Origin of the sequence: Streptomyces sp. NPDC046727, from assembly GCF_040645635.1 — a bacterium.
Classification (GTDB): domain Bacteria; phylum Actinomycetota; class Actinomycetes; order Streptomycetales; family Streptomycetaceae; genus Streptomyces.
Window position 1 is genome coordinate 114,176 of the sequence record NZ_JBEYYR010000004.1, and the last position, 55,939, is coordinate 170,114.

Sequence of the window (55,939 nt, forward strand, 5' to 3'; positions counted from 1 at the left end):
CGGGCCGGCTCTCGGGACGACCGAGCCCTCGCGCAACGTCTGCTGCCCGGTGACCAACGAGTCCGCGCCGCCGGTGTAACGGCAGACACCTCCTGTATCAGATCTGGGAGTTGGGCGTGACGTAGGGCGTGGTCTGCCGTTGTAGGAGGCGATGCCCCCCACACCACAGCGAGACTTCAGTGCTCCCACGATCGTGATCGGAGCCGGCCCGCACGGCTTGGCGGCCGCCGCACTGCTGAACCGCTCCGGCGAGCCGACCGTGATCCTGGAACGGTCGGACCACGTGGGAGCGAGCTGGGCGCAGCGCTATGACCACCTGCGTTTGCACACCACTCCCGGCACGTCGAAACTCCCCGGCCTGCCGGTTCCGCGTCAGGCGAGTCCTTGGGTGAGCCGGGACGACTATGTGCGCTACCTGGAGCACTACGTCGCCCATCACCGACTCGACGTCCGGGTGAACACCGAGGTGCAGCGCATCGAACGGGCCGAGCCGGGTTCGAAAGCACGATGGCTGGTGCACACTGCCGACGGTCCGGTACCCGCTGGTGCGGTCGTGGTTGCCACCGGCCGCTGCCACACTCCCGACACTCCGCGCTGGCCAGGGCGTTCGACGTTCACCGGCACCCTGCTGCACTCGGCCCACTACCGCTCTCCGGCCCCCTACCGGGGGCGGGACGTGCTGGTGGTCGGCGCCGGCAACAGCGGTACCGAGATCGCGAGCGTCCTGGCCGGGGCCGGAGCCGAACGGGTACGGATCTCAGTTCGCACCCCACCCAACATCCTGCCCCGCTCCAGCGCACGATGGCATGCGGTCGGCCGGCTGACGGAGGTCCTCCCACTGGCGTGGCGTGACCGCACCTCCCTGCTCACGCAACGTCTCGCCGTGCCCGACCTGACCTCACGGGGACTGCCCCGGCCCCGCACCGGTCTGTACACCCGCAATGTCCGAGAAGGGGTCAACCCGGTGCTCGACCACGGCTTCGTGGACGCCGTCCTGTCCGGCCGGGTCGAGCCGGTCGCGGCCGTCCAGGCGTTCGACGGCCCGGACGTGGTACTGGCCGACGGCACCCGGCTGCGACCCGACACGGTCATCGCCGCCACGGGGTTCCGGTCCGCCCTGCACGACCTGGTCGGGACCCTGGGCGTACTCGACGACGCCGGGCAGCCCCTCGCCGTAGGCGGGCAGAGCCACCCTACGGCCCCGCGCCTGTACTTCACCGGATACACCAACCCCCTCACGGGCGTCCTTCGCCAAGCGGGCATCGAGGCACGCGCGATTGCCCATGCGTTGCGACGGGAGAAGGCGCGGGCAGCCCTTCGCCTCCCCCGGCCTGGTGGCCGCACGGCCGACGCACTCGACAACGGGCACCCACCTGTCTGACGAAGGCTGTCGTGCTCGGCTGCCGGTCGACGCCAGGGCGCCGCGGCAGAACTCGCCGATCGTTTCCCGGACGCGTCCGTACCGGGGGCACGGCACGACGCATCGGGCCACTTGTGGTCGGTTCGAGCGGGGTGGTGCTGCTCAGCTCACGGGTCACCGAGCGACCCGGCCGTGCGCGGCCTTGCGGCCACTGACCGAGATCAGAGTGATGCCGGTGTCGGTGAAGGAGGGGGTGCGGTGGAGCGCCCGCATGTTCTCGATGTCGTGGCGGGTGAGAAGCCCCTGTTCCAGTAACGCGGGGGCGGCTTGGTCGGACGTCGCCATCCAGAAGGCGTCGGTCGCACTGCGATCGCCGCACTAGACGGCGTGCTGCATGAGGGCACGGTCACCGGTGTGGTGCGTCGACAGCCTGGCCCACCTGCTTGCGGTCCTGAACGCGATACCGCCCGCATGTGACCGACCTGCTGTGGGACCTCAAGCACACGCCCTTCAGTCGGGACTGCAGCCACAGCCGCTGCGACTGCTGCTCCTGGCCACCGACGTGCATCCCGCCGCCTTCGACCTCTCCGGGAGGCCTCGCCCGGTCGGTGGCAGCCACCGGGCGTCGGCCTTCAGTCGCCCGGTCGGGCACGACACGGACGCGGCTGCGGCGGAGGGGTGCGACTCATGGCTGGGCTCAAGTCAGCGGGGTGTTGGCCAGGACCCGGCGCAGGGTCCGGACCGTCTGGGAGCACCACATGCTGCCGTTCGTCGGCGTCGCCCACGTCGGCTACCTGACCGGCGCCCGGATCGTCGGCCTGTCGAAACTGGCCCGGATCGTCGAGCACTTCGCCTGCCACCCCCAGGTCCAGGAGCGTCTGACCGAGCAGGTCGCCGACTGGCTGCAGACCCACCTCGAACCCAAGGGCGTCGGCGTGGTCATCGAGGCGGAGCACACCTGCATGACCCTGCGAGGCGTACAGGCCACCGGCTCCAGCACCCTGACCTCCACGCTGCCCGGCCTGTTGCGAACCGACGGCCGCTCCCGCAGTGAATTCCTCGCCCTGACGGGCGCGAACTCCTGACCAACCTGACATCACACACGCCGGCGGGCGCTCACGACTCATCGTCCTCGCCGTCAGAGGCAAGTCCGGCAAGAAGTGACCCGCTTCTCCTGCTCCACGCCCGGGCTCGGGTTGCTGCATCTTGAGTGGTCGGCCACCGTACGAGCGCATGCAGGTCGGCCGGGAGGGGGCAGTCGGGTGCCGCTCGTGCGCGAGAGAACTATCCGGCCTGGTCGTGCAGGCGGTCCGGGTCCAGGACGGTGATGCGGCCGCGGGCGAGGCGGATCAGGTGGCGGTCGGCGAGGAGCAGTCCGAACAGCAGGTGGCCGCCGAGGCTGGAGCGGGTGACCGGAGCGGTGACCACGTCGAGGTCCCCGGCCACGGTCACCCGGCAACTGCCGGGCCCGGTCGGATGCGCGGCGACCCGGAGCGTGTCGTACATGGCGTCCCCCCAGTGAGCGAATCGGGCGGGGTGTGCCGCCAGGAGAACCCGCGATCAGCAGTGATGTCCACCCGGCCTGGAAGTGCCCGGCGGCACCATCGGCCGGACGCGCCACCCCGACCGCCGGGCGGCGCCCCGTCTCACCTACTCGCTCGCGGCCTCGGTGCCGGGGGCGGTCCCGTTGCGGCGGTTCCGCGGGGAGGTGGGCGAACCCGGTGTCACGCGAGCCGAGCGGAGCGTCATCCAGGAGCTGATCAAGTACGGCTCCGGATGCGCAACTGCCCCTTCCACGCTCGCCGTGAAGACTCCCGACCTGGTGTGCTTGCGCAGGAAGGTCTCCTGGGGCGCGGGTGCGCCGGACAGCGCGCGCTGTTCACCCACGTGGCAGCGGCCGTGATGGCCCGGTTGCGGCAGGCCGAGCGCCAGGTGCTCGACACGCTGATCGCCGGCGCTGTGGCCCGCAGCCGCAGCGGCGCCCTCACCTGGTGCGTGCGCCTGGTGCGGCGCCACACCTACGACTGGCTCACGGAACTGCGGGACTCCCTCGAACAGTCCAGCGCGTCCGCATTGAGGGCCCGGACGCCGGACCGGTGGACGCGGCGCCGGACGAGGACTGAGCCCACCCCTCGGAAACGAGCGAAGGAGGTGGCCGAATCATCCACTCACGCCGCGGGACATGGATGATCCGTCCTCTGGCGCGGATCCGACACCCCGCCGTACCGTCGGCAGACCCCCGAGCACGGCATCCGCTCCGTCGCCCAACCCGGTGATCCCCGCGGCCGTTCATCCCACCGCGCCACCACGCGCTTCACCGCCGATCCCCCGTTGGAGCCCCCTTGTCCTCGCAGCCCGACCACGCCCCCACCGCGCCGCCCCCGTCCCCGTCCCCGTCCCTCACCGAGGTTGAGCCCTACGGCGTCGAGCGCATCCCCGACGCGGACCGCACCGCGACCCCGCTCGACCTGTTCCGGGTCGCCTTCGGCGGCGCCAACACCTTCTCCACCTGCGTCCTCGGCGCGTTCCCGATCCTGTTCGGGCTCTCCTTCTGGCAGGGACTCGCGGCCACCCTCCTCGGCGTCGTCGCGGGCGCCCTGATCCTCTGTCCGATGGCGGTGTTCGGCCCGGTCAACGGCACCAACAACGCGGTCTCGTCCTCCGCGCACCTGGGCGTGCACGGCCGCGTGGTCGGCTCGTTCCTGTCGCTCCTGACCGCGATCGCGTTCTTCTCCATCTCGGTCTGGAGCTCCGGTGACGCCCTGGTCGGCGGCGCGCACCGGCTGTTCGGCCTGGAGCGCAGCACACCGTCATACGTCGTCGCCTACGCCCTGTTCGCCGGGCTCGTTCTCGCCGTGTGCGTCTACGGCTTCCGGTTCATGCTGTTCGTCAACAAGATCGCGGTGACCTCGGCGACCGTGCTGTTCCTGCTCGGCGCGATCGCCTTCGCCGGTGACTTCGACCCGTCGTACGCCGGTGTCTTCACGGCCTCGGCGGACGCGACGACGCGGTCGATGTTCTGGCCGTCGTTCATCGGGGCGGCCCTGATCGTGCTGTCCAACCCGGTGTCGTTCGGCGCGTTCCTCGGCGACTGGTCGCGCTACATCCCGGCCGGCACCCCGCGCCGCAAGGTGGTCGGCGCGGCGTTCCTGTCGCAGATCGCCACGCTGCTGCCGTTCGTCTTCGGCCTGGCCACGGCGAGCATCATCGCCGCCAAGGCCCCGAAGTACGTCGACCCGGCCGCACCGGACTTCGTCGGCGGCCTCCTCGCGATCTCCCCGAGCTGGTTCTTCCTGCCGGTGTGCCTGCTGGCGCTGATCGGCGGCATGTCGACGGGCACGACCTCCCTGTACGGCACGGGCCTGGACTTCTCCTCCGTCTTCCCCAGGTTGTCCCGGGTCCAGGCCACAGTCCTGGTCGGGGTGCTGTCCATCGCGTTCATCTTCATCGGCCGGTTCGGCCTGGACCTCGTGCAGTCGATCTCCACGTTCGCCACGATGATCATCACCTGCACCACGCCCTGGATGGTCGTGATGATGCTGGGCTTCTACACCCGGCGCGGCTGGTACGACCCCGACGCCCTCCAGGTCTTCAACCGTCGCCAGCGCGGCGGCCGTTACTGGTTCGCACACGGCTGGAACTGGCGCGGCATGACCGCCTGGTGGGTGTCCGCGCTGGTCGGTGTCCTGTTCACCGACATCCCCGGCCAGTTCGTCGGCCCCCTCGGCGACCTCGCGAACGGCGTCGACATCAGCCTCCCGCTGTCGCTGGCCGTGGCCACCGTGCTGTTCCTGGCGCTGCTGCGGCTGTTCCCGGAGCCGCGGGCCGCATACGGGCCGCAGGGCGCTCGGCTGGCCCGTACTGCCGAGGTTCCCGTGCCGCCGATCACCGGTCCCGGAGCCGACGAGGTGGCCCCCGTAGCGGCGGCCGAGGCCGGATGATGGCCAGCTGGCTCGATCTGTCGGTGCCCGTGGTCACCGGGATGCCCGTGTATCCCGGCGACCCCGAGGTCATGGTCTCGCCCGCCCTGAGCACGGCGGCGGACGGTGTCAATGTCCTTCGATTGCACCTGGGTTCGCAGTCCGGCACGCACGTCGACGCCCCGTATCACGTCGACGACGCCTGGCCCCGGCTTGACGAGCTGCCCCTGGAACGGTTCGCAGGACCAGCCGTCGTCGCCGATGTCCGCGGCCTGCCCGCCCGGGCCCCCATCACGCCCGGGCTGCTGGCGCCCGCGCTCAGCCGCCTCCGGCTGCGGCCGTGCACCATCCTGCTGCTGGCCACCGGCTGGTCGGCGCACTGGGGCACCATCAACTATCTCGCCCACCCCTGGCTGACCCCGGAAACGGCCGAACTCCTCGTCGAGGCCGGGGTCAGAACGGTGGCCGTGGACGCACTGAGCGTCGATCCCACGCCCCAACCCGGCGAGCCCGTCACAGGCTCCGGCCTTCCGGCCCACAGGGTGGTGTGCGGGACGGGCGGTGTCGTCGCCGAGAATCTCACGGGGCTGGAGCGGCTGGTCAACGCCTGGGATGTCGAGGTGTTCCTGTTCCCGCTGCACCTGCCAGGGGCGGACGGGGCACCGGTGCGGGCGGTGGCGCGCGTGAACTGACCTGTGTCGCATCGCCACCGTAGGGATCGGCGCCGCCCTGCTGGTGATCGTCTGCTGCGCCGGGACCGTTGCGGTCGCAAATCTTGGGTCCCCGAGGCCTTGCGCCAGCCTCACATGGCCGACAACTCGGTGCTGCGGCTACTGAAAAGAGAGACGCTCACAGAGCACCGTCGCCTGCAGCCGCTGTGGGAGCGTAAAGCGGCCGGGCATCGGTTGCAGTTGCTGGACAAGCCGATCGGGACCGGGGCGGCTCTGGGAGATCTGGTCACCGACGGCACGAGCGCCGAGGATGTCGCTCTGCGTTCACTCCTGAGCGACGGCCGTGTTGCTGCTGTGCTCCAGCAACTGCACGCGGACGAGACATGTGTGGCGCAGGAATGGGCCGAGTCAGGGGAGACGTGGCGGCAAGCCGTATTGGCTGCTGGCCTGCCCGCCGCATACGGCGAGCGCGTCCGCCGCAAACTCAAGCGACTCGGAAGGAAAGACTCGCACTTTGCCGCACAGACCCCTCGCACAGGTGGCCACAAGGGCACGGCTGCGGGTCTCGCACCGGACCAGGCGGCTTGAGCACCAAGGGTGGTCGACGGCTCGCAGCGTGCTCGAGTGGTGCTGGGGCGGCAGCCTCGGCCATTCGGCAGGCCGCGGCCAGCGGCACCGGACCGCGGTGCTCGATCGCCTGGGAACAGATTCGTCAGCGGTCGGGGCAACGCCCACGTTGCATGCAACGCAACCGGCAACGGTATCCGGGTGTGGCATCTTGACCTGGCCAAACACTCTTCCAGGTGGAGGAGCTGAGGTCTGCAACACCGTGCACCAGGTGTTGCATCCAGGATGACGGTGCGCAACAGGTGCGTGACGCTCCATGATTTGTGTCCCGGGACGGCAATCCGCCGTTCTAGCTGATGACACGCCCTTTTGCCCTCAGTAAGGAGCCCGACGGGGGAGCCTCATGGACAAACCCTTGTTAACAGCCCGATCCGCTCTCGTCTTCCTGCTCGCCGTGCTGAGCGGCGGTGTGGCGGCGGCTCTGTCCCTGGCGGCCGGTGAGGATGTATCCCGCAGCGCCCTCGCCGGACTCGGCGCCGCCGCGCTGGCGGTGCCGTTCTTCAACCGGCTCATCGAGCACGACCCGGTCCGTACCTGCCGGCACATGCCGGAGCGGGGAGAAGGAGAGGGACATGGGTGAGCTCAGGCCGCTCGGCAATGATCTGCCCGAGGCTGCGCGTGCCCTTGCCCAGGCCCTCAGGGAACTGTTCGAGGGACTGGACATCTCCGTTCGCCGCTACGCCGCCCGCCGGCAGTGGGATCCCGGCACACTGTCCCGGTACCTGAACGGCAACCGGATCCCACCGTGGAAGGCCGTGCAGGAGCTGCTGGCCGATCTCGGGGAGCACCGGGGCGCGGTTGTCACGCCCGATGCCGTCGAGATGGTCCGCGAGCTCTACCGGGCCGCAGTCGACTGCGGCTCCTCCCAGCATCACGCGATGGAGGTGATCGAGGAGCAACTGGCTGACGCGGACCGCCGTTCGCGGCGCTCCAGTGTGCAGGGAGATGTCCTGGGCGACGCGCTGCTGGAGCGGACCAACCGGATCCATGACCTGGAGGTCCGTCTGTCGCAGCTGGAGGCGGACTGGAAGGCCGAGCGCGGGCGCGCGGACGAACTCGCCGCCGCGCATCCCAACGCCTCCCAGCTCCTCGAGGAGCGTGATCTGCTCCAGCAGCAGGTCACCAGGCTGGGCGCGGAGCTGCAGAGCATGCGCGACGAGCGGGCCGCCGCCGAAGAACGCTGCAGGCTGCTCGAACGGCAGCTCGAAACGCTGGAGAGCCCCAGAGCACTGCCGACGGCGCCGGACACCGTCATGCCGAAGATCCTGATCGTCGACGACCAGCCGGACAACCTTCTGGCCATCACCGCGGTGCTCGGCACCCTGGACCAGGAGCTGGTCACCGTCTCGTCCGGGCGCGAGGCCCTGAAGGCCCTTCTGGTCAACGACGACTTCGCCGTCATCATCATGGACGTGCAGATGCCCGAGATGGACGGCTACGAGACGGCTGCCCAGATCAAGCGCCGCCACCGCAACCGGGACGTCCCCATCATCTTCCTGACCGCGATGGGCGCCGACCCTGTCCACGCCAACCAGGGCTACCTCGTCGGCGGAGTGGACTACATCACCAAACCGTTCGACCCTTGGGCCCTGCGAGCCAAAGTCGCGGTATTCACCCAAATTCATATGGAACGAAAGATGACACGCATAACACACAGCTGACAGAACCACCTGCCCTGCGGGGATCTTCGCGACCAACCGTCTGAGCTACCGGCCCGGCCGAGTGCTTGAACTGCCGGCGGCGGCCGGGGAGCGGAGGGGGGTTCGGATCGGTGAGCGCTGGGCCAGGCAGGGATACCCGTTCGCCCGCTGGAGTGCCGACACGGCCGCGAGAGGCACGACGTGGCGTCTCGATCCGTCGTGCCGCCGGTGCAGGGGTCGGGTACGGCTTTTGGCATCGGTCATCGTGGGAGGGGGCCACGGGTGGGGAAGTCGAGCCGGGGCAAGCGGGAGCGGAGCCGAGACCAGGCCGGGCAGTGGACGGCATCCGGCGCGGCCTGTGGAGCCGAGGGCATCGCCCAGAGTGTCGATGGCTTGGCGTTGGAGAGGGAGTCGTACGTGGGCGTAGACGCCGGCGGTGACGCCGATGTGGGCGTGCCCCAATAGCTCCTTGATCACGACGAGGTCAACGCCCTGGTCCAGGAGCAGGGTCGCAGTCGAGTGGCGCAGATCGTGGAAGCGGATGCGTCGGAGTCGGGCCCTGCTGAGGAAGCTACGGAAGCGACGGGTGAGGTTGGCGGGGTCGAGAGGTCTGCCAGTCGGGGTGGTGAAGACGAGGCCGCTGCTTCTGCAGGCTGACCCAGCGGTCTCGCGCTCCTTGTTCTGCTGTTCCTGGTGCTTCTTGAGGGAGTGCATGCATTCGGTGGGCAGGGCGATGCGGCGTTCGGATGCTCGGGTCTTGGTGGGCAGGTGGGTGAGCCCGCCAGTGCGGGTGCGCTGGAGGGAGCGGCGGATGGTGGCGGTCCCGCCGTTGAGGTCGAGGTCTTCCCAGTGGAGGCCGAGGAGTTCGCCCTTGCGGAGTCCGGTGCGCAGGGCGAGTTCGTACAGTGCGTGGAGCCGGTCGGCGCGGGCTGTGTCGAGGAACTGACGGGCCTCTGCACCTGCTGCATCGCGTTGCCGTCACCGCTGTACGGAGCTGATCGCCGTCTGTGCTCGCCGCCGGATATCAGGGCGCGAGGTCAGGGCCGTAGTCGATGGCCGCGGCGGCGTGGCGGTGATGCCCCTGCTCAGGTAGCGCCGTCCACATGCATCGGTGCCGTGGCGGCCGGTGTCTGATGCTGTGGGCTTCCCGTCGACGTCGCGCTCGCCAAGCTCGTCCCGACCCTGCCGGCCGGGGCGAGCTGGCGGTACGAGATGAAGTTCGATGGTTCTCCAGACACTTGAAGTTGTCTTATCCGAGTGACAGCTCGGCGTCTCTCAGTACGCCTCCGATCGGCACCGGAAGACTGCACAGCCCTGCAGCCTCGCTCCACAGGCGTGCACGCGAACCGTGACGTCCATATAACATGTCACCGTTAACTTAACGGCGACAACCTGAGGGGCCGCGATGACCATCACCGCGCAAGACGTCTACACCTTGGCGCCGTTCGCCAGGACGCTCGGGATACGCTTCGGATCCCTCAAGGCCGACGCTGTCACCGCGCAACTCGCCTACACGCCCGAGCAGTCCACCGTCGGCGCCGCGATGCACGGCGGGGCACTGATGGGGCTGGCCGATGTAGCCGGCGCCGTGTGCGCCACGCTGAACGGGACCGCCGACACCGTCCCCGCGACCATGGAATCCACCACCCACTTCCTGCGGCCCGTACACGGCACCGGCGCCTTCGCGACCTCCCGCCCGCTGCACGTCGGCAAGTCAACGGTCGCCGTCGAAGTCGACATCAGGGATGACAGAGACCGGCTCTGCGTCCGCGTCACTCAACTCGTCGCCCTCCGGAGGCGCCATGACTAAGGGACCCGACCAGACCACGGCCGACGGTCGCGCCAGCACACCCGAAGGCCGTCGGCGCAGTCGCGCCAAGCGAGGCCACGGCGGCCGACTGAGGGACGAACTCATCGAAGCAGCCGGCACGCTGCTCGACGACGCCGGCGAGGACGGCGTGACCATCCGTGCGGTGGCACAGGCTGTCGGGGTCAGCACCCCCTCGGTATATCTGCACTTCGACAACCGACTGGAACTCCTGCACACCGTGTGCCTCGGGGTCTGGGACGAGCTCGGCCGACGGATGCTGAGCATCAGCGCCCAGACCACCGACCCGTTCGCCGAACTCCACCAGCGCAGTGTCGCCTACATCAGGTTCGGGCTCGACCATCCCCTGCGCTACCGCCTGGTCGCGACCGGACCCGCGACAGCCGCCACCGAGCAGGTCGCCGACGCCTGCTTCCGATTCCTGCGGGAAACGGTGCAGCGATGCGCCGACGCCGGCGTGCTCCACGGCGATGTGACGGCGCTGACCCGGGCCATCTGCGCGTGCCTGCACGGTGCCGTCTCGCTGCTGATCCTCCAGCCGACCTCGAAATGGCCCGACGACATCCCCCAGTACGCAGACGATGCCGCCACCCTCGCCTGCCAGGGCGCCGCCGCCCTCTCACGCGCGCACCATGACCGCTACGAAACGTGAACTGTTCTGCCCTGGACAACGCTCCGCTTCGCCTCGCTGGCGTTCTCATCGGCTGACGGTTGGCGCAGCGGTCGGCGGCCGGCCTGCGCGGGGCGGAAAAAAGGGCTGGTCCTCCATTTCCCCTTGCGGTAGTGCCGGCACAGTTCGCCGCGCTGTCCGAAGAAGATCCGCCGGGCCGGGCGGTGGCGGGCCTCGGCAGTGTTGAGCTGCTTGCCGATCATGCGCCGATTTTGAAGTGGCTTCGCGGCCCTCGCCACCGCTCGCGGCATGAGTCTCCGCGCCTACCTCGCGGAACCGGCTGTCGAGGAGGAGAACCAGGCCAAGCTGTCCACGGCCACGGACGCCTTCCGCGCCGCCTGGAAGAACTCCTCGGCAAGGACCTCGCGGTACAGGACTACTCCGCCCTGGTCGCCGCTGTCGCCCGGCACCGGGTGAACACCCCGGCCTTGTGCGAGGGTTCGCCCGACGCCTACTGGCGAGCGGCGGCACTCATGGAACAGGTTGTGCTGCTGCGACCGCCGCCGGCGCGCAACGAGTTCTACGCCTACGGCGTCGCGGTGGGCTACAGCGAGGCGTCCGGAGAGACCGTGGATGATCCGTACGAACGGTGGTCCGTCTTCACCACGTACGGGGTGTCCTCCAGGGAGTGGGACGCGAAATCGCCCTTTTCGGCGTCGTAAGCGTGGACGATGGCGTGCTGATCATCGTCACGCAGACGGCCGTCGCGCTCGTTCGCCTCTACGGCGCTCTTCAAAGTGGTCATGCGCCGAGTACGCGAGCCAGCCGTTCACCGGCTCCGGAAAATCGCGAGACGGACTTTCCCCGCCCCACCGGAGTCGACTCGGCGGCCGCCACACCACCCACCCGCCCAGGGCATCGTCTGGCCGGAAATGCAAACAGGGCGGAACCTCCTGTCGCAGCGCCTCGGCAGCCTGCTCCGACAGGCGCATCGGTCCCTCGACCGACCCTGCATCGGCAGCGATCATGCTCGGCTGCAGACCGATCTTGATCGTTGATCTCGACCTGACGGAGACGCGGCGGAACTGTCACCGTGAAACGCTGGCAAGCGTCACCCGAAGCGTGGCTCGACTGTCACCACTTCCTCGCCGCCGGACAGCCCGTGATCTGGGCAGTTCCGGCGGGGGCGACACAGGCACAGGCAGGGCTTCGGCCGGAGCCGACGTCATGCCGCCGCGCGCTCGCCGGCCGGTCGGCGGCGCAGTTCGGGGCGCTGGAGGGCTGGCGGCTGGTAGGCCATGTCGAGCGTGCCGGTGTCGGTGCCGGGCGGCACGATCGCGTCGATTCGGTCCAGCACGTCGTCGGTGAGGGTGACATCGACGCCCGCGAGCAGGTCGTCCAGGTGTTCCATGGTTCGCGGTCCGAGGAGGGCGGACGTCACGCCCGGGTGGGCGAGCACGAAGCCCATCGCGAGATACGTGAGCGACAGGCCGGCCTCCTCGGCCAGCGGGATGAGCTGCTCGACCACGTCGAGCCGACGGTCGTCCGTGAGGTGCTGGAAGCCGTACCTCGACCGGTGCGTCGCGGCCTCCTGGCCCTTGCGGTACCGCCCCGTCAGCAGGCCGCCGCCGAGGGGCGACCAGACCAGGGTGCCCATGCCGAACTCCTGCGCCACCGGGAGCACCTCGCGCTCGATGCCCCGGTTCAGGATCGAGTAGACCGGCTGCTCGGTGCGCGGCCTGGCCAGCCCGCGTCGCTCGGCGACCCAGTGAGCCCGGACGATGCCGGAGGCCGGCAGGGCCGATGTGCCGAAGGCGCGGATCTTTCCGGCCCGCTGCAGATCGGTGAGGGCCGCGAGGGTCTCCTCGATGTCCGTGTCGGGGTCCGGGCGGTGGATCTGGTAGATGTCCACGTAGTCGGTGTCGAGGCGGCGCAGCGAGTCCTCCAGCGCGCGCACCAGCCAGCGCCGGGACGCGCCCTGGTGGTTCGGCTCGTCGCTCATCGGGTTCCGGGCCTTGGTCGCGAGCACGACGTCGGCCCGTCGTCCCTTCAGCGCCCGGCCGACGATCTCCTCCGACTCGCCGTGCCCGTACATATCGGCGGTGTCGACGAGATTGATGCCGAGGTCGAGCGCCCGATGGATGATGCGGACGCAGTCGTCGTGGTCGGGGTTGCCGAGGGCGCCGAACATCATCGCGCCGAGGGCGTAGGGGCTGACCTTGATCCCGGTCCGGCCGAGGCTGCGGTAGCGCATGGTGTCTCCTTCAGGTCGTCCTGCTGTGTCGCTGACACCAGCCTGTCTGTCGTTCGCCGGACTATGAATCCTTGTCCATCCCGATTTCTTGCGCGAGAGTACGGGCATGGATCCCGACCGACTCTCCGAGGCACTCGACCTGGTCGAGGTGCGCAGCGTGCTGACCGGCGGCGTCGCGGCCCGCGGTGGGTGGTGGGCCCGCGGCCCGCTGGCCGATCCGGTCAAGTTCTTCGCGATGGTGGGCGGGCGTGCCCGGCTCACCACCGACGGCGTCGTCGAACCGATCGACCTCGTGGCGGGTGACGTGGCGATCCTCACCGGGCGCTCGTGGGTGGCCTTCGAGGCCGGCGCGGCGCCGCGCCACGAGATCCAGCCGGAGTCGGACTTCTCCACCGCCCGCTTCGCGGGCTCGGACCCTGCCGTCGACGACGTCGTGATCGGCGGATGCGTCAGCGTGAACGAGGCCGGGCGGACGCTCCTGCTGGAGTCGCTTCCACCGGTGGCCCACATCCGGTCCTCCGCCACCGGAGACGGGGACCGGCTGCTCGCCGCCCTGCTGCGGCTCTTCGACGAGGCGACCGGCGACCGGATCGGCTCGGCCTTCGCGATCCGGCAGTACGGCCAGCTGCTCCTGCTGGAGGTGCTGCGCTGTTACGTCGACCAGACCCTCCTGCCCTCCGGCTGGTTGCGCCTGCTCGTCGACGAGCGTCTGCGCCCCGCCGTCGACCTGCTCCACGGCCGCCCCGAACACGCCTGGGGGCTGGAGGAGTTGGCGCGCGCCGCCGCGATGTCCCGGACCACATTCGCTGAGCGGTTCCGCGAGGCCGCCGGTGTACCGCCGCTCACCTATCTGGGCCGGTGGCGCATGCTGTTGGCCCAGCGCGCGCTGCGGAACGGCGACGCCCGCGTCGCGGCGCTCGCCGCCGAGCTGGGCTACGGCTCGGAGAGCGCGTTCAGCACGGCGTTCAAGCGCGTTGTCGGGGAGTCGCCGCAGCGCTACCGGACGCGCGTGCGCCAGGAGGCCGTTCCGATCGCGGGCCGGTGACGGAGATCAGCCCTGAGCGGAGCCGGCACGCCTCGGGTACCTGTCCGGGCTCAGGAGAACTCACGGATGTCGCACAGTGGGCCGGAGGCCGGCCCCGCCTGCTCAGTCCTGACGACGAGGAGTTCGTCGCCCAGACGGCCACCACCCGCCCGACCAAGCTGGGCCGGCCACCGGGACGTCCTGGCGGCAGAGCGCCGTGAACGCGCCCGGGTCGTGCAGCAAGAAGGGCATCCGCCGGGGCGGGCAAGCGCGAATCGCGGCCCGGTCACTCACTGACGTTCAAGGTCGCACAGTCCGCGACGCCCAGCTCGGACAGCACTGACCGAAGCCGCTCCAGGACCGCAGCAGGGTCTGAGCCCTCCGCGATTTCGAGGTCCAGAGGGCAGCGACCCATGCCGCTGACCGCGCTGGTGACCTCCCCGTCGAGCTCGAACGCCGCCTCCAGAGCATCCTCGACCTCGTCACGAGCGACCGGCAGCCCCGTCGGACGAGTCAGCGTGCTTCTCCGTTGTAGAGCTGGAGTCGCAGGAGCTGGCCGGCGAGGCCCTGCTCTGGGGCATCGACACACAACCGGACGGCTCACATCGGGATCGCCCTGCCCCCCGCATTCCGCGGCCGCGGTCTCGGCGTCGATGCCCTGCACACGCTGTGCGAGTACGGATTCGCCGTACGCGGACCACAGCGCCTGCAGATCGATACCCTCACCGACACCCCGATGCTCTCGGCGGCAACCAGAGCCGGGTTCACACGCGAGGGAACACTGCGGCTCTCCGCCTGGGTGTACGGCGCATACGCAGACGAAGCCCTGAGGGTCTACCCGGTGCTGGTCGGCGGTGGCATCTCGTTCTTTCTTTCCCCGGCGCGAGCGCCGGGTGGATCTCGAACTCGTCGAGACCCGCACGTTCGGATCGAGAGTCGTCCACCTGTGCCACCGCGTGGTGCGCCGGCTGACTCGCGCCGAAGGCATGGAGCCGGGCCGCAGTGATGTCCGGGGCGGAGGTCGGCCCGGCGATCCTCGAACTAATCCGCGCGACAGGGCATTTACTGATCGTTTCAGAATGACACCGCGCGCTTGCTCCGTCACGCGGATTGTGTGTCCCGGCAGTAGGCGGCGAGGAAGACTCGTACTGCTTCGTCGGCGTAGTGGTCTAGTTCGGCGCGGGTGAAGTGTTCGCCGGAACCGCAGAACATGACCTTGTTGACCGGGATTGAGGTGACGAGCCACGTGAGGTGGTTGGCCGCGAGCACTGGGTCGTCCAGAGTCAGCAGCTTGCGGTCGGCGAGCTGTCCGAAGCTCTCGGCGAGCAGGGCGTGGACGCGCTCAGGGCCGCGTTCGTAGTACGTGCGCCCGAGCTCGGGGAACCGCTCGGCCTCGGCGATGACCAGCCTTCGCAGTTGGAGCAGGCGGGGCTGAGTGAGGATGGTTACGAACTGCCGGGCGAGTGCCGTGAGGTCTTTCTCCAGGTCCTGCGTGCCGGCCAGTGAACCGGTGACGTCGCTGAAGAGTTCGTCGATGCGGTCGAGGCCGCCATGGATGATCTCGGTGAACAGCCGTTGCTTGTCGGCGAAGTTCTTGTAGACGGTCTGCTTGGACACCGAGGCCAGGGCGGCGACCTCGTCCATGCTCGTGCCCAGGTACCCCTTGTTCAAGAACACCGTGGTGGCCGCTTCCAGGATCGCCTGCCGCTTGAGGGCCGAGCGGCCTCCTGCGTTCGTCTCCATGTTCCTCCCAGCTTCCATACAAGAACAGTACTGGACCGACCAGTACCCAATTGGGTACTGTACCGTCTAGTTCCCACGGGGGCGGGTGTGTGACCTGCCGGTATGAGCGGAGACAGATCCCATGGAAAAGGTGTTCTCGCACGACGGCACTGCCATCGCCTACGAACGGACCGGGCAGGGGCCGACCCTGGTGCTCGTCGGAGGCGCCTTTCAGCGGCGTGGTGACTTCGGGGCACTTCCCGACCTGCTCGCCGGGCATTTCAGCGTCATCACCTACGACCGCCGCGGCCGGGGCGACAGCGGTGACACCGACCCGTACGACATTCAGCGCGAGGTCGAGGACCTGGACGCACTGATCGAGCTCGCCGGCGGAACCGCGTTCGTCCACGGCATGTCCTCCGGAGCCGTCCTGGCGCTGGAGGCAGCGATCCGGGGCAGCGCGGTCTCCCGGCTCTCGGTATACGAGCCGCCATTCGTCGTTGACGACAGCCGCTCGCCGCTTCCCGAGGACTACCTCGAAAACCTGGACGCGCTCGTGAAGGGCGATGCGCGCGGCGACGCGGTCGCCTACTTCTTGACCCAGGCCGTCGGTGTCCCGGACGACGTGGTGGCCGGGATGCGTCATGCGCCGTTCTGGGCAGATATGGAGGCCGTCGCCCACACCCTTCCCTACGACGGCGCGGTCATGGGCGACACCATGTCCGGGCGCCCGCTGCCGGCCGGGCGGTGGAACATCCTGGCCGACCGGCTCCTCGTACTGGACGGCGGCGCGAGCGACAGCTGGATCCGCAACGGCGCCCGCGCTCTGCCCGGCCTGCACCGCACGCTCGACGGCCAGGATCACGGCGTCGACCCGCACGTCCTCGCCCCCTCCCTGATCGACTTCTTCACCACCGAGGAGATGGCATGAGCAAGGTCTTCGCCAGCCTGGGCATGTCCCTGGACGGCTTCATCGCCGGCCCGAACGCAGGCCCGGACAACCCTCTCGGGGACGGCGGGCTCCGCATCCACGAATGGGTCGAGAACATCGAGTCCTGGCGAGAACGGCAGAGCATGGCGGGCGGCCAGAGCAACGCGGACGACGAGATCGTGCGCGAGAACTTCAACCGCGCCGGGGGGTACGTCATGGGGTGCCGCATGTTCGACGAGGGCGAGCGCGGATGGCCCGACCCGCCGCCGTTTCGTGCCCCGGTCTTTGTCCTGACCAGCAGGCCCCGGGCACCCTGGGTCCGCCAGGGCGGCACCACCTTCACCTTCGTCACCGAAGGCGTCGAATCCGCCCTGGCCCGGGCCCGCGAGGCCGCCGCCGGCAAGGACGTGCAGATTTCGGGCGGCGCCCACACCGTGCGTCAGTACCTCGACGCCGGCCTGGTCGAGGAACTCCAGATCCATCTGGCGCCCATCGTGTTGGGCAAGGGAGTCCGTCTCTTCGACGATGTCTCGCCCGACCTTGCACTCGAACCCGTCCGCACGATCCACTCGCCCGCAGTCACCCACCTGACGTACCGGGTTGTGCGGCCCTGACCGCGCGAAGGCGCCTCAAACAAAGAATGCTGCAGCAAGTTCGAGCAGGCCCTGATGCAGATCGGCTCGCACCTCGTATCGGATGCGCAGGCGCTTGAACTGGTGCAACCAAGCAAAAGTACGCTCGACCACCCACCGGGTCTTGCCCAGACCAGAGCCATGCGGGGCACCACGTCGGGCGATCTTCGGAGTGATTCCCCGGCTGCGCAGAAGCCGACGGTACTTGTCGAAGTCGTAACCGCGGTCAGCGAACAGACGATGGGGACGGTGACGGGGGCGACCGCGCAGACCACGGATGTGGGGAATGGCGTCGAGCAACGGCACCAGCTGGGTGACGTCGTGTCGGTTCCCTCCGGTCAGCGACACTGCGAGAGGAGTGCCGCGCCGATCGACGATCACATGGTGCTTGCTGCCAGAACGGCCTCGGTCGACCGGCGATGGCCCGGTGTCGAGCCCCCTTTGAGTGCCCGGACATGCGAGCCGTCAATAGCGCAGTCGTCCATCTCCAGGAGACCCGCTGCCCTCAGTTCGGTCAGCAGCGCGGCGTGCAGCTGGGGCCAGAGGCCGGCCTCGGTCCAGTCCCGCAGGCGGCGCCGGGCCGTGACGCCTGAGCAGCCCACTACCTGGCGTGGCACATCACGCCAGGCCACTCCGGTTCGCAGGACGTAGATGATGCCCGCCAATGCAGTGCGATCGGGTATCCGATGCCGACCCGCGTGTCGGCGTCGCCGCTCCGGAGGCGGCGGCAACAAGGCAGCGACACGCGTCCACAGGTCATCGGGCACAAGATCCCTACTCACGCGTGGAAGCGTGCCAGAGATAGGCGGCTGAGGTGAGCGGCTCACGCAGATCCGTCACCACCTCGACTGGACTTCCGAGGTGCTGACAACCTGATTCCGAAACGATCAGTTAATCCTCCTCTTCGGACCTTGCTGCCGCTCTCCTCATGGTTCTAGCGTCTGGCAAAGGCTCACGGCAGGGCAAACGAGTGCCGAGTGGATCGAACCAGTAACCGCAATTCGGGATCGAGCGGCGGGACGCCGGCCGTGGCACACCATCCGCACGTAGCGCTTGGCCCGGACGAACGCAGCAAAGGAAACTCCCATTCCAGCTAAGACAAGACCGGCCTCCTGGGTGAGGACCAGGCCGTTGCGGAGCAACACCCGGTGGGCCGTGGACCGCGTCGGCGCCGTCTCCGGTCCGCGGCCCGCGAGTTCGGGGAGATACAGCGGGCACCCCACCGGGCGGACCGGCGTAGCAACCGGCAGATCCCGGCATCAACCTCGGCGGACAAGCGCGCGGATTGCTCCGCGGGCGGCTGGAGCGCTCCGGCGGACACCGCTGCCAAAGGAAACGTGAGAGCGCGTGATATCCGCAGATGGTGACCAGGTGACCACGCGTTCGGAACGGGTGATCGCCGGACGGTATCTGCTTCACGACGTCCTCGGCAGAGGCGGCATGGGCACGGTCTGGCGCGCCCACGACCAACTGCTGGACCGGCCGGTCGCCGCCAAGGAACTGCACGTCCTCACCGACGGCGACGAGGACCACCGCGTACGGGTACGGCGTGCCATCCGCGAGGCCCGCGCGGTCGCCCGGGTGCCGCATCCCCATGTGGTGGGAGTCCACGACCTGGTCGAGTTCGAGGACCGGCTGTGGATCGTCATGGAACTCGTCGAAGGGTCCTCACTGGCGAATCGGACGGCTGAGACCGGACCGCTCACACCGCAGCAGACCGCCGCCGTCGGCCTGCAACTGATCGACGCGCTGGACGCCGTCCACGCGGTCGGGACTCTGCACCGGGACATCAAGCCCGCCAACGTGCTGCTGCGCCGTGACGGCAGCGCCGTCCTCACCGACTTCGGCATCGCGGCCCTGGACGACGGCGCGTTCCTGACGAGCACCGGTCAAGTGATCGGCTCCGTAGAGTTCATGGCGCCGGAGCGCGTGATGGCAACAGAGGTCGGACCGGCCTCCGACCTGTGTCACTGGGCGCCACACTCGCCACGGTGTGCTGCGGCGAGTCCCCCTTCCGCAGGCCGGGAGCACCCGCGACGATGCACGCCGTGGCGTACGAGGAACCCAGCCTGTCGGAGCGGCTCGGTCCGCTGCGCCCGGTCGTCGAAGCGCTGCTGCGCAAGTCCCCGGCCGAGCGCCCTTCAACGGGAGCCGTGCGTTCCGCGCTGCGAGGCGTCGTGGCCGGCGAGCCGGACGTCGAGTTCCTGCCGCCGGCGACCGTACTCGCGCTCCGGCCTGCGGCCCCGATGGCCGACCCGAACACGATGGCCGCCAACCCGAAATGGCGCGTCCCGGCCTCGGAGACCGTGCCGCCGGGGCGCCACACCACGCCGCTCGAACTCCCACAGCCGCAGCCGCAGCCGCAGGCTTCCCGCTCGGCGTGGCCGAAGCGGCTGCGATGGAGGCTGGCCGGAACGGCCATACTGACGGCGGGCGTTGCGGGCGGTCTCTTCCTCACCGGAACGCTGCCGCTCAAGGATGATCCGAAAACTCCGAACGCTTCGAACGTTTCGAGCACTCCGAGCACTCCGAACACTCCGAAAACGGGGACGGCCCGTCAGGTCGTCGCGTCGACGGCCGGTTGGCAGCCGGTCACCGGCGTGTCCGGAGAATGGACGGCCAACTCCCGAAAGCTGCCCATGACCGGGCCGGCCGGTTACGACCCGAAAACCAACCAGCTGCCGGAGGGAACGAAGGCCTGCAAGGTCAAAGTCGGGGCTCCGTTCGGCTCCTTGCTGGCCCGACTCGTGGGTGAGCAGGACTTCCCGATGCACATCGTCGGGCGGAAGCTGACTTTCCGGGCGACCGGCGACGCCCGCCTGCAACTGGGCATGAACGACGCCTCCGGTGCCTGCTCCCAGGACAACAGCGGCACGCTGACCGTGCAGGTGCACGTCACGCCTCAACCCTGACCCGGGCGGCGTCAGCCCCCTCCGGCGCGCGGCAACACCGCATACGCCCGGGTGTCCTCCCTCTGAGTGGCTCCACAGAATTCCCACAAAGACGCCCTCTAGCTTCTTGCGCCACGGGGGACGGACGACTGATCTCCGTCCCCCCACGCAACAGTTGTGCTCAAAGAGGGGGCGCCTTCCGCCATGTTGACCGAGACGACGAAACGGGCCTCCAGCGCGCACGAGGCCCTGGTACTGAGCCTGCTGCGCGAGCACGGTCCGCTCACTCGGGGAGACTTACGGACCCTGAGCGGCCTGTCCCGCACCACGCTCTACGACGCCGTCGGGGCGCTGATGGACAACGGCAGCGTCCTCGCCTCGGTTCCGGAGGCGGCCCGGCGCAAGAGGGGCCGCCCGGCGGAGGTACTGACCGTGAACCCCGGGGCCGGCCGGCTGCTCGGCATCGAGTTCGCGCGACGGGCGGTGCGGGTGGCCGCGCTGAACGCGGCGCACGAGATCGTCGGCACCACCGGCGAACCGCACGACCCCGACACCCCGTGGCAGGCCCGCATCGACCTAGCGTGGCGACTGGCGGACAAGCTGACGCCCGGGACGCTGCGACCGGGCGCCCTGAACGGCGTCGGCGTCGGGGTGGCCGGACCGGTCGGCACGCCGGGGCAGGGCCCGCTGTGGGCGCCTCCGCACGAGATCGTGGCGGCACGCGTGCGCGAACGCTTCGGCGCACCGGCACTGATCGACAACAACACCCGGCTGGCCACCCTGGCCGAGACGATCTGGGGTGCCGCCGCGGGTGAACAGAACGTGCTGTACCTGCGGTTGTCGCACGGCGTCGGCGGCGGACTCGTGATGGCCGGCACACTGCACCGCGGCGCCCACGGCCGCTCCGGGATGTTCGGCCACATCACCGTGGACCCGGGCGGCGCGCCCTGCGAGTGCGGTGCGATCGGATGCCTGGAGACAGTGGCGTCGATCGGGGCCGTACTCGACGCCTGCCGCACCGCGGGAACCGCGGCAGCGGACCTGCCGGAACTGGTGAGCGCGCTGGAGTCCGGCGACGCGGCCGCGCACGCGGTTCTGGCACGGGTGGGCACGCATGTCGGCAGGGTGCTGGCCGATGTGAGCCATGCCGTCGGACCCGACGTGATCGTCATCGGCGGCGAGCTGGTCGACGCCGGCCGAGCCCTGATGGCACCGATCGAGCACATACTCGACACGCATGTCGCGCGCTGCTCGTACGGGGCGCCCCGAGTGATTCCGGCCGGACTCGGCAATACCGGCACCGCCCTCGGCGCGCTCGCTCTGCTCCAGCGGCACCCGGATCACGAAGTGCCCGGGCTGCGGGAGGCAACCCGGGCGCTCATACCGTGACACGGAGACGTCAGCCGCTCCGGCCGCCGGTCACCCCGTCTCTCTCAGAGGGTCACTTCAGCACCTTCTGCCGGACGACGATGTGACCGGCGTCGGGGTTGAGGCTCCCGCCGAGCCGCCTGAAGGCGCCGTCGGTCAGGTCCAGGCACTTGGGTTCCGCCTTCGTGTGCTTGAACGTGCCGCGGTCGTTGATGCGCACGACCAGGGACTTGCCGTTCGCCACGTTGGTGACCCGCACCCTCGTGCCGAAGGGCAGCTGGGGATTGCGGGTGAGCGAAGTCGCCGCGGTGTTCTTGCTGTTGTCGAAGATGTCGCCGTTGGCGGTGGTGCTGCCGGCGGGTATCGGGCCGTAGTGCGTCGCCCAGCACTTCGGGCTCTGAGCCTGCGCGGAGGCGGTCGCGGCGGAACTCGCCGGCGCCAGGGCGACCATCGCGGTCAGTACGGCCGCACCGGCCGCGATGGAGGCGTGCAGGGTCCGCTTGCTCATGTTCTTTCCCTCGTTTCTCGTGATTTCGACTGATTGATCTTGTGTTCAGCCCGCGGAGCGATAGGCGACGCCGACCCGGTTGGCCGTCGCACCGTGGTAAAGGCCGGTGCCGTCGCCGTGGTCAGTGGAGAGGGTGAACCACGCGTAGCGCCGGACGTAGTCCAGGTGCTGGAGCATGGCCGTCGACTTCTTCACGAATGCGGCCTGTTGCGCCTTGGACGGATAGCGCGGGGTGCCTGACGAGAAGTCGATCAGGGCGTATTCGGTGAGCCAGATCGGCTTCTTGTAGCGCTTGTGCACGGCCTCGAGATAGCTGCGCAACTGCCCCGTCGCGCGCTGGGCGTCGAAGTCCGCGCCGTACCAGTGCAGGGTGATGAAGTCGACCTGGTAGCGGCGGGCGGCGGCGCCCTTCACGAACCGGTCCAGCCAGCCGCCGGCGACATCGCCGCCGGTGGCCACGGCGGGGGTGCCGAGCCGCAGACCGGTCGACTGGAGCCGGGGCCACAGGTCGAGTGCCTGCTTCACGGTCATGTGGGCCTGATCCGTCCTGTCGGGCTCGTTGAAGCCGAGCAGGTTCTTGCCCTGCTTCTTGGCCAGGCCGAGCTCCTTGTCCGTCACCGAGCCCGCGTCATGGATCATGGGCACGAACTCGACACCGCGCGGCGTCCTGATTCCTCCCTTGCCCGACGACCAGGTGTAGAACCAGCCGGAGTTCGAGTCGGCGAGCGCCTTGGTGACGCCGTCGAACTTCCAGGCGCTGATGCCCTTCTTCTTCGCCGCGGAGGTGGCGGCAACGGAATGGCCGCCGGCCGCGAACGCAGTGGGCGTGGCGCTCTGGCTGCCGGCCACGACCACGGCCGAGAGCAGGAACGGCAGGGCGAGGACGCGTACCTTCCGCATGACGCCTCCCTCAGCAGCTGAGGTGCGCGCCGACGCCGACGTGGAGCATCTTGGTGAACTTCTTGTACTTGGCGACCCGGTCCTTCATCTCGGCCGGGTTGCCGCCGTTGCACTCGACGGCGCCGTTGATGCTGCGGATGGTCTCGCCGAAGCCGCCGCTCTTGACCATCGCGTGGTGGGGCGTCATGGTGCCGGGGCCGGACTGGGTCATCCAGTACCAGAGCGCGAGCTTCCAGGTCACGACGGGGTTCGTCGCCGCGAGGTTCGGGTGGTTCAGCAGGTCGATGTGGACCGCGTCGCCGGCCGCCTTGTAGTTGTAGTTCCAGCTGATCTGGAGCGGGCCGCGGCCGTGGTACGCGGACTGGCCGGCCGGGCAGCCGTAGGGCTCTTGCTGGCAGTAGGTCGGCCAGTTGGCCTTGTTCTGCTCGTTGATGTAGATCAGTCCGCTGGTCTCGTGGCTGACGTTCGCGAGGAAGGCCGCGGCCTCACGCTTCTTGGTCTTGGCGTCGCCGGTGTGCGCGAAGGCCGGGAATGCCTTCATCGCCTTGACCAGGCCCTCGTAGGTGTAGAGCTTCTTGTGGTGCGGGAACATCTTGTTGTACTCAGCCTTGCTGACGACGAATCCACCGCTTTGCTCTGCGGCGGACGCCGTGTTGGTGCTCAGATTGACCGCGCAGATCGCTATCAATGCGGCGGTGAGCACGGCGTAGACGGCACGTAGCCTTCGCATACGGGAAACTCCTTGGAGTAAAGGCGGGTTGCCGATCGGAACCCGAATACGAAGCTACCTGCCGCCGCCCGGAGAAAGGGCTCAGAAATTGCTTCGGGAACGGCAGTTGTTGCTCGCAGTCGTTACTCGGGGAGTTCGAGCGCGACGACCGCGTGCGGAACAGACGTGCGCTGGTGAGGAGAGCAATAGCGGCCGGTCTTGAAGCAATTTTGGTGCGATCGCTCAAACACATGAACCGACGTGCCTGAGCCGACGCGTCTGAACCGAATATGAGCCGGCCGCCCCGCGGGAGTGTTCGCGGGGCGGCCGGCTCGTGGAGCAGGGGGTCATGGGGTCATGGGATCACCAGAACGTCACGACGAAGCCCTTGCACTTGGCGCACTGCCGCATCGTCCTGTTGCCGGTCTCCTGGTCCTGCTTGGACCAGGCGTAGGCCTTGGGGCAGTGCTTCTTGATGGCATCGCTGTAGGCGGAGGTGGCATCACGGTTCGGGTTCACGCACAGCACGGTCTTCCCGGCGGAGTTGTGCTGCCGGTCGGCTTTCGGGCAGTAACGGAGCAGGTTCTTCCGGCAGCCCTGCTGCGAGCACGAGCCGTTCTTGGTGACCTTCTCGGCTCCCTTGGGCGCGATGGTGACGGGAAGTGAGAAGGCGTTGACGTAGCTGACGTCGTACCAGGACGCCTTCGTGTCCTTCTTGTCGAAGTTGAACTCGGCGAGGCTGACCGGCTGTTCGCCCGTCGTGCAGCGCTGGGCGAATACTCCGCAGTCGCCGATGGCGCAGTGGAACGTGCTTCCCGACTTGCCCGAACATCCCTGGCGGGCGAAGAACTTGCCGCGCCAGTGATGGGGGGCCTTGTCCTCCGGGATGGTCAGGGTCGCCGACTGCCCCGGCTTGAGTACGGGCAGCGACTTCAGGTTCTTCGAATCTCCGTCGGGCTCGTCCTTGTTGACGGTGCTGCCGATCCACAGCTTCTTCCCGGACCGGTTGACGAACGTCACCGTGTGGGCGCCGGCGGCCGCACTCGCCTCGGGTGCGGGGACGGCGGTAGCGGCGGGCACGGTGCGGGAATCGTCGGCCACGGCGGCCTGCGCGGCTCCGGCGGACGCGACGGCCGGCATGAGACACAGCACGGCCGCGAGAAGCAACTCACGTAATCTCTTCACCTGGTACTCCCTCGGTGGTCGCTTGCTGCACGCAAGAGCGGGTGTCTCAGAACGGGGTCAGCGTCAGGTGCATGTGCTGGGGGCTGGGGTCCTCGATGTAGGAGGCCCAGTCGGCGACGTCGTCGAAGGCGAAGCCGTAGGCCTTGCCGTTGCTGGTCGCGGCGTGGATGGCCTTGGCGTAGTGGTTGGTGACGGCGGTGTCGTAGAAGGTGGCCGCGCGGGTGGTGGGCTGCTTGCTGTGGCTCAGCAGCGTCGAGCGGTTGAACGCGGCGCCCAGGGCGGCGGCGACGGGGCCGGTGATCCCGTCGTTGGGGGCGGCGAGCGCCCCGTCGCAGAAGAGCACGTCACGGGTGGAGGGCTTGGCGAAGGAGACCTGCGCGGGGCCGCTGAAGGTGAGCTGCTGGTTCCTGACCCGGCCGGTGAAGGTGCCCGCGTTCGTCCTGACGACGAGGTTCTTGTTCCGGTAGGTGTGCCAGACCTTGTCGATGTAGTCGTCGAAGTAGTGCTGGGGGAACCGGCCGGCGTCGAGGCCGTGGCTCGGGGCGATGACGCGCCGGTCGGCTATGACGAGGTGCTTGAAGTCCGGGTGGTTCCTCAGGGCGTTGAAGACCTTCACGCGGCCGCTGGCGGGCAGCCGGCCGGTGCTGTGGTTCTTCGCTCCGTTCAGCCCGATCATCATCGGAACGCTGAACATGTCCACCATGGTGGTGTTGCAGTGCATGCCGGACGCGTCGTGGGTGAACTCCACGAAGTCGTGCAGCACGGAGAAGTTGGGGTCGGACTCCACCCAGCCGGCCGGCTGCTGAAGACCGATCTTGCCGTCCGCACCCCTGACGGCCTTGAACTTCAGCTTGTCGCCGAGGGCCACGTAGATGCGTCCGGACATCTGCGGCAGTCGCAGCTTGGTCGCGCCGTGGGCGGTCAGCGGGATGGAGTAGTCGGCGAAGCCGCCCGCATGGTTGTCGGAGAGCTTGACGGGGGCCAGGGTGCCCCGCCGGGTGAGCCGTACCTGCCGGTCTCCCTTGCTGCCCACGACGTACAGGTGGACCTTGCCGTTGGCGAACTTGCCGCTGCTGTTGACGACCGTGAGCGGCAGCCCCCCTCGCGCGGCCTCGGCGGCCGGGTCGGCGCCGTCGGAGTCGGCGAAGGCGCGCGGGGCGGCGGAGACGATCGCGGATCCGGCCAGGGCACCCGCCATCGAGGCGAGCGCTCTACGGCGGGTGGGCGAGTGGGCGTCGGACGAGAACATGCGGAAATTCCTCTCTCCAGTGCTGTGTGTGACGGAACACGGGTGGGGAAACGGGCGCGCGCGGACGCCCGCCCACGCGGTGCCCTGGCCGCGGCGGGCGGCCAGGGCACCCATGGGAAGCCCTGCTACGGGTGTCCGGCGCTCCAGCAGCCGTCGCCGTGGCAGTTCTTCAGTCCGGTCAGCGCGTCGTGCAGCTTCGCCAGGCGGGCCTGGCTCAGCTGTCCGGCGATGTTGTGCAGCTCGTCGGGGTCGGTGCTCAGGTCGTAGTACTCCTTCGCGCCGCTGTCGTACTCGACGTAGGTGTAGGAGTTGGTGCGCATGGCGTGGTAGTTCGGCGGGCTGACGCTCTCGGTGCCGTGGTTGTCCGGGTCGTCATGAGCCGGCTTGGCGTGGCGGTGCTCGATCAGGTTGGCCGTGCGCCAGCCCGCGTCCGAGCCGCCGTCCAGGAGGGGGAGCATGCTGTGCCCGTCCACCTTGGACGACACCGTGGCGCCGCCGATCTTCTCGAAGGTGGGCGCGAAGTCGATGTTCGACACCTGGGCGTGGCTCGTCCGTCCGGCCGCGACACCGGGTCCTGCGATCACCAGCGGCACGCGGACGTCGGTGTCGAAGGCCGTCTGCTTGCCGGCCTTGAGCCGGTACTCACCGAGGTGGAAGCCGTTGTCAGAGCTGAAGACGACGTAGGTGTTGTCGGCGACGTGGGCGCTGGTCAGGCTCTGGCGCAGCTTGCCGAGCATCTTGTCGACCGCCTGGAGCGACTGTGCGCGCTTGCGGAACTTCTTGTCGATCGCGGTCTTCTCGCTCTGGGTCAACGGGTTCTGCCGGGCCAGCCACGGCGGCGCGTTGGTCGGGAGCTTGTCGAAGGCGGGGCCCTGCGGTGCCTTCAGGCCGGGGAAGTCCTTCTTGTCCCGGCGGGCCGGCGTGGACGGACCGTGCGGTGTGAAGAGGGCGACCTCCAGCATGAACGGCTTGTTCGCCGCCACGGACTTCTTGATGAAGGACTGGCCCTTCTCGCTCAGGACGTCGGTCAGATAGTCCTTGTTCTTGTCGCCGTGGGGTTCCATCTTGTGGTTGTGGGCGAGCTTGTAGTTGTACTCCGGGTAGCCGTTGCCGACGACGTCCCACTGGCTCCAGCCCTGCGGCACGTACGGCTGCTGGCCGTCGACCGTGGCCTTGGGGTCGTAACCGTTGAGGTACTTGCCCATCATCGCGGTGCGGTAGCCCTTGGCCTTCAGGGCGGCGGCGAAGGTGTCCTTCTCCAGGCCGTTGTCGTGGAAGGCCTTGAAGCCGCCGTTGGACCCTGCCGTGTTGCTGAGGACGCCGGTGTTGTGCGGGTACTCACCGGTGAAGGTGGACGAACGGGACGGGCAGCAGAGCGAGTTGCTGACCACGAAGTCGCTGAACGACGTGCCCTGTGACTGGAGCTTGTGCACTTCGGGCATGTACGGGAGCAGGTTTGTGGACATGTCGTCGGTGAGTACGAAGACGATGTTCGGTTTGGCCGCTGCCGTGGCCGCGGCCGGCTTCACGGTGGGGGCGGTGGTGTGGGCTGTCGCCGCGCTCATTCCGCTCTGAGCGGCGAACACCATCGCCGCCAAGCCGGCTGTAAGTGTCAGCAATTGACGAGTGCGAATCATGCTGGGAGCGTGGCAGCGGGAATCCGCCCCGGTCAATATCAGATCGCCTCCCACCGAATTATTCCGTGCTCAGGCCAATTAATCCGGACCAGTCGCCTTGCGGCAGCCTCTGATTCCCCTGCACTCTATGCACGGCACCTGCATCGAGAGCAGTGGAACCGGACGAGAGGAAACCGGGCGTTGGAGGTAACCAGCGGGGTGGGGAGCAAAGCATGGAACTCCCTGCACGTGTGGAAGCAAACGTTCAAGAAGGGCGTCCACACGTTCCATCTGCCGTCGTCTTCAGGAATCAAACTGAATGCCCATCTGAGCGGGCTTCTGGAAATTCGCGAAGGTCACGGCACACGGACAGCGAAGGAGGCGTTCCCACTTCCCGACGACGTGTGCATCATTCCCCCGGGGCTGAGCCGGACGCTGGTCGTGGCACCGACCGGTGACGAGCCCGTGACGATCGCCACCCTCACCCTCCCGGTCGACACGCTGCGCCGGTTCATCACCGAGGAGGACCTGCGGTCACGCGTCCCATATCTGTGGGATCCGCACCCGGTGACGCGGTTCGACCCGCTCCTCGCGGCCATGGTGAAGGCGGTGGCGGCCGCGAACGAGGTCGGCGCCGACGACCTGTACGCGCAGTCGGCGGCGCAGTTCATCGCCGCCCACCTGCTCGCGCCGCACTCGTCCGGTTCGGGCAGGACAGCCGGTCTGCTGAGCTCAGGGCAGCTCGAGACGATTCTGTCCTATATGCGGGCCAACCTCGATCAACCGGTCTCGGTCGGCGACCTGGCGTCCCTGGTCTCCTTCAGCCGTTTCCACTTCGTACGCTGTTTCAAGGCCACCACCGGATTCACCCCGTACCGCTATCTCACCGAACTCCGGATCGACCTGGCCCGCAAGTATCTCGAGACCGGCGACGACACCATCGCCCGCATAGGACGGCGCTGCGGATTCTCCGGTTCCGAGCACTTCTCGCGGAGCTTCCGCCGCATCATGGGATGCACGCCGTCGCAGTACCGGACGAGGCGCACCTGCGGTCTCGGGCAGAGCCTGCCCGTGCTTTGATCGGTCTCCTCCGGGCAAGCTCGTTCGACGCGGTGAAACCGAGGTGTGCATGGCAGGTAAGGCCGGGCGGGTCCTGGTGGTCGACGACGACGCGGCGATACGGCGGTCACTGGCACGGGGGCTGAGGCTGAGCGGATTCACGGTGACGGTCGCGGACGGCGGTCACACCGGTCTGGCGGAGGCCCGCGTCGGCCGCCCCGACATCGTCGTCCTGGACGTCGGCATGCCCGATCTCAGCGGCATCGACGTGTGCCGGGCCCTGCGTGACGACGGCGACGACGTACCCGTGCTGATGCTCTCCGCGCTGGACGAGACGGCCGACCGGGTGGCGGGCCTACAGGCGGGCGGGGACGACTACCTGGTCAAGCCGTTCGCACTCCAGGAGTTGGTCCTGCGGCTGCACGCCCTGCTGCGCCGCCGCCCGCCGGCCGCCACCGCCCCCCTCCGCGTCGGCGGCCTCGTCCTCGACCCGGCCGCCCACCAGGCCGTTCTGGAGGACCGGCCACTGCAACTGACCCGGCGCGAGTTCGCGCTGCTGGAGATCCTGGCCCGCAACGCGGGCATCGTGCTCACCCGCGAGCAACTGCTGGACTGGGTCTGGGGATACGACTTCCAGGTCCGCAGTGACGCGGTCGACACCTTCGTCAGCTATCTGCGGCGCAAGCTGGAGGCAGGCGGCCGGCCCCGGATGGTGCACACCGTGCGCGGGGTCGGTTTCGTCCTGCGCGCGGACCGCCAGACCCCGCACATCGAGGGCACGCCGTGAAACTGTCCACCCGTATCGCGCTCGCGGTCGGCGTGAGCGTGCCCGTGCTGGTCCTCGCTTCCGGCTGGCTGCTGCTGCACCTGGTCAGCAGCGACCTGCGCACGCACCAGAACGACCAACTGCGCGCCCGCGCGACGGTCGTCGCCCAGAACGCCAAGGCGTATCTGGACGTGGCCGGGACCGACCACCCGCTCCTGAAGCAGGTCCGCCGACGCCGGCTGATCAACTCCGCCCGGGATGTGGGCGTCCGGCTGAAGGGGCCGCAGGACACGATCTCGGCCGGCCCGCAGCCCGACCCGAACCCCACGCTGCCCCGCAACGCCCCGACGCCCGTCACCGTGACCTCCGGCGGCAAGGACTGGCTCGTCCTGTCACTGTGCGTCGGTGCCGCGGCGAAAGAGAGCAACACCCCGAATCTGTGGCTGCTGTCACCGGACACGGCCGAGGACGAGCTGGCGCTGGTGCGCCAACGGGTACTGACCGGTGCGCTGGTGGCCGCCGCACTGGCCGGTGCCACCGCCTGGGCCGTCGCCGCCCGGGCGGTTCTTCCGCTACGGCGGCTTCAGCGGCGTACCAGTGGACTGGACCCCAGGACCAGCACCGTACGCCTGGAGCACACGCCAACCCGGGTCACCGAGGTGGACGACCTGGCGTACACGGTGCAGACCGTACTCGCCCGCTACGACGAGCAGGTCGCGCGCACCGGGGAGGCGCTGGCCACCGCCCGCGCGTTCGCCGCGACCGCCTCCCACGAGCTGCGCACCCCGCTGATGAGCATGCGCACCAATCTCGACATCCTCACCGACCACCCCGGCCTCGACCCCGAGGACCGGGCGGAGGTTCTCGGGGACCTCGGGCGCGAACACACCCGGCTGCTCGGGCTGCTGGTGATGCTGAAGGCGCTCGCACAGGGCGACCTGATCGAGGCGGACGCGTTCTCGCCACTGGACCTCGGGGAGCTCGTGGAGGCGTCGGTCTCCGACCTGCGGCGCACCCGCCCCGACGCCGAAGTGTCCGTACGCACCACCGCGGGGGTGCGTGTCGACGGCTGGGAGCAGGGTCTGCGCTCGGCGGTGGACAACCTGCTGACCAACGCCTGGACCCACGGCCGCGCCGAAGACGGCGTCGCCCGCATCGAGGTGACCCTGCGCCCGCCCCTCGGTGGGCGTGAGGCGACCGCGGTGCTCGTGGTGGACGACCACGGCCGCGGCATCCCTCCCGAAAGCCGCGAGGAGATCTTCCAGCGTTTCCACCGCGGCCCCGACAGCCCCGGCTCCGGCCTGGGCCTCACCCTGGTCGCCCAGCAAGCCGCCCTCCACGGCGGCCACATCACCGTGTCGGACCGCCCTGACGGCCGGCCCGGCACACGCTTCGAGCTCCACCTGCCGGCCACGGGCGTCCAGGACATGGAGTACACCCTGCCGCTGCTGCACCGCGACTGGCTGACCCGAACCCCCGAACAGGCCCCGCCGGGCCTGTTCACCAAGCGCACCTAGGTTTACGTTCCGCTAGGGTCGATATCCGCTTTCCTCCCTGTCGAATTATTCCCTGCCAGTGCCAATTAATCCGACGGCGGTCGCCTTGCGGCTGTCGCCGGTACGCCGGCATTCTGACTGGCGTCCCTGCCTCCTTCCGAACTCTGCAGCGGCCTCGCATGCAATTAACTCTCAGCGAAGCGAATGCAAAGGATCTGGCATGAGTACTGAATTGCGAGAAACTATGTAGGTGGCTTTGGGCCATTGCGGTCCTCCGAAGGACATCGTCATGATCCCTTGGGAGTGCGGGCGAGAAGGGCAACTCGCGGTACCACCGCACTTTCGCCGCCACCTGCCGGTGGCAGCCTCATTCGGGCCCGGTGACGGGGGCCGGCCGGCGGGGCATTGGGACACCCAGGGGGCGCCGTTTCTCCCCGCGCTGGGGAGGGTCTTCGCCTTGGGGTGCGAGACCGCCTTCACAGCTTCCGGCGGCTCTTTCGGCTCGCGAGATCCTGGCTACTCGCCTCCGTCAACGCGTTGCCCGGGAGGATATGGATCTCACGGGTGCCGCCGCAGCCAAGAACAGCGAACCCCTCAATGGGAACTGGGCCTGTCTCGGGGAAGTCCACAGCGGCTGGTGCCCGATGAGCTGTGGGAGTTGTTCCAACCCCTGGTACGGCCCGCGGTATCCGGATCCACCTACCTGTACACCAGTCACAGAACGTTATAGATCACCGGCTCTGGGCACAGCTTCGCACCTGGCCACCGGTACCGGACGCTGATCCGCGGGATCACCCCTCGGCGAGTTCGGCGTGCCGTTTCCACGGGTAGCTGTTCCAACCTGCGTCCAGGATCGTGTTGCGGCCAAGGTTCTTACCTGTGAGCGCGGTTCCGAGGGAGTACGTGGCTTGGAGAGCGTCCGCCTGCCGTTCGAGGAGAACCTGACTTGCCGGCGTGTCCTGCACGGTGACGAGGTGTTCGAGTTCCGCAGCGCTGCAGACGGTGACACACATGTGTGATTCCTTCTTCACCTCACGCTGAAAGGGGGCATTGGCGGTGTGGAAGGGCTCCATGGTCACGACCAGACCGTGCATCGGCCGGTCAACAGGTACGTGGATGAAGTTCGGGTGCCTGCTGGCGATCAGACTTGCGGTTTTTTCGACTTGTTGGCGGGCGTGTTTGAGCTGGCGCAGGGTGAGTTCCCGACCACACCTCCGCATGGGTAGGCGCCACAGATCTCGACGGAAGGGCACCTGTCATGCTGCCCTGAGGAGTTCGCCGCAGTTGACGGCGATTCCAAAGCGTGGGCATCTGTGGGCAGCTCTGAGCGGACGAATGCTGACCCAATGCGTGAGTCAGTTCAGGCGACCTGGGCAGGGAGGAGCGTCTTGCCGAGTGGAGGGCGGCCCTGTCATCAGCATTCTCGGGCTGCGCTGCGGACGGGCGTGATGATCTCGTCGGCGAGCCATCGCGCGGCCTGTGGGGGGTAGGGGCTCCGCAGGCTGAGGACGATGTGCGTCACGCCTGCGGCGATGAGCTCCGTGATGGCCTTGCGGTCGGTGGCAGGGTCGTCGTAGGAGACGATGTACTGAACGGAGCGGGTGATCGTCCGTGGATCACGGCCGATGGCTGCGCAATGGTCGTTCACAACCGCACTGCGCTCGGTGATGTAGTCCAGCGTGTTGTGCGGCGGTCCGGGGATGTTCCAGATGTCGGCGTGCTCGGCGACCAGGCGGAGCGTCCTGTTTCCCCAGCCGCCGATCAGCAGGGGCGGCCCTGGCCGCTGAACAGGTTTCGGCTCGTTGCGGTTGCCGGTCAGGGTGTAATAGCGACCGTGGAAGTCGAAGACGTCCCGCGTCCACATGCCGCGGAGAATGGCGATGGTCTCCTCCAGGCGGGCGATGCCTTCGGCGGGCGGGACGAGCGTGAGGCCGTAGGCCGCGTACTCCGCGACGGCTGGGTTCTCGCCGGCGATGCCGCCTGCGTTGGGTGGCTGAACGGTGCCGCCCACGCCGAGGCCCATGATCAGGCGGCCCCCGGAGATCACGTCGACTGTTGTGGCGATTTTACCGAGGACGGCGGGCGGCCGGATCCGATTGCTCGTCACAAGCAGGCCCAGACGCAGCCGCTGGGTCCTGGCCGCCAGGGCGCTCAGCAGCGTCCATCCTTCGAGGATCTGCCCGTCCTCCGGGCCGGCGATCGGCATGAGGTGGTCCCACAGCCAGGCGTCCGCGATCTCGGGCAGGTCGTCGGCCTCCTGCCACACGCGGAGGATGTCCTCGTAGGGAACCCGCATAGGGGTGGTCTTGATTCCGAATGTCACGGTGGGGAGGTCCTGGTCGGACATGGTTGCCATCCGCCCTTCGAGTCGATGCGCCGCCGTTGACGGCGACGCCATCATCACCGTAGTAGATCATCAGTGGTGCTGACTATCAGTTTCTCGATACGCTGTGGCCATGACGCGCGACGCACCGCCCGAGGTCCTCTCCTCCCGCCTCGGGTATCTGCTCAAGCACGTGTACCTGCGGTTCACCGACGAGTCGGCGAGGGCCTTGGCGCCGCACGGAATCGACGGCCGTGAACTAGCAGTTCTGGCCGTCCTGGACGCGCATGACGGGCTGTCTCAACTGGAAGCGGCGGGCAAGCTGGGCATCGACCGCACGACGATGGTGGCTCTCGTCGACGCTTTGGAAGGCAAGGAACTGGTCGAACGGCGCCGCAGTCCCCAGGACCGGCGCAAGAACATCGTGCAGCTGACGCCGGCCGGAGCGGAGCGCCTTCGCGACGCCGAATTCGCCCGCCAGGAGATGGAACGCCGGTTCCTCGCCCCCCTCTCCAGCCCGGACGCCACGCTCCTGGTCCGCGCCCTGCAGTCCCTCGTCGGTGCCCCGACGGGCGCTGGCCAAGCGTCTGCCTCGGCATGACCGACGGTGACGTTGGCCCACATCCGTAGACCTCCGTACTTGGTGAGTCGGGTCTCCAACCCTCTGGGGTCAGGCTGCGCGGCGGGACTGTCGGCGCCCTTGGTCACCTTCGTGCGGAGCCGCACCGTGGCGAAGGCCGACTCGATGGGATTCGTGATCCGCAGGTGGATCCAGTGTTCGGCGGGAAAGGCGTAGAACGCCGGCAGCTCGTCCATGTCGTCGGTGATCTTCTTGACGGCCTTGGGCCACTTCGCGCCGTACGTCTTCTCGAACGCGGTCACCGCTTTGAGCGCATACTGCTTGTCCTCGGCATTGTGGATCTCTTGCAGGGCCTTCTTCGCCCCCGGCTGGGCGGACTTCGGAAGGGCGTCAAGGGTATTGGCGATCTTGCGAACCCAGCACCTTTGATTGCGGGCTTCGGGAAAGACCTCACGGAGGGCGTTCCAGAAGCCGAGCGCCCCGTCGTCGACCGCGAGAACGGGGGCGCGCATGCCGCGGCGGGCGCAGTCGCGCAGCAGGTCGGCCCAGGAGTCGGCTGATTCGCGGTAGCCGTCGCTCATGGCGATCAGCTCCTTGGAGCCAAACATAGACGTAGTCGGTGGCGGACAGGTCGCGCTCGCCGAACGCGGCGTGGTCGGCCTGCCATTGCTGAGTGAGCCGGGTGACCGTGGCGGGAGACAGACCGGCCGCCGACCCGAGGAACTGCTCCAGCGCCGGCACGAAGTCACCGGAGGACAGGCCGTGCAGGTAGAGCAGCGGCAGCACTTCGCTGATCTTCGGGGCCTTGCGGCACCAGGGCGGCAGGCTCGCCGAGGGCTCCAGTGCGGCGGCCAGCATCCGCCTCGCGCCCTCACGGACGATCTCATCGATCAGGGAGGAGCCGTTGGGGGTGGCGCCGTCGTCGTTCACCAGGGCTACACCGGCAGCCTCAATCTCCTCTACGAGTACGTCACCCAGGGCCGCATCGAGGGCGAACGGCCGGTCACCACCCCGCAGCGGTTCTCCCGGCTCCTCCTGTCACGCCCCGAGAACCTCCGCGACAAGGACACCGCCTTCCTGCGGGAGCCGATCTCCTCCTGCCTCGAACTGGTCCAATTTGTAGGCGAGTTCGCCCAACTCCTGACCTCGGCCGAGGACAACGACACCAAGCTCACCGAGTGGATGCCCAGGTCCGTGCCGCCGGCCTGCCCCACCTGCACTCCTTCGCCAACGGCCTGGAACTCGACCGGGCTGCCGTCGTCGCCGGCCTCATCCGGCCCTACCACAACGGCCGCACGGAAGGCGTGAACACCCGCACCAGGAAGATCATGAGGCAGATGCACGGTCGCGCCGGCTTCCCTCTGTCACGGCTACCACCGACTACGGGCCAGAGCCCAAATCGTGGCAGGCCCAACCTCGTATCTGCACCCAAGCGGGTTGGTCTGCCTGCGAAAGCCTCGAAACTCGCTCCGAAATGGTCGATCAGGACGTGCGCCGGATCTTTGCCGCCTCCTCGGTGACGGCCGAAGCTTCCTCATGCAGCCCCGCCTCCGTCAGAAGTGCACTGAGCTTGGACAGTGCATGGGCGAGCTGCGGCTCATAGCCGGCGGGGTCGGTCACAGACAGTCGGCGGTAGACGCCGACTGTCTCTTCGGCGGTGGCCAGGGCTTCCGACCGCTGCCCCGCCTTCGACAGGTGGATACGGAGGTTGGACAGTAGTCGGGCGAGGTGGGGTTCATGGGCGGCGGGATCGTTCACAGCCAATCGGCGTCGGATCTCCACCGCCTCCTTGGCGGTGGCCAGGGCCTTCTCGGGTCGTCCCGCCTCCGACAGGTCGATGGCGAGGTCGGACAGCGAATCGGCGAGATCGGGCGCGAAGGTGGCGGGGTTGTTCGCGGCCAGTCGGCGTTGGATCTCCACCGCCTCCTCGGCGGCGGCCAGGGCCTCCTCGGGCCGTCCCGCCTCCGACCGGAGGCTGCCGAGTTCGAACAGCGAGACGGCGAGGCGGGGTTGATGGGCAGGGTCGTCCGCGGCCAGTCGGCGCCGGATCTCCACCGCCTCCGCGGCAGGGGCCAGGGACTCCTCCCGCAGCTCCGACTTCGACAGGTGGATGGCGAGATCGAGCAGCGAACCGGCCAGGCGGGGTCCGTGGGCGGGGTTGCCAGCGGCCAGCCGGCGCCGGATCTCCACCACTTCCTCGGCGGCGGCCAAGCACTCCTCCCGCCGCCCCACCCCCCGCAGGTAGAGGGCGAGGTTGGCCAGTGACATGGCAAGGCGGGGCCTGTACTCGGCCGGGTCGGCCGCCGCCAGTCGGCGCCAGACCTCCACCGACTCCCCGGCCGGGGCCGGGCACTCCTCCCGCAGCCCCGCCTCCCACAGCAGGGCGCCGAAGTCGAACAGCGAGGCGGCGAGGTCCTCCTCGAAAGCGGCCGGGTCGGCCGCGGCCAGCAGGCGCCGGACCTCCACCGCCTGTTCGGTGGCGGCCAGGGCTTCCAGGTGACATCCCAGCCTCCCGAACCGGATACCGAGGTCGGACAGCGCGGTGGCGAGGTCCGGCTCGGCGGCGGGCGGCTCGGTTCCGGTCAGTCGGCGGTAGACGTCGCCCGCCACTTCGGTGACGGCGTCGGCGTCCTCCTGCGGGGTGTCGGGACTTTCCACGACGACGTCCAACGTCATCCCGTTCGGGAGGTCGACGGTGACCTTCTGCGACTCCGCTTCGGTGACGGCGCCGGCATCCTCCTGCCGGGTGTCGGTACCTCCCGTGACAACGGCGTCCATCATCATCCCGTTCGAGAGTTCGAGGGTGAACGTCCGCGACTCCTGTTCGGTGACGGCGCCGGAGTCCTCCCGCCGGGTGTCGGGACTTCCCGAGGCAACGACGTCCATCTCCGTCCCGTCCGGGAGTTCGATGGCGAACGTCCGCGACTCCCGGGGGCCGCTCCGCTCCCCTTCGGCGGCACGAGGGGGACGGGGCCGCTGAGGATCCTTGCGGCGGGGCCGGAGAACCGTACGGACCCGCCGCCCGATACCCGACAGGAGGGCGCCGACACCCGACGGCGGGCCGGCGGGGCGAGGGGCGTCGACCACGAGGCCGGCCATGCCCAGTCGGCGGCTGATCTCCGTGGCCTCCAGTTCGGCGGCGCGGGATTCCGCCCGCCGCCCCGTCTTGAACAGGAAGACGGCGAGGGCGGACAGTGCGGTGGCGAGGTCGGGTCCGAAGGTCGCGGGGTCGTGCACGGCCAGTCGGCGGTAGCTGCGGACCGCTCCGTCGGCGGCGGCCAGGCCCTCCTCCCACCGCTCCGTCCCGATGAGGCAGGCGGCGAGGTTGAACTGCGAGTCGGCGAGGCCACGCTCGGAACCCGCGGAGCCCTCCGTGACCAGGCGGTGGTAGATGTCGACCGCCTGCGCGGCGGGCGGGAAGGCATCCCGCGGCCGCCCCGCCTGTGTCAGGATGGCGCCGAGGTTGGACAGCGTGCGGGCGAGCTCGGCTTCGAAGAGGGCAGGCTTCTCCGCGGCCAGGCGGCGGTAGATGCGGACCGTTTCCGCTGTGGCGGCCAGGCCCTTCTCCAACTGCCCCACCTCTCCCAGCCAACTGCCGAGGCTGGACAGGGAGTGGGCGAGGTCGGGTTCGAAGGCCTTCGGGTTTTCGGTGGCCAGTCGGCGCCGGATCTCCACCGCCTGCCCGACGGCTCTGAGGGCCTCCGCGGGGTGCCCCGTCTCCCACAGCCTGATACCGAGGTTGCCCAGCGAGCGGGAGAGGTCCGATTCATGGGCTTTGGGGTCGTCCGCGGCCAGTCGGAGCCGGATTTCTACCGCCTCCTGTTCGGAGGCCAGGCCCTCTGCCAGGTGCCCCAGTGCCGACAGGTAGCTGCCCAGGTTGGACAGTGAGGCGGCGAGGTCGGGTTCGTGAGCCTTCGCGTTGTCCGTGACCAGTCGGCGCCGGATCTCCACCGCCTCCAGCTCGATGCTGAGGGCCTCCTCCTGGCGTCCCGCCCCCGACAGCCAGATACCGAGGTTGACCAGCGAGTGGGCGAGGTCGGCTTCGAAAGCCGCCGCGCTGCCCGCGGCCAGTCGGCGCCGGATCTCCACCGCCTGCCCGACGGCCGTGAGAGCCTCTGCGGGGCGCCCCGCCTCCAACAGCGAGACGCTCAGGTTGGACAGTGCGAGGGCGAGGGCGGATTCGTAGGTCGCGGGGTTGTCGGCGGCCAGTCGGCGCTGGATCTCCACCGCCTCCAGTTCGGCGGTGAGGGCTTCCTCGCGGCGCCCGAGGCCCAGCAGGTGGAGGCCGAGGTTGGACAGTGAGACGGCGAGGTCGGGTTCGTAGGTCGCGGGGTTGCCGGCGGCCAACCGGCGGTAGACGTCGACCGTCGACTCGGTGGTGGCCAGGGCCTCCTCCCGAAGCCCCGCCAGCGACAGGTGGTGGCCGAGGTTGCTCAGGGCCGTGACGAGACTGAGTGCGTGGGCCGCCGGGTCGGCCTGGGCCAGCCGGCCCAGGATGCCGACCGCCTCCTGGGTGGCGGCCAGGCCCTCGTCCCGCCGCCCCGCCGCCGCCAGCCGGGTGCCGAGGCTGATCAGTGAGCCGGCGAGGTTCGGTTCGTGGGTGGCCGGATTGGCCGCGGCCAGCCAGCGGTGGATGCCCGCCGCCTCCTCGGCGGTGGCCAGGGCCTCCGCCTGCTGTCCCACCGCCGACAGGTCACCGCTGAGGTTGACCAGCGAGGCGGCGAGGTCGGCCTGGTGACCGGGGCCGCTCCGGGTCAGGTCGCGCCAGATCCGTACGGCCTGCCGGCCGCCGGCGAGGGCCTCGTCGCGCAGGCCGGCCCGGGACTGGCGGAGCGCGAGGCGCTCGTGGATGCGGGCGCGGGAGGCGGGGTCACGGATGGTGGCCAGGCGGTGTTCCGCCAGGCGGGCGGTGATCGCGGCGATGCCGACGTCGAGGCCGGTGTGCCGGTCCGCGGGGAAGTGGGGCTCGACGGTTTCCAGGACGGCGATGTCGAGAGTCTCCAGGGCGGCCAGGCGGGTCAGGGCGGCGCTGCCCGCGGCCAGGGCGAGGAGGGGGCGGTCGCGCAGGATCGGGTCGAGGTGGCGGGCGGTCAGGTGGGGCCAGCGGTGGGCCGCCTCGATCAGGACCGTCAGAGCCTGGCGGGAGTAGCCCGCCGGTTCGCCGGTCCCGTCGTCGGGCACCAGCAGCGCGGCGGGCGCGGCGGCGCTCCAGGGGTCCGTGGCGTGGTAGCCGAACTCCTCCTCGTGGCCGGGCAGGGTGAGCGCGAGGTAGTCCTCGCCGAGCCGGTCGGGGGCGAGCGGGTCCAGCACCAGCTCCGAGTCGGCCGGCGGGTAGCAGCGGCCGTGGTCCTCGGCCAGCCGCCCGCCGGCAGCGGTGCTGTCGGCGGCACCGGCCCGCACCAGGGCGGTCGCGGCGTTCTCGGGGGTCAGGGCGCCCGCGAGGGTGGCCACGTACACCACCCGGCCCATGGTGCGCGGGTCGCTGCGCAGCGGGCCGTGGCCCTCGTCGTGGAAGGAACGCCAGTGGTCCTGCTCGCGGTCCAGCAGGTAGGAGGAGAGGCTTGCCTGCCCGTTCCCGGTAGGGGGCGCGCAGCCGCGGCTGGCGGCGTCCACGTCGACCAGGGCCCGCATGTGGACGGTGAGGGGCAGGGCGAACGCCGAGTCACCCAGGTCGCCGGGCATGCCGAGCCCGGCGGGGTCCGGGTGGCCGAGCACCTCGGCGAACCGGTCGCGGGCCGCGGTGTACATGGCGGTCCGGGCGCCGGGGGTATCGGGGAGCCCTTCGAGCCGCAGCGCCTCGGCGTCGAGGACGTCGAGCTTGGCGAGCTGGTGGGCCAGGCCCTGCCACCAACTGCCGGCCTGGCGGGCCAGCAGCAGGATGCGCAGCCGGTCACGGGCCGCGTCCCGGTGCTGGCGCAGCAAGGTGATCAGGTCCTCCAGGGGCCAGCGCTCGGCGTAGTCCACCACCATGACCAGCCCCGGGGCACGCACCGCCAGGGACTGGTCCGCGCCCCCGGCCGAGGCGACCTCGCTGCGGTGCCGGGCCAGCGCGACCGCCCATCCCGCGCCGGCCGAGCGGGCGGCGAACTCGGCGGCCAGCCGCGTCTTGCCCGACCCGCCCTCGGCGTGCAGCAGCCGCACCGACAGCCCCGGTAACGCCTCGTCCCGCCAGGACTCCAGCACCGCCGACTCCGGCCGGGGCAGGAAGGGCACCACCTGGTGACGGGCCGTCAGCAGCCGACTGGGCACGCGCGCCAGCCCGGGCGGCAGGGCGGACGGTACGGCGAGCGGGAAGGGCTCCACCCGGTACGGCGGGGTGCCGCGGTAGATGTAGTTGTACTGGTCCCCGTTCTGCACGGCGTACACCCGGCCACCGCCGGTGGCCGTGATGTTCTGCGTGTACACCACGCCCTCGCCCGGGTCCGCAGGCGTGCCCACGGTCAGCTCGTCCTCTCCTCACGGCCCGTGCCGGTATGAGTCCTGGGGGCGGAGGAGTCCATGTAGTAGTTGTTCTGGGTGCCGTTCTGCAGCGCGTTGACAGTGGCGTGGTCGTTGGCGGTGACGTTCTGCACCCACTGCTGCTGGGCCTTCGGCAGTGCCGCCCGCATCGTGTCCAGCTGCGCCCGCAGCTCCTCGACCGCCTCGGGGTGCGCCATCAGGAAGTTCTCCAGCTCCAACTGCCACTGCCCGCACACCACTTGGCGGGCCCGGTCGGCGTCACGGCTCTGGGCGACCTGCACCGCGCTGCTCTCCAGGCGTGCCACGACGGCGGCGCGCGGCTCGGGGCCGCGACGGTGGAGGAACGCCGACACGTGGTCGCGTACGGTCTCCCAGGCGTCCGTGGCCATCGCCGCCACGATCGTCGTCGCACCTGACATCGCCAGGGCCAAGATCTCCTGCTGTGTCATGAAGACCCTCTCGAACGTTCGAATGCCGGGTCGGGCGGTCGGTGGAGGACGGTGGCGAAGCCGGTCACCGCTCCAGCGGTCGTTCCCGGGCGGCACATCCTGTGGAACGGAGCCAGGTCAGGATTGCCGACCCGGGGAACGGCACTCGTCCGGTCTGGGTGCTTGTGACACGTTTGTTGCACTGTCCCGCCCTCCCGGTGGGAGGGGGCGTGGGTCAGGGCGAACGCGGCGGCGAGGTAGCGGGCGATGGCGATGACCGTGCCTTGCGCGGTGGCGCGCAGCAGGGTGGGGAAGGACTCCTGGGCCCAGGTCTTCATGATGCCCTCGAAGGCGAACGCCCTGCCGATCGCGTTGACCGCCGCGGAGAGGGCGAGCGTGGCCAGGGAGAAGCCGAACAGCGGCGGGATCAGGTACGCGCCCGCCAGGCAGGTGCCGTCGAAGGCGAAGTACGCCATGCGGCGCGGCGTGCCGGCGATCCGCATGAACCACAGGCCGACGAGCGGGCTGTGCGGATCCGTCCCTCACCCGGGTCGAAGCGCAGCATCACCTCGCCGAGTGCCACCACGTACGAAGCGCGTCCCGGGGAAGGGTGCCGCGAGCGCCCGCAGCTCCGCAGGCCGCCGAGCGGCTCGGCGGGTAACGGCTTGACGGTGTCGGCACCGGCCCGCAGGACGCGCATCAGCTCGGTGGCGGTGGCGATGCCGGGCACCACGGGCACCCCCAGTTCCCGGCACCTGTCGACGACCTCATCGTCGAAGCCGGGCGAGACCACCAAGCGGGCCCCGGCCGCCACGGCCCGCTCCGCCTGCTCGGGCGTGAGGACCGTGCCGGCGCCGACGGTGAGCCCCCCCATGTGCGGCCATCGTCTTGAGCACTGCTCGGCCCCGGAGGTGCGGAAGGTGGCCTCGGCGCACCGGGCGCCGCCCGCCGTGAGCGCGTCGGCCGGCGGGCCGGCCGTCGCGGTGGACGGCACGGTCAGCACCGGCAGGAGACGGGTTGCTGCCGGTACGGAGGCCAGGTCGGTCCCGGTCATCGGCCGTCGACGGGCAGGACGACGACGCCGTGGATATGGGCGGCGGCGTCGGAGGCGAGGAACACCGTGACGCCTGCCAGGTCGTCGGCGTCGCCCACGTCGGCAACCTTTGCGCTTCCTGTGGCCACTGAACAGTGCACCGTCGACTCGACCATCCGAACGGACAGGCATGAAGACAGCAAGGCAGGCCGCGCGGCAACGCAGGCGCAGACACAGGCTGATGGTGGGCACCACGGTGGCGCTGGCCGCCGCGGGGGTCGTCGCTGCCCTGGTCATGGCGTTGCTCCCCGACCGCGAGACCGATGGGGCGTCGGTCGCGGTCGTGCCCGCCGCCGGTACCCCCGCGAGGGCCACGCCCCCGACAGGCACCCCGAGTCCCACGGGCACCCCGACCGCGACGGGCACGCCGACCACGACGGGCACGCCGACACCGAAGGCTTCCGCGAGCACCCGGTCGAAGCGGCCGTCGGCCGCGTCCACCCCGCGGGCCGCGCGAACGAAGCCGACCACGGCATCGTCGGCAGGGCGGATACGGCCCGGGACCACCTACACAGGGGTCGCCACCGCGTACGAAGCCGGCGACGGAGACGGCGCCTGCGGGTTCGGCCCGAGCGGGGACATGATGATCGCGGCGATGAACACCACCGACTACGAGACGTCCAGGGCGTGCGGCGCGTACGTCCGCGTCCGCGCGGCGAACGGCGCCTCCATCACGGTACGGATCACCAACGAGTGCCCCCTGCCCTGCGCACCCGGGCAACTCGACCTCAGCCAACAGGCCTTCGCCAAACTCGCCGACCTCAAGGCCGGCCGGATACCGGTCACCTGGAGCCTGGTCAGCCCGAGCACGTCCCAGACGGTGTCCATCAGGTACAAGACCGGGTCCAACCCCTACTGGTGCGGCATCCAGGCGATCGGCCATCGCAATCCGGTGGCGAGGCTGGAGGTCCGCACCCGGAGCGGCTGGCGGCAGTTGCCCCGCACCTCTTACAACTACTTCATATCCGCCGACGGCAGTGGGTGCGGCAGCACGATCAGAATCACGGACATCCACGGGGAACGGCTGACCGTCCGCGGGATCGCCCTGCGGCCGAACGTCGTACAACCGACCCGGGTCCAGTTCGCCCGGCACTGATCGCGCCGCCCGGGCGCGCATCTCCTTTCACCGGACGTCGGGGCGGCGACTGCCGATTCAGTCGGCTGTTCGTCAGGAGCCGCTCCGAGTGTCGAAGCGCATCGACGGCGTCATTACCCCCTGAGACACTGTCAATGACCGGGAGGTAACAGAGGGTTTCTGGCGCAGGGACTCTTGTTTCGTCCGAAACTTCTCCGTACCTTCGCTGTGAGGTGAAGCGCTTCGACAGCTCTCTCCGTCCCCAAGGAAGCCTCATGACGGCACGCAGTATCACCGACCGCCTGGGTGGCCTCGCCTTCGGCGGGGACTACAACCCCGAGCAGTGGGACGAGCCGGTCTGGAAGGAGGACGACGAACTCATGCGCCGGGCCAGGGTCAACCTGGCCACGATGGGCGTCTTCTCCTGGGCCCTGCTCGAACCGGAGGAGGGACGCTACGACTTCACCTGGCTGGACGCCCACATCGAACGACTCCATGCGAACGGCGTGGCCGTCGACCTCGCCACCCCGACGGCCTCCCCGCCGCCCTGGTTCACCCTCGCCCACCCCGAGGCGCTGGCGGTCAGGGCCGACGGCACCCGCCTCGTCCACGGCAGCCGCGACACCTACTGCCTCGCCTCGCCCGCCTACCGCAGCGCGGCCCGCCGGATCGCCTCCGCCCTGGCCGAACGGTACGGCGACCACCCCGCCCTCGCGCTGTGGCACGTGCACAACGAGTACGGCACGCTCTGCTGGTGCGACCAGGCGGCGGCCGCGTTCCGGGTGTGGCTGCGCGCCCGGCACGGCTCGCTGGACGCCCTCAACGAGGCGTGGGGCACGGCCTTCTGGAGCCAGCGCTACACCTCTTGGGAGCAGGTGCTGCCCCCGCGCGCGACGCAATACCACAAGAACCCCGGCCAGACAGTGGACTTCCACCGCTTCTGGGCCGACGAGATCATCGCCACCTACTGCGAGCAGCGCGACGCGATCCGCCGGCACAGCGACCGCCCGGTGACGACGAACCTGATGCTGCCCTACGACCTGCGGCTGAACGTGTGGGCGTTCGCCCGCGAACTCGACGTCGTCAGCTCCGACCAGTACCCGAACGCGAACGGCCTCGACGGCGCCGCACATGTGGCCTACTACGCCGACCGCTCCCGCTCCCTGGCCGGCGGCCGGCCGTGGCTGCTGATGGAGCAGGGCACCAGCACGGTCTACGACGGCGATCAGGTGATCGGCAAGGAGCCGGGTGATGTTCTGCGCCACAGCCTCGGCCACATCGCGCGCGGTTCGGAGGGCGCCCTGTTCTTCCAGTGGCGCCAGTCCCGGGCCGGCGCCGAGACCTGGCACTCGGCGATGCTCCCCCACGCGGGACCCGACAGCCGCATCTTCCGCGAGGTCACGCAGACCGGCGAGGCAGTCGCCCGGCTCGGCGAGCTGGCGGGATCGACGGTCACCGCGCGGGCGGCCGTGCTCGACGACCCGGACGCCATGTGGGCACTGGAGGCGGACGGCCTGCAGTCCTCCCGCCTCGACTACCACGCACCGCTCGCCGGAGCGCACCGCGCGCTGTGGGACGCGGGCGTCACGGCGGACTTCGCCCACCCGAAGCACGATCTGAGCCGCTACCGGCTGGTCGTCGCCCCCTCCCTGTTCCTGCTGTCCGACAAGGGTGCGGAGAACCTGCGCCGTTATGTCGAGGGCGGGGGAACGCTCCTCGTCCAGCACGCCACCGGCTACGTCGACGACCGCATGCACGCCCGTCTCGGCGGCTACCCGGCCGCACCGCTGCGCGAGGCGCTGGGCATCCGCGTCGAGGAGCACCGGCCGCTGCGGACGCAGGAGCGGATCACCCTGTCCGACGGCTCGCACGGCACCGTCTGGAGCGAGTCCCTGCGCACCGAGGGTGCCGAGACGCTCGCCGCCTACACCCACGGCATGCTCGCGGACGGCCCGGCGCTCACCCGGCACCGCTTCGGCACCGGACAGGGCTGGTATCTGTCCACGCGCCTGGACGACGCCGACTACGGCGCCCTGGTCGGACGGCTCCTGAAGGAAGCCGGCGTAGAGCCGGAGCTGCCGGACCTGCCGGCCGGTGTCGAAGCCGTCACCCGGCACGCAGCCGACGGCCGCCGCTGGCACGTCCTGATCAACCACACCACGGACACCGTGCCCCTGCCGGATCCCGCCCACGACCTGCTCACCGGCCGGGCGGCCCACGAACTGCCGCCCGGCGCCTGCGCGGTCCTGCGCGGCCACTGACCTGGAAAACGCCACCATGGAAACGGAACAGCGGAGCTTCCGCCGGGGTCACGAGGCCCTGCACCTCGAGTTCGCCCTCGGCGACGACGGCAACGCCCGCCTGACGCACCTCGGACTGCCCGGAGAGGCGGGCAAAGGCCCCCGCGGATCCCTGCCTCTGATGGCGGTGACGGCGACGGGTCACGGGTGCGACTGGTCGGGCAGCCGCCTGGTCCGGACGGCGATCGGCGGGCGGCTGCGCCACCGGACCCACCGTGCGGCCCGCGACGGTGACTGGCACAACCTGACCGTGCGCCGGCTGCGGCTGCAGCTGCAGTCCACCAGCGACCAGCAGAACCTCCACCACTCCGCGCCCATCGCGGCCTCCGCACCCACCGCCGTCACCCCCGAGCAGGGCGCCGTGTGGGCCTATCCGCAGCCGGACGACTCACTCGACGAGGTCGCCCTCACCATGGCGGGCGCCCTCCTGGGCCGCATCCACCTCTCCGGCCGCCCGCCCAAGCCGGGGCCCGAGGCCCGCGCCCTGGTCCACGAGGCGGTCGCCGTGTACAAGGCCGTCCGCGGCGACCTGTCCGGGCCGTGCCGTCCTGGCCACTCGGGCTGCCCGGCTGGGACGGCCCCTGGATCGCTCTCGCCCTGCGCACCCCCGCCACCACGTACCTCACTGTCTGGCGCCGCCCGGGCGGCGAGACGACCACCACCCTCCTGCTGCCTGAGCAGGCGGGCGGCGCAGCCTGCGTCGAGGTGCTGTACCCCGCGGCGCATCAGGTCGTTTCCGTCCGGAACCCCGACACCGCCGGCCTCACCGTGACCCTGCCCACCGCGCCGTCCGCAGCGCCGCTCCGCATCACCCGCACGGAACCGGACGCTCCCTGAGCGCCGACCCTGCCGCCCACCCGACGAAAGGACGACCGAGGGTGACCACCCAGAACCCGCCCGCCCGCGCCGCCAACCCCGTGATCCCCGGCTTCCACCCCGACCCCAGCATCTGCCGGGTCGGCGACGACTACTACCTCGCCTGCTCCAGCTTCGAGTACTTCCCCGGCGTACCCCTCTTCCACAGCCGTGACCTGGTGCAGTGGCAGCAGATCGGCAACGTCCTGGACCGGCCGGAGCAGTTGCGTCTGCCGACCACCATGCCGTCCTCGGGCGGCATCTACGCCCCCACCCTGCGCCACCACGACGGACGCTTCTGGCTGATCGTCACCAACTGCAGCGAGGGCGGCGGCAATTTCGTCGTGACAGCCACCGATCCCGCCGGACCGTGGTCGGATCCCGTCCGGGCACCGGGCGTTCCCGGCATCGACCCCGACCTGGCCTGGGACGAGGACGGTAGCTGCTGGTGCACGGTCGCCGGGGTGTCGCAGGTCCGTATCGACCCGTCCACCGGACAGACGTACGGAACACCGCACAAGCTCTGGTCCGGCGGCCCCGACGCGAAGGCTCCGGAGGCGCCGCACCTGTACCGGATCGGCGACTACTGGTACCTGCTCATCGCCGAGGGCGGCACCGAGCGCGGCCACGGCGTGTCGATCGCCCGCGGCCTTGCGCCGACCGGCCCGTTCGAGCCGTGCCCGGCCAACCCGATCCTCACCCACCGCGGCATCGACCACCCCGTGCAGAACACCGGCCACGCGGACCTGGTCCAGGGGCCCGACGGCTCGTGGTGGATGGTCCTGCTCGGGGTACGGCCGGGCGGCGGTACGCCCGGCTGGCATGTGCTCGGCCGGGAGACCTTCCTCGCTCCCGTGACCTGGGAGGACGGCTGGCCGGTCGTCGGCGAGGTCACCTTGGACCTGCCCCCGCTCCCCTGGCCGCTGTCCCCCGCCCCCGCCGAGGAACGGCGCGACGACTTCGAGCTCAGCGAACTCGCGCCGGCCTGGATCTCCGTGCGGGACCGCCCCGCCGAGCTCTGCACCACCAAGGAGCGCCCCGGATGGCTGACGCTCCGCGCGCGGGGCGGCTCCCTGGACGAGCCCGACGTGGTGTTCACCGGCCGCCGCCAGCAGCACCTCTCCTGCCGGGCACGCACCCTGGTCGACCCGGGGCAGGGGCGCGGCGGCCTCGCCGTCCGGCTGGACGAGCGGCACCACTACGCGATCGAGGCGTCCGGCACGGAGGTGCGGGTGATCGCACGCGTCGGCTCCCTGCGCACGGTCGTGGCCGCCCGGTCCGTGGCCGCCGGACCTGTGGTCCTTGCCGTCACCACCACTGACCCGCCGTCACCACACGGGCCCTGCACCGGCCCCGACGTCGTCTCGCTGGGCGTCGAATCCCCGGACGGAACGTTCACCGAGCTCGCGACCCTCGACGGTCGCTACCTGTCGACGGAGGTGGCCGGCGGCTTCACCGGCCGGGTCATCGGCATGTACGCCACGGAAGGCACCGTCCACTTCGACTGGTTCGACTACGAGTCCCTCGACGGCTGAACCCCAGTCTCCAGGACCGACCGAAAGGCGCGACCGAAACGCACGACCGGACGAAGGGGAAGAAAATGAAGGACATACGGCAACCAGCCCGTCACCGCCGCCGCGGCCCCGGGCGCCTGGCCGGCCTGCTGGTGGCGCTCCTCGTCATCCTGGGACTGTCCGGCAGCGCCGCGATCGCCGCGCCGGACGGCACGGCGGTTCCGGCAGCGCCGACGGTCAGAGTTCCGGCCCGGGCCATGGACGCCGTCGCCGCGATGCAGCCCAGCTGGAACCTGGGCAACACCCTGGACGCGATCCCGGACGAGACGTCCTGGGGCAACCCGAAGGTCACCAAGGACCTGTTCGACACCATCCGCGCGCAGGGCTACCGCAGCGTCCGCATCCCGGTGACCTGGACCGGCCACCAGTCCGCCACCGCCCCCTACACCATCGACGCCACCTTCATGAGCCGCGTCAGGCAGGTGGTCGACTGGGCGCAGGCCGACGGCCTGTACGTCGTGCTCAACGTCCACCACGACTCGTGGCAGTGGATCTCGAAGATGCCGACCGACCACGACAACGTACTCGCCCGCTTCAACGCCATCTGGACCCAGATCTCCTCGGCGTTCCGCGACGAGCCACGCACCCTGCTCTTCGAGAGCGTCAACGAACCGGCCTTCGACAATGCCACGGACGCGCAGAAGAACCAGCTCCTGAAGGAGCTGAACACCTCCTTCCACAAGGTCGTCCGCTCCTCGGGCGGCGGGAACGCCAACCGCCTGCTCGTCCTGCCCACGGTGGGCTGCACTCCCTCCCAGACCTTCATGGACCCCCTGTCCGCCACGATCGGCGCGCTGCACGACGACAATCTGGTCGCCACCGTCCACTACTACAGCTGGTATCCGTTCAGCGTGAACATCGCGGGCGGTACCCGGTACGACGAGTCCGCCCAGAAGGACCTGACCGAGGCCTTCGCCCGGATGCACGACACGTTCGTCGCCAAGAACATCCCGGTCTACCTCGGCGAGTACGGTCTGCTCAGCTGGCCGGACCACAACCATCCCGACCGTGTGGAGCGCGGTGAGGCGCTGAAGTACTTCGAGCACGTCAGCTACGCGGCGCGCGTCGCCGGTGTCACCACCGCCCTGTGGGACCCCGGAACGTTCGCCTTCCTGAACCGCGAGACGCTGAAATGGGGCGACCCCGCCCTGTTCGCCTGGATCAGGTCGAGTTGGACCACCCGCTCGGGAACCGCCTCCTTCGACAAGGTCTTCGTGCCGAAGTCCAGCCCCGTCACGGCCAGGACGCTCTCTCTGAACCCCAACGGCACCAGGTTCAGCGGCCTGTGGCAGGGCAGCACCCCGCTCGCCCCGGGACTGGACTACACCGTCACCGACAACCAACTCACCCTCACGGCGCGCGCACTGACCCGGCTGACCGGCGATCGCCGCTATGGGGTCAACGCGACGCTCCAGGCCCGGTTCTCGCGCGGGCTGCCCTGGACGATCGACGTGATCACGTCCGACACTCCGGTGCTGTCGAACGCCACGGGTACGACCGGCTCGTTCACCATTCCCACCCAGTACCGAGGTGACGTACTGGCGACCATGGAGGCCAAGTACGCCGACGGCAGCAACGCCGGTCAGGCGAGCTGGACCCCGTACCAGGAGTTCAACGCGGCCTTCTCACCGGACTACCCGGGCGGCACGATCATTCTGACTCCCGACTTCCTGAACGCGCTGCACGACGGCCAACCGGTGACGCTGACCTTCCACTTCCACAGCGGCGCCACCGTCACCTACCACGTCACCAAGTCCCAAGGCTCGGTCACCGGCACGTCATCCTGAACGACCGGCCCCCTCGCCCTGGTTGTCCCTCCCGGCAACCGGCGTGCCCGCTCGGTTGTCCGGCACGGTCGCCTTTCCCCCACCCCTCGCTTGCCACCACGTACACCCGTCGCCTGCGCGGCGGCACCCGCTCTGCGAAGGTCGGTGCCGTCACCAGCCTGTCGGCAGACCGGAGATGAACGAGGTGAGCCGGTCGGCGATGAGTCGGTCGTCGTGGGCCGAGTAGTGCCAGTCACAGCCGAGAAAGTCCAGGCCCGTGTCGTCGAGGGCCCAGTAGCGGACCCGGCTGTCGCCGGCGTCGTTGCGCGCCTTGACCACCTGCTGGACATGGGCGGCGTACTGGCCGGCGCCCACCGCCACGATGGTCGTGTCGGCCCCGTAGCGCGTGCGCAGCTTCTGGATGAAGTCGCCGTAGGCGCTGCGGTAGGCGGACGCAAGGCTGTCGGGCGTCCACGGCTCACCGGGGTTGATGGCGGTCGAGAAGTCGTTGGTGCCGAGGTTTGTCACCACGACCTGGGGATGCCAGGTGCCCGGGTTCTGCCAGACGTCACCGGGCACGTTCAGCAGGGCACGGTCGTAGAAGGTCCGGTACGTGACGTCCGACCGGCCTCCGTTGTAGTTGCGCACCATGCCGAGGCCCGAGTAGCCGTTGATCTGGTAGTCGGCGTTCAGTTGCCGGGCGGTGAGGGCGCCGTAGCTCACGTCGGCGTTGGTGTTCCGCTTGAGCTGGTCCCCGGTGCAGGTGCGCGAGGTCGACAGGTTGCCGTAGCCGACCGTGAGGGAGTCGCCTATGAACTCGATCTGGCGGTTGCGGGCGGCCGGTTTGCTCAGCACGGCTCCTTGGGGCGCGGCGACGAAGCCTCCGAAGGTGCTCGTGGCCCCCGGGGTGTCGTTGCGCTTGACGAGGCGGACGGTGTGCGTGCTGTTGGACAGGCCGTTGATCCAGTGCGTCGTGTTGCCGGGCGTGACGAGCGTGGCGACGGTGGCTCCGTCGATCTGGACGTCGTAGTCGGCGGCCGAGTCGTTGAGCACAATGCCGACGCCGGTGCCGCTGACGCGGCCCTCGAAGTACACGCCGGGCCAGCTGTACTGCACCGTGTTTCCGGCGTCCTTGACCCGTCCCGCGGTGTGCACCTGCGCCAGCACTCCCGTCGCGCGGACCAGTTGCCACTGCTGGTTGGCCCCGCCCCAGTCGGTGAACTGCACGACCTTGGCACCGTCCGCGGTCGAGGCGTTCTCCACCTCGACAGCCTTGCCGCTGCTGCGGTTGAGCAGACGGACGTAACCGTCCGACGAGTCGGCCAGCCGGAACTGCTGGTTGGTGCCGTCGGCATCGCTCCACTGCGCGATGTCCGCATGGTCGGTGGTGGAGTAGTTGAGGACGTCCAGCACCTTGCCGGAGTGCTGGGCCTTGAGCCGGTAGTAGCCGCCGCCCGAGTCGACGAACTGGAACCGCTGGTTGGCGCCGCCGGTTTGGGGCCACTGCGTCAGGCTCGCCCCGTCCGCCGTGCTCGCGCCCGCCACGTCCAGCGCCTTGCCGCTACCGCGGTTGACGAGCACATACCACGCGTTCGTGTCCACGGTGGCCGCCTGCGCCGTCCCGACGGTACCCAAGGCGGTCAACAGCGCCGCCAAAAGGGCGGTCACCGCGGCGAGCACCCCCGTACGCCTCCCGCATCTCCGCAACGAAACCCCGAGTGTCATGTACGTGCCCTCCATGGGTAGTGCGCCACACACCTGCCAAGAGCGGCCGTTCCGGCGCCGGGTCAGGGATGAGAGCTGTCCTCCGCCCTCTCGGCCTTCTCGGACTGCTCGAGCTTCTCGAAGAAGAACTCGTGCTTGAGGAAGGAGACGTCGTACTCGTGACCCGACTGAGGCGGCAGTAGCTGGGAGGCCTGGAACAGGCGCCACCCGTCGAGCAGTGCGGCAAGCCCGGTGGGATAGGGCGGCTCGTCGCTGTCACCGGTCGTCGGACGGGTCCGGCCGGTCCCGTCGTATCGGGACCAGCCCACTACGTCGGAGTCCAGCGTCGACGTCGCGAGATAGAGGACCAGAACCTGCTGCCTCATGCGTGACTCCTCAGGGTGGGGCGGTTGCTGACGCGCGTGACCCAGTACTCGACATCGAACGAGTCGTCACCGGTCAGGGCCCGCCACAGCAGGACCCGGTTGTAGATCTCCAGTCGGGCCGTGGCCTGCTCGCACCAGGGGAAGTACGCATTGAGTTCCGCGGTCACCGCGGGGTCGTGCAGGTCGGAGACGTCCCACAGACCTACCTGCGGCACGGTCGGGTTGAGGCGGAGTTTGTACATGTAGCGACGGACCGCCGTGTCGTTGCGGCGGCCACTGTGCCAGATGCCGTGGTGCACGAGAACGACCGTGCCTGCCGGGCACGTCAGACGGATCTGCCCCCTGAGGTTCTGAACGCGGCCGACGTCCGTCTCGTTGATCCTCCGCAGATGGCTTCCGGGCACACTGAGGGTGCCGCCCATCTCGGCGGTCACCTCGTGCGGGTAGTACATGAGCTGGATGTCGAACGCATCCGGCCGCACGTCGATGATCGCGTCTCCGTGGAGCGGCTGCGCCTGTCCCTCGTGCGGCTCGCGCACATGAACTGCATGGTGGTCGACGGTCGGCTCGGGGCCGACCAGGCTCTCGACAGCGCCTGCGACGACCGGCAGGGCGAGCAGCTCGTGGACGAAGGTGTCCGGCGCGAACGCCCGGCCCAGCGGAGTGCCGTAGGGCACTTCCGGCAGGCCCTCGGTCAGGGCCGCGACAGCCCGTCCATTGATCTCCTGCGGCACCACCCCGTCCAGGCGCAGGAATCCCTGCGCGACGAAGCGCGCCACCTGAACCGATGTCAGGAGTTGCTTGCTGCTTGACATGCGACGAACGTACGGGCCCTGTGCGGATCGGTCGTGGGCTGAAATCGTCCAGTGCTGGTAATTTTCCATCCTCGTGAAACACGCAACAGTACGGCTCGACGAGGCGCCCACCGTGGTCGATGCAGGCATCGGGGTGCACGGCGTCTCCACCGCCCACGACGTCTTCCGGTTGCCCGACCTGTGGCAGCTGCACCTCTACAACTACGAGGGTGCTCTGTCCCTCGGGCAGTCGGTCCACCCCATACGCCCCGGCCACGTCAGCCTGGTGCCGCCGAACACGGAGGTGCACTTTCACTACCGGGGCAGGTCGGAGCATTTCTATGTCCATCTACGGTTGCACGACGGCGGAACCGCACGGGTGCTGCCGGTGATGCAGGACGCCGCGGCCGAGAGCACACGCCTGGCCGATCTGCTCCGGCACGCCGTGACGGCCATGCCGACTTCTCCTCCGCGAGCCACAGCCGAGGTCTGGACCGCTCTGTGGCGCATCGCCGAGTTACCGAGAGGCGATGGAGCAGGGCGCCGCCACCCCTTCGTGGCCGCCGCACAGGCCTACGTCGAGGAACACCTGGCCGGCCCGTTGTCCGTACCGGACGTCGCACGCGCCGTCGGAATCTCCCACACACACCTGACACGCGTGTTCCGTGCCGAAACCGGCCTCACCGTCGTGTCATACATCCGGCACCGACGCCTTCAACGCGCCCGCCACCTCCTGCTGTCCTCCACCCTGTCCATCACCGCCGTCGCCGCGGCCGTGGGCATCGCCGATCTCCAGGCCTTCAACAAGGCCTGCCGCCGTGAACTCGGCGCGAGCCCGCGTGACGTACGGACGGGACAGATCACTGGAGCAGCGGCACGAGCCGAGGAAGACGAAGGCGAAGCCCGAACCGGACGCAGCTGACGCCGAGGCGCACGGGGCCGGCAGCATCGTGCCGAACTCGGTCCCGGTCCTCGGCGCCTGATCAAGCGAGTGCCCGTCAGGCGCCTCTGGGGCGAAGGGCGGCTCAGCGGTAGTAGGCCGCCAGTTCGGCGATCGAGGTGAAGGTCTGTGTTCCGCCGCTGCCGCCGATGACGCGCACGCCGTCTCCGCTCGTGGTGTCGAAGTCGAAGACGTAGGTCCTGTTCGTGCCGGCTGCCGACGACGTCGGGTAGGACGGTGTCGTGCGCAGGCCGGTGACGTCGGTCCAGACGCCGTCGCGCCGCACCTGGATCCTGGGAGCGCTGCTGAACCAGCCGCCGTCGCCGAACATCGTGCCGGTCGTGTAGGCCACCTGGTTCAAGCGGTACGTGCGCGGCCAGGTGTAGCCCCACCAACTGGTCGGCTTGCGTTCGTCGTTCCAGTCGTCCTCGTTCTGGGCGGTGTTTCCGTCGTTGTAGATCGCGGTGCCGAAATGCGTGGCGCGTTCGACCTGCACCGTGCCGGCTTCACGCGCGAGGTTCCGCGAACCGTCAGGCGCGTTGCCGGGAGTGGTGGGCACCGACGGCGTGAGGGACATCTTCCGCAGCGAGAAGGTGTATGCCCAGAAGTCGCTGGCGGGATAACCGCCGCCGCACGGGCAGACGTTGGACTGCAGCCACATCGACTTGCCGTCCGGGCTGATGTACTTCGACGGGATGGTGGTCGCGTAGCCGCCGTGCTTGGTGTGCGTCCAGGGGTAGCCGCCGAAGTCCTTGGGAGTGAAGTGCTTCCACGGGCCCCACGGGGTGGGCGCCTCGTAGAACTCGTACGTGTACTCCGTCCAGGACGTGTAGATGTAGCGGCCCAGGGGCTTGTCGTAGACGACGCCGCCCTGGCCGATCACGCTCAGGTCGCGGGCGCGGCCCGCTGTTCCGACGTTCTGGTAGACGCGGTGGTCGTCGTGGAGCACCGACACCCGCTGGTCGATGGCGGACGTCCACGTCGGCGTGCCGTTGCTGTCACCGGCGTAGAACTGCCATGCCGACCGGTTCTGGATCGATGCGGCGGGCACCCGGGCCAGGTAGAGGTCGGCCGGGTCCGGGTCCGGGTCGTAGGTGTCACGCCAGTTGTAGTCCAGGCCGTAGGCGTAGACGTAGCCATCGGGGCTGCCCGCGTTGTCCTTGCCGTAGTCCAGGAACATGACGGTGGTGAACTTCTGGTCCGTGAACATGGGCGTGGTCTTGTCGGACGTCCAGGTGGCGCCCTTGTCGCTCGACTTCACGATCGTCGCGCTGGGCGCGTTGTCGAGGGTGCCCTGCTTGAGGTCCTGGACGGCGAGGTACAGGTCGCCGTTCACGCAGACCATGCCGGTGGGTTTGCGGTAGTACTGCGACGGGTCGCCCCAGATCCGGCCTATCCGGTCGCCCGCAGCGAGCTGGGTGCCCGTCAGGTTGCCGGGCGTACCGCTGATCCGAGCCACACCGATGTCGTGCCAGGTGTCACCGAAGCCCACGCCGTCGCCGTAGGCGCTGTAGACGTTGTCGTCGTTCGACCAGCACGAGGGCCACAGGTCGCCGTGCTCTTTGTTGTCACCGATCGCCGGGGCGCCGACGGTGGCGCCCGCGTCGATGCTCACGGTGGAGAAGTACGTGCTCTCCGGCGCGTTCGCGAGTCCGGCGGCGTCGGCACGCACGGCTGGTGTGGTCAGTGTGGCCACGGCGGCCAGCCCGGCCGCCAAAGTGATCAGGGTTCTGAGTTTGCGCACAGACTTTCCCCTCCCGACTGCGTAGCGAGGTCTGGCGAGGACGGTGGCAGAAATCGATTTCAGCGTCAAGAGGGTGCGGGCAGAAGGTGATTGCAGCACCATCCTTGACGCACAAGGAGGCGGGGCCTAATTTCTGGTGAAATGGATTTCAGGCGGAGCCGCCCGAGGCTTGGTCACCGTTGCGGGCCTCGCCGTTGGGCATGATGGTGCCGAAGCTGTAGTGGCTGGCGCCGCCCATGCCGGCGACGAAGTGCCGGATGCCGCGGGTGGTGTCGAGCCGGCCGCTGGGGTGCCTGGGAGCGTGGTCGGCGCCGGAGGTGAACCGCGGCTGGTGCCGGTAGGCGAGGGTGCACGGCTTGGTGCCGGCGGCCAGGTCCGAGCGCAGCCACTGCTCCTGCGGTGAGCCGACGGCCATGCTGACCTCGGAGTTCAGCGAGACCTCGTGCCAGCTGCCGAGGTCGTAGGCCGGTCGGCCTCACCTGTTGATACCCGAAGCGGAGTCACCGGCCGCACTGGGGTGACCCTGGACCGGCCACGGTTGTCCCATGCGGGAGTCACCATGCGGGGATGACCGGCGCGTCGGGTTCGTGCTGCCGCCAGGCCTCGGTGAGGCGCGTGAGCCGGTTCGCGGCGGCGATGCCGCGCAGGGACGCGACCTTGCCGTCGCGGACGTCGAACGCCACGGCGCCCACGACCCGGTCGTCCATCACGGCGACGACGGCCGGGGAGCCGTTGACCAGCGCGATGTGGAGCGCGGGTGAGCCTCCGGCCAGCCGGCGCTTCGCCGGGGTGGGCTTGAAGCCGGCCCGCACGAAGGAGGCGATGCGCTCGCGCGTCCTGTACCGCAGCAGCCGCCTGGCCAGTCCGGCGCCGTCCGAGACCGCGGTCGCGTCGGCGGTGAGCATCGCCACCAGCCGGTCGGTGCGCCCCGACGTGGCCGCGGCGAGGAACT

The 55,939-nt window shown here is 69.4% G+C and carries 48 protein-coding genes and 10 pseudogenes (1 of these 58 only partly in view); 30 read left to right on the forward strand and 28 right to left on the reverse strand.

From position 1 onward, the window contains the following. Window positions 1-151: 151 nt before the first annotated feature. Window positions 152-1,381, forward strand: a complete 1,230-nt coding sequence (locus ABZ937_RS06450; protein ID WP_361686386.1) for an NAD(P)/FAD-dependent oxidoreductase — start codon at window positions 152-154, stop codon at window positions 1,379-1,381. A gap of 153 nt (window positions 1,382-1,534) precedes the next feature. Here ABZ937_RS06450 and ABZ937_RS06455 read toward each other — a convergent pair whose 3' ends face one another. After that, window positions 1,535-1,705 carry a hypothetical protein gene (locus tag ABZ937_RS06455; RefSeq protein WP_361686389.1) on the reverse strand — a complete coding sequence of 57 codons (171 nt, stop codon included), beginning with the start codon at window positions 1,703-1,705 and terminating at the stop codon, window positions 1,535-1,537. 344 nt (window positions 1,706-2,049) lie between these two features. Here ABZ937_RS06455 and ABZ937_RS06460 point away from each other — a divergent pair. Continuing rightward, window positions 2,050-2,445, forward strand: a pseudogene (locus tag ABZ937_RS06460) (GTP cyclohydrolase I); the annotation flags it as partial. Window positions 2,446-2,644: 199 nt separating this feature from the next. Here ABZ937_RS06460 and ABZ937_RS06465 read toward each other — a convergent pair. After that, complete coding sequence (locus ABZ937_RS06465) at window positions 2,645-2,866, reverse strand: hypothetical protein (protein WP_361686392.1); 222 nt, start codon at window positions 2,864-2,866, stop codon at window positions 2,645-2,647. Window positions 2,867-3,217: 351 nt separating this feature from the next. On the opposite strand from ABZ937_RS06465, the pseudogene ABZ937_RS06470 reads away from it, so the two are divergent. From ABZ937_RS06470 to ABZ937_RS06495, 6 genes and pseudogenes are all read left to right on the forward strand, one after another. Next, window positions 3,218-3,483 (forward strand): annotated as a pseudogene (locus ABZ937_RS06470) (hypothetical protein); the annotation flags it as partial. 219 nt (window positions 3,484-3,702) lie between these two features. Continuing rightward, the gene (locus ABZ937_RS06475; RefSeq protein ID WP_361686395.1) at window positions 3,703-5,301 is read left to right on the forward strand and encodes a cytosine permease; all 1,599 of its coding nucleotides are present in this window, start codon (window positions 3,703-3,705) and stop codon (window positions 5,299-5,301) included. After that, window positions 5,301-5,972 (forward strand): cyclase family protein, encoded by a 672-nt coding sequence (locus ABZ937_RS06480; RefSeq protein WP_361687033.1) that lies wholly within the window; start codon window positions 5,301-5,303, stop codon window positions 5,970-5,972. The genes ABZ937_RS06475 and ABZ937_RS06480 overlap by 1 nt, the downstream gene beginning before the upstream one ends. Before the next feature lie 114 nt (window positions 5,973-6,086). Further along, a complete protein-coding gene (locus ABZ937_RS06485) occupies window positions 6,087-6,539 on the forward strand; it encodes a hypothetical protein (RefSeq protein WP_361686398.1) in 453 nt (150 codons plus the stop codon). Between the two features lie 394 nt (window positions 6,540-6,933). Continuing rightward, a complete protein-coding gene (locus tag ABZ937_RS06490; protein WP_361686400.1) occupies window positions 6,934-7,158 on the forward strand; it encodes a hypothetical protein in 225 nt (74 codons plus the stop codon). Next, entirely contained in the window at window positions 7,151-8,239 is a 1,089-nt protein-coding gene (locus ABZ937_RS06495) for a response regulator (protein WP_361686403.1), read from the forward strand. The genes ABZ937_RS06490 and ABZ937_RS06495 overlap by 8 nt, the downstream gene beginning before the upstream one ends. 345 nt (window positions 8,240-8,584) lie before the next feature. On the opposite strand, the pseudogene ABZ937_RS06500 reads toward ABZ937_RS06495, so the two are convergent. Next, a pseudogene (locus tag ABZ937_RS06500) lies at window positions 8,585-9,175 on the reverse strand (site-specific integrase); the annotation flags it as partial. A gap of 448 nt (window positions 9,176-9,623) precedes the next feature. Between ABZ937_RS06500 and ABZ937_RS06505 the strand changes: the two are divergent. Both ABZ937_RS06505 and ABZ937_RS06510 read left to right on the forward strand, forming a co-directional pair. Continuing rightward, window positions 9,624-10,028, forward strand: coding sequence for a PaaI family thioesterase (locus ABZ937_RS06505; protein WP_361686406.1), 405 nt, complete (start codon window positions 9,624-9,626; stop codon window positions 10,026-10,028). Then, window positions 10,021-10,698, forward strand: coding sequence for a TetR/AcrR family transcriptional regulator (locus tag ABZ937_RS06510; RefSeq protein WP_361686408.1), 678 nt, complete (start codon window positions 10,021-10,023; stop codon window positions 10,696-10,698). The genes ABZ937_RS06505 and ABZ937_RS06510 overlap by 8 nt, the downstream gene beginning before the upstream one ends. On the opposite strand, the gene ABZ937_RS06515 is transcribed toward ABZ937_RS06510, so the two are convergent. Continuing rightward, window positions 10,686-10,919 carry a hypothetical protein gene (locus tag ABZ937_RS06515; RefSeq protein WP_361686411.1) on the reverse strand — a complete coding sequence of 78 codons (234 nt, stop codon included), beginning with the start codon at window positions 10,917-10,919 and terminating at the stop codon, window positions 10,686-10,688. The two genes, ABZ937_RS06510 and ABZ937_RS06515, sit on opposite strands and share 13 nt — an antisense overlap. 46 nt (window positions 10,920-10,965) lie before the next feature. Between ABZ937_RS06515 and ABZ937_RS06520 the strand changes: the two genes are divergently transcribed. Further along, window positions 10,966-11,133, forward strand: coding sequence for a hypothetical protein (locus ABZ937_RS06520; protein ID WP_361686414.1), 168 nt, complete (start codon window positions 10,966-10,968; stop codon window positions 11,131-11,133). Window positions 11,134-11,260: 127 nt separating this feature from the next. Here the strand turns inward: ABZ937_RS06520 and ABZ937_RS06525 are convergent, their stop codons facing one another. Continuing rightward, complete coding sequence (locus ABZ937_RS06525; RefSeq protein ID WP_361686417.1) at window positions 11,261-11,461, reverse strand: hypothetical protein; 201 nt, start codon at window positions 11,459-11,461, stop codon at window positions 11,261-11,263. A gap of 420 nt (window positions 11,462-11,881) precedes the next feature. Then, window positions 11,882-12,910, reverse strand: coding sequence for an aldo/keto reductase (locus ABZ937_RS06530; protein ID WP_361686420.1), 1,029 nt, complete (start codon window positions 12,908-12,910; stop codon window positions 11,882-11,884). A gap of 106 nt (window positions 12,911-13,016) precedes the next feature. Here ABZ937_RS06530 and ABZ937_RS06535 point away from each other — a divergent pair, with 106 nt between their 5' ends. From ABZ937_RS06535 to ABZ937_RS06545, 3 genes and pseudogenes are all read left to right on the forward strand, one after another. Next, window positions 13,017-13,955, forward strand: coding sequence for an AraC family transcriptional regulator (locus tag ABZ937_RS06535; RefSeq protein ID WP_361686423.1), 939 nt, complete (start codon window positions 13,017-13,019; stop codon window positions 13,953-13,955). Between the two features lie 74 nt (window positions 13,956-14,029). After that, window positions 14,030-14,125: pseudogene (locus tag ABZ937_RS06540) on the forward strand (IS630 family transposase); the annotation flags it as partial. A gap of 425 nt (window positions 14,126-14,550) precedes the next feature. Then, window positions 14,551-14,899 (forward strand): annotated as a pseudogene (locus tag ABZ937_RS06545) (GNAT family protein); the annotation flags it as partial. A 136-nt stretch (window positions 14,900-15,035) separates the two neighbouring features. On the opposite strand, the gene ABZ937_RS06550 reads toward ABZ937_RS06545, so the two are convergent. Continuing rightward, window positions 15,036-15,677: a TetR/AcrR family transcriptional regulator gene (locus ABZ937_RS06550; RefSeq protein WP_361686426.1), complete on the reverse strand. Its 642-nt coding sequence runs from the start codon at window positions 15,675-15,677 to the stop codon at window positions 15,036-15,038. A 121-nt stretch (window positions 15,678-15,798) separates the two neighbouring features. Here ABZ937_RS06550 and ABZ937_RS06555 point away from each other — a divergent pair, with 121 nt between their 5' ends. Both ABZ937_RS06555 and ABZ937_RS06560 read left to right on the forward strand, forming a co-directional pair. After that, window positions 15,799-16,587 carry an alpha/beta hydrolase gene (locus ABZ937_RS06555; RefSeq protein WP_361686429.1) on the forward strand — a complete coding sequence of 263 codons (789 nt, stop codon included), beginning with the start codon at window positions 15,799-15,801 and terminating at the stop codon, window positions 16,585-16,587. After that, window positions 16,584-17,201, forward strand: coding sequence for a dihydrofolate reductase family protein (locus ABZ937_RS06560; RefSeq protein WP_361686432.1), 618 nt, complete (start codon window positions 16,584-16,586; stop codon window positions 17,199-17,201). Before ABZ937_RS06555 ends, ABZ937_RS06560 begins: the two co-directional genes overlap by 4 nt. On the opposite strand, the pseudogene ABZ937_RS06565 reads toward ABZ937_RS06560, so the two are convergent. Then, a pseudogene (locus ABZ937_RS06565) lies at window positions 17,167-18,001 on the reverse strand (IS5 family transposase). The gene ABZ937_RS06560 and the pseudogene ABZ937_RS06565 overlap by 35 nt on opposite strands. A 658-nt stretch (window positions 18,002-18,659) precedes the next feature. On the opposite strand from ABZ937_RS06565, the pseudogene ABZ937_RS06570 reads away from it, so the two are divergent. From ABZ937_RS06570 to ABZ937_RS06580, 3 genes and pseudogenes are all read left to right on the forward strand, one after another. Further along, a pseudogene (locus tag ABZ937_RS06570) lies at window positions 18,660-19,124 on the forward strand (serine/threonine-protein kinase); the annotation flags it as partial. Between the two features lie 143 nt (window positions 19,125-19,267). Further along, window positions 19,268-20,131: a hypothetical protein gene (locus tag ABZ937_RS06575; RefSeq protein WP_361687057.1), complete on the forward strand. Its 864-nt coding sequence runs from the start codon at window positions 19,268-19,270 to the stop codon at window positions 20,129-20,131. A 183-nt stretch (window positions 20,132-20,314) separates the two neighbouring features. Beyond that, complete coding sequence (locus tag ABZ937_RS06580) at window positions 20,315-21,499, forward strand: ROK family transcriptional regulator (RefSeq protein WP_361686435.1); 1,185 nt, start codon at window positions 20,315-20,317, stop codon at window positions 21,497-21,499. Window positions 21,500-21,551: 52 nt separating this feature from the next. Here the strand turns inward: ABZ937_RS06580 and ABZ937_RS06585 are convergent, their stop codons facing one another. From ABZ937_RS06585 to ABZ937_RS06610, 6 genes are all read right to left on the reverse strand, one after another. Continuing rightward, complete coding sequence (locus tag ABZ937_RS06585; RefSeq protein ID WP_361686438.1) at window positions 21,552-21,986, reverse strand: septal ring lytic transglycosylase RlpA family protein; 435 nt, start codon at window positions 21,984-21,986, stop codon at window positions 21,552-21,554. 45 nt (window positions 21,987-22,031) lie between these two features. After that, window positions 22,032-22,886 carry a glycoside hydrolase family protein gene (locus tag ABZ937_RS06590; RefSeq protein WP_361686441.1) on the reverse strand — a complete coding sequence of 285 codons (855 nt, stop codon included), beginning with the start codon at window positions 22,884-22,886 and terminating at the stop codon, window positions 22,032-22,034. A gap of 10 nt (window positions 22,887-22,896) precedes the next feature. Then, window positions 22,897-23,616 carry a chitinase gene (locus ABZ937_RS06595; RefSeq protein ID WP_361686444.1) on the reverse strand — a complete coding sequence of 240 codons (720 nt, stop codon included), beginning with the start codon at window positions 23,614-23,616 and terminating at the stop codon, window positions 22,897-22,899. Window positions 23,617-23,958: 342 nt separating this feature from the next. Continuing rightward, window positions 23,959-24,780, reverse strand: a complete 822-nt coding sequence (locus ABZ937_RS06600) for a thaumatin family protein (RefSeq protein ID WP_361686447.1) — start codon at window positions 24,778-24,780, stop codon at window positions 23,959-23,961. A 46-nt stretch (window positions 24,781-24,826) separates the two neighbouring features. After that, the gene (locus ABZ937_RS06605) at window positions 24,827-26,029 is read right to left on the reverse strand and encodes a beta-1,3-glucanase family protein (RefSeq protein WP_361686450.1); all 1,203 of its coding nucleotides are present in this window, start codon (window positions 26,027-26,029) and stop codon (window positions 24,827-24,829) included. A 125-nt stretch (window positions 26,030-26,154) separates the two neighbouring features. After that, entirely contained in the window at window positions 26,155-27,666 is a 1,512-nt protein-coding gene (locus ABZ937_RS06610; protein ID WP_361686453.1) for a sulfatase, read from the reverse strand. Between the two features lie 180 nt (window positions 27,667-27,846). On the opposite strand from ABZ937_RS06610, the gene ABZ937_RS06615 reads away from it, so the two are divergent. From ABZ937_RS06615 to ABZ937_RS06625, 3 genes are read left to right on the forward strand one after another with little or no spacing between them, the layout of a single operon-like run. Beyond that, the gene (locus ABZ937_RS06615; RefSeq protein ID WP_361686455.1) at window positions 27,847-28,725 is read left to right on the forward strand and encodes an AraC family transcriptional regulator; all 879 of its coding nucleotides are present in this window, start codon (window positions 27,847-27,849) and stop codon (window positions 28,723-28,725) included. 49 nt (window positions 28,726-28,774) lie between these two features. After that, window positions 28,775-29,491, forward strand: a complete 717-nt coding sequence (locus ABZ937_RS06620) for a response regulator transcription factor (RefSeq protein ID WP_361686458.1) — start codon at window positions 28,775-28,777, stop codon at window positions 29,489-29,491. Further along, window positions 29,488-30,987, forward strand: a complete 1,500-nt coding sequence (locus tag ABZ937_RS06625) for a HAMP domain-containing sensor histidine kinase (RefSeq protein ID WP_361686461.1) — start codon at window positions 29,488-29,490, stop codon at window positions 30,985-30,987. Before ABZ937_RS06620 ends, ABZ937_RS06625 begins: the two co-directional genes overlap by 4 nt. Window positions 30,988-31,757: 770 nt before the next feature. Here the strand turns inward: ABZ937_RS06625 and ABZ937_RS06630 are convergent. Together ABZ937_RS06630 and ABZ937_RS06635 are read right to left on the reverse strand one after the other, a co-directional pair. Further along, the gene (locus tag ABZ937_RS06630) at window positions 31,758-32,045 is read right to left on the reverse strand and encodes a hypothetical protein (RefSeq protein ID WP_361686464.1); all 288 of its coding nucleotides are present in this window, start codon (window positions 32,043-32,045) and stop codon (window positions 31,758-31,760) included. Window positions 32,046-32,380: 335 nt separating this feature from the next. Then, entirely contained in the window at window positions 32,381-33,313 is a 933-nt protein-coding gene (locus tag ABZ937_RS06635) for an LLM class flavin-dependent oxidoreductase (RefSeq protein WP_361687036.1), read from the reverse strand. A 109-nt stretch (window positions 33,314-33,422) separates the two neighbouring features. Here ABZ937_RS06635 and ABZ937_RS06640 point away from each other — a divergent pair, with 109 nt between their 5' ends. Then, on the forward strand, window positions 33,423-33,890 hold the full coding sequence (locus ABZ937_RS06640; RefSeq protein WP_361686467.1) for a MarR family transcriptional regulator: 468 nt from the start codon (window positions 33,423-33,425) through the stop codon (window positions 33,888-33,890). Between the two features lie 77 nt (window positions 33,891-33,967). On the opposite strand, the pseudogene ABZ937_RS06645 reads toward ABZ937_RS06640, so the two are convergent. Further along, window positions 33,968-34,823, reverse strand: a pseudogene (locus ABZ937_RS06645) (transposase); the annotation flags it as partial. Between ABZ937_RS06645 and ABZ937_RS06650 the strand changes: the two are divergent. Beyond that, window positions 34,800-35,227 (forward strand): annotated as a pseudogene (locus ABZ937_RS06650) (transposase); the annotation flags it as partial. The pseudogenes ABZ937_RS06645 and ABZ937_RS06650 sit on opposite strands and share 24 nt — an antisense overlap. Before the next feature lie 124 nt (window positions 35,228-35,351). Here the strand turns inward: ABZ937_RS06650 and ABZ937_RS06655 are convergent. The 5 genes and pseudogenes from ABZ937_RS06655 to ABZ937_RS06675 form a co-directional block, all read right to left on the reverse strand. Further along, window positions 35,352-40,307 (reverse strand): tetratricopeptide repeat protein, encoded by a 4,956-nt coding sequence (locus tag ABZ937_RS06655; protein ID WP_361686470.1) that lies wholly within the window; start codon window positions 40,305-40,307, stop codon window positions 35,352-35,354. Between the two features lie 2 nt (window positions 40,308-40,309). Next, window positions 40,310-40,777, reverse strand: a complete 468-nt coding sequence (locus tag ABZ937_RS06660) for a hypothetical protein (protein ID WP_361686473.1) — start codon at window positions 40,775-40,777, stop codon at window positions 40,310-40,312. Continuing rightward, a complete protein-coding gene (locus tag ABZ937_RS06665; protein ID WP_361686476.1) occupies window positions 40,774-41,232 on the reverse strand; it encodes a hypothetical protein in 459 nt (152 codons plus the stop codon). Before ABZ937_RS06665 ends, ABZ937_RS06660 begins: the two co-directional genes overlap by 4 nt. Continuing rightward, entirely contained in the window at window positions 41,184-41,810 is a 627-nt protein-coding gene (locus ABZ937_RS06670; RefSeq protein WP_361686479.1) for a keto-deoxy-phosphogluconate aldolase, read from the reverse strand. The genes ABZ937_RS06665 and ABZ937_RS06670 overlap by 49 nt, the downstream gene beginning before the upstream one ends. Further along, window positions 41,807-41,905: pseudogene (locus ABZ937_RS06675) on the reverse strand (2-deoxy-D-gluconate 3-dehydrogenase); the annotation flags it as partial. The pseudogene ABZ937_RS06675 and the gene ABZ937_RS06670, both read right to left, overlap by 4 nt. Before the next feature lie 125 nt (window positions 41,906-42,030). On the opposite strand from ABZ937_RS06675, the gene ABZ937_RS06680 reads away from it, so the two are divergent. The 5 genes from ABZ937_RS06680 (at window position 42,031) to ABZ937_RS06700 (ending at window position 49,440) form a co-directional block, all read left to right on the forward strand. Next, window positions 42,031-42,945: an expansin EXLX1 family cellulose-binding protein gene (locus tag ABZ937_RS06680; RefSeq protein WP_361686482.1), complete on the forward strand. Its 915-nt coding sequence runs from the start codon at window positions 42,031-42,033 to the stop codon at window positions 42,943-42,945. A gap of 254 nt (window positions 42,946-43,199) precedes the next feature. Then, on the forward strand, window positions 43,200-45,185 hold the full coding sequence (locus ABZ937_RS06685) for a beta-galactosidase (RefSeq protein WP_361686485.1): 1,986 nt from the start codon (window positions 43,200-43,202) through the stop codon (window positions 45,183-45,185). A gap of 16 nt (window positions 45,186-45,201) precedes the next feature. After that, window positions 45,202-45,996 carry a hypothetical protein gene (locus tag ABZ937_RS06690; protein WP_361686488.1) on the forward strand — a complete coding sequence of 265 codons (795 nt, stop codon included), beginning with the start codon at window positions 45,202-45,204 and terminating at the stop codon, window positions 45,994-45,996. 106 nt (window positions 45,997-46,102) lie between these two features. Next, window positions 46,103-47,614: a glycoside hydrolase family 43 protein gene (locus ABZ937_RS06695; protein ID WP_361686491.1), complete on the forward strand. Its 1,512-nt coding sequence runs from the start codon at window positions 46,103-46,105 to the stop codon at window positions 47,612-47,614. Window positions 47,615-47,679: 65 nt separating this feature from the next. Further along, window positions 47,680-49,440, forward strand: a complete 1,761-nt coding sequence (locus ABZ937_RS06700) for a cellulase family glycosylhydrolase (protein ID WP_361686494.1) — start codon at window positions 47,680-47,682, stop codon at window positions 49,438-49,440. Between the two features lie 150 nt (window positions 49,441-49,590). Here ABZ937_RS06700 and ABZ937_RS06705 read toward each other — a convergent pair whose 3' ends face one another. From ABZ937_RS06705 to ABZ937_RS06715, 3 genes are all read right to left on the reverse strand, one after another. Next, window positions 49,591-51,144 carry an RICIN domain-containing protein gene (locus ABZ937_RS06705; RefSeq protein ID WP_361686497.1) on the reverse strand — a complete coding sequence of 518 codons (1,554 nt, stop codon included), beginning with the start codon at window positions 51,142-51,144 and terminating at the stop codon, window positions 49,591-49,593. A 62-nt stretch (window positions 51,145-51,206) separates the two neighbouring features. Next, complete coding sequence (locus ABZ937_RS06710) at window positions 51,207-51,509, reverse strand: hypothetical protein (protein ID WP_361686500.1); 303 nt, start codon at window positions 51,507-51,509, stop codon at window positions 51,207-51,209. After that, complete coding sequence (locus ABZ937_RS06715) at window positions 51,506-52,324, reverse strand: phytanoyl-CoA dioxygenase family protein (protein WP_361686503.1); 819 nt, start codon at window positions 52,322-52,324, stop codon at window positions 51,506-51,508. The genes ABZ937_RS06710 and ABZ937_RS06715 overlap by 4 nt, the downstream gene beginning before the upstream one ends. A gap of 73 nt (window positions 52,325-52,397) precedes the next feature. On the opposite strand from ABZ937_RS06715, the gene ABZ937_RS06720 reads away from it, so the two are divergent. Further along, complete coding sequence (locus ABZ937_RS06720; RefSeq protein ID WP_361686505.1) at window positions 52,398-53,225, forward strand: AraC family transcriptional regulator; 828 nt, start codon at window positions 52,398-52,400, stop codon at window positions 53,223-53,225. 103 nt (window positions 53,226-53,328) lie between these two features. Here ABZ937_RS06720 and ABZ937_RS06725 read toward each other — a convergent pair whose 3' ends face one another. The 3 genes from ABZ937_RS06725 to ABZ937_RS06735 form a co-directional block, all read right to left on the reverse strand. Continuing rightward, complete coding sequence (locus ABZ937_RS06725) at window positions 53,329-54,987, reverse strand: hypothetical protein (protein ID WP_361686508.1); 1,659 nt, start codon at window positions 54,985-54,987, stop codon at window positions 53,329-53,331. Window positions 54,988-55,135: 148 nt separating this feature from the next. After that, on the reverse strand, window positions 55,136-55,402 hold the full coding sequence (locus ABZ937_RS06730) for a hypothetical protein (RefSeq protein ID WP_361686511.1): 267 nt from the start codon (window positions 55,400-55,402) through the stop codon (window positions 55,136-55,138). Window positions 55,403-55,541: 139 nt separating this feature from the next. Continuing rightward, window positions 55,542-55,939, reverse strand: partial view of a sigma-70 family RNA polymerase sigma factor gene (locus ABZ937_RS06735; RefSeq protein ID WP_361686514.1) — the final stretch only. The gene runs 541 nt beyond the window's last position; only the last 398 of its 939 coding nucleotides appear in the window; the start codon falls outside the window, past its right edge; the stop codon is at window positions 55,542-55,544.

Coding starts and splice junctions, on each gene's coding strand:
- ABZ937_RS06450 (WP_361686386.1), top strand. CDS start 152: ATGCCCCCCACACCACAGCGAGACTTCAGTGCTCCCACGATCGTGATC.
- ABZ937_RS06455 (WP_361686389.1), bottom strand. CDS start 1,705: ATGGCGACGTCCGACCAAGCCGCCCCCGCGTTACTGGAACAGGGGCTT.
- ABZ937_RS06465 (WP_361686392.1), bottom strand. CDS start 2,866: ATGTACGACACGCTCCGGGTCGCCGCGCATCCGACCGGGCCCGGCAGT.
- ABZ937_RS06480 (WP_361687033.1), top strand. CDS start 5,301: ATGGCCAGCTGGCTCGATCTGTCGGTGCCCGTGGTCACCGGGATGCCC.
- ABZ937_RS06485 (WP_361686398.1), top strand. CDS start 6,087: ATGGCCGACAACTCGGTGCTGCGGCTACTGAAAAGAGAGACGCTCACA.
- ABZ937_RS06495 (WP_361686403.1), top strand. CDS start 7,151: ATGGGTGAGCTCAGGCCGCTCGGCAATGATCTGCCCGAGGCTGCGCGT.
- ABZ937_RS06505 (WP_361686406.1), top strand. CDS start 9,624: ATGACCATCACCGCGCAAGACGTCTACACCTTGGCGCCGTTCGCCAGG.
- ABZ937_RS06510 (WP_361686408.1), top strand. CDS start 10,021: ATGACTAAGGGACCCGACCAGACCACGGCCGACGGTCGCGCCAGCACA.
- ABZ937_RS06515 (WP_361686411.1), bottom strand. CDS start 10,919: ATGATCGGCAAGCAGCTCAACACTGCCGAGGCCCGCCACCGCCCGGCC.
- ABZ937_RS06520 (WP_361686414.1), top strand. CDS start 10,966: ATGAGTCTCCGCGCCTACCTCGCGGAACCGGCTGTCGAGGAGGAGAAC.
- ABZ937_RS06525 (WP_361686417.1), bottom strand. CDS start 11,461: ATGACCACTTTGAAGAGCGCCGTAGAGGCGAACGAGCGCGACGGCCGT.
- ABZ937_RS06530 (WP_361686420.1), bottom strand. CDS start 12,910: ATGCGCTACCGCAGCCTCGGCCGGACCGGGATCAAGGTCAGCCCCTAC.
- ABZ937_RS06535 (WP_361686423.1), top strand. CDS start 13,017: ATGGATCCCGACCGACTCTCCGAGGCACTCGACCTGGTCGAGGTGCGC.
- ABZ937_RS06550 (WP_361686426.1), bottom strand. CDS start 15,677: ATGGAGACGAACGCAGGAGGCCGCTCGGCCCTCAAGCGGCAGGCGATC.
- ABZ937_RS06555 (WP_361686429.1), top strand. CDS start 15,799: ATGGAAAAGGTGTTCTCGCACGACGGCACTGCCATCGCCTACGAACGG.
- ABZ937_RS06560 (WP_361686432.1), top strand. CDS start 16,584: ATGAGCAAGGTCTTCGCCAGCCTGGGCATGTCCCTGGACGGCTTCATC.
- ABZ937_RS06580 (WP_361686435.1), top strand. CDS start 20,315: ATGTTGACCGAGACGACGAAACGGGCCTCCAGCGCGCACGAGGCCCTG.
- ABZ937_RS06585 (WP_361686438.1), bottom strand. CDS start 21,986: ATGAGCAAGCGGACCCTGCACGCCTCCATCGCGGCCGGTGCGGCCGTA.
- ABZ937_RS06590 (WP_361686441.1), bottom strand. CDS start 22,886: ATGCGGAAGGTACGCGTCCTCGCCCTGCCGTTCCTGCTCTCGGCCGTG.
- ABZ937_RS06595 (WP_361686444.1), bottom strand. CDS start 23,616: ATGCGAAGGCTACGTGCCGTCTACGCCGTGCTCACCGCCGCATTGATA.
- ABZ937_RS06605 (WP_361686450.1), bottom strand. CDS start 26,029: ATGTTCTCGTCCGACGCCCACTCGCCCACCCGCCGTAGAGCGCTCGCC.
- ABZ937_RS06610 (WP_361686453.1), bottom strand. CDS start 27,666: ATGATTCGCACTCGTCAATTGCTGACACTTACAGCCGGCTTGGCGGCG.
- ABZ937_RS06620 (WP_361686458.1), top strand. CDS start 28,775: ATGGCAGGTAAGGCCGGGCGGGTCCTGGTGGTCGACGACGACGCGGCG.
- ABZ937_RS06635 (WP_361687036.1), bottom strand. CDS start 33,313: ATGTCCGACCAGGACCTCCCCACCGTGACATTCGGAATCAAGACCACC.
- ABZ937_RS06640 (WP_361686467.1), top strand. CDS start 33,423: ATGACGCGCGACGCACCGCCCGAGGTCCTCTCCTCCCGCCTCGGGTAT.
- ABZ937_RS06660 (WP_361686473.1), bottom strand. CDS start 40,777: ATGACACAGCAGGAGATCTTGGCCCTGGCGATGTCAGGTGCGACGACG.
- ABZ937_RS06665 (WP_361686476.1), bottom strand. CDS start 41,232: ATGGCGTACTTCGCCTTCGACGGCACCTGCCTGGCGGGCGCGTACCTG.
- ABZ937_RS06670 (WP_361686479.1), bottom strand. CDS start 41,810: ATGACCGGGACCGACCTGGCCTCCGTACCGGCAGCAACCCGTCTCCTG.
- ABZ937_RS06680 (WP_361686482.1), top strand. CDS start 42,031: ATGGTGGGCACCACGGTGGCGCTGGCCGCCGCGGGGGTCGTCGCTGCC.
- ABZ937_RS06685 (WP_361686485.1), top strand. CDS start 43,200: ATGACGGCACGCAGTATCACCGACCGCCTGGGTGGCCTCGCCTTCGGC.
- ABZ937_RS06690 (WP_361686488.1), top strand. CDS start 45,202: ATGGAAACGGAACAGCGGAGCTTCCGCCGGGGTCACGAGGCCCTGCAC.
- ABZ937_RS06700 (WP_361686494.1), top strand. CDS start 47,680: ATGAAGGACATACGGCAACCAGCCCGTCACCGCCGCCGCGGCCCCGGG.
- ABZ937_RS06705 (WP_361686497.1), bottom strand. CDS start 51,144: ATGACACTCGGGGTTTCGTTGCGGAGATGCGGGAGGCGTACGGGGGTG.
- ABZ937_RS06710 (WP_361686500.1), bottom strand. CDS start 51,509: ATGAGGCAGCAGGTTCTGGTCCTCTATCTCGCGACGTCGACGCTGGAC.
- ABZ937_RS06715 (WP_361686503.1), bottom strand. CDS start 52,324: ATGTCAAGCAGCAAGCAACTCCTGACATCGGTTCAGGTGGCGCGCTTC.
- ABZ937_RS06730 (WP_361686511.1), bottom strand. CDS start 55,402: ATGGCCGTCGGCTCACCGCAGGAGCAGTGGCTGCGCTCGGACCTGGCC.